This is a genomic window from Pseudomonas sp. ES1, assembly GCF_050586605.1.
Taxonomy (GTDB): domain Bacteria; phylum Pseudomonadota; class Gammaproteobacteria; order Pseudomonadales; family Pseudomonadaceae; genus Aquipseudomonas; species Aquipseudomonas sichuanensis.
The window spans coordinates 1-54,552 of the sequence record NZ_JBOBDM010000012.1 but is presented as its reverse complement, the minus strand read 5'-3'; the positions used below and the strand labels follow the sequence as shown (position 1 = coordinate 54,552).

The window sequence follows — 54,552 nt, the reverse complement described above, 5'->3', positions numbered from 1 at the left end:
CTCAGCGTGCGAGAGAGCCATGCCGAACGCATGCGCGCCAACCCGCAGCAGGTACGCAGCCAGCTGGGCGACAGCGTTTGCCGCAATACCGGCTACCGCCAGCTGATGTCCAAGGGCGCAGTACTGGTCTATCGTTTCACCGTCTACAAGACCAACCAGCCCATCATGGATCAGGCCTTCGATGCCGCCAGCTGCGTGGCCGGCAACAAGAAGAAGTGATTCAGGCCAGCTGATCGCTAGCGCGCCGTTGCTCTTCCTCGGCGCGCAACTCGGCCAACAAGGCCTGTAGATACCGTGATTGCCGCTCTGCACCTTGCAGACGACGCAGGCATTCACCTTCAAGGCTCAGGTGATGGGCCTGCGCCTCGCGCGCCAGCAACTGAAACAGCTGCCCATCCACCTCGATCACCAGTCGATGCATACCGCCACCTCCCGCGTCGCGCTTTTGCCCCCTTCCAGTAGACCAAAGCCACGTAAAGGCTGGGCCTGACCTGACCGACGGCCCGCTTGCAAGGCAAGCGGCGCAATGGCGCGCCAGCGTCTAGATTGATAACGAGACCCACAACAACGACAACAAGATGGAATTGCCACTGCATCATGGCCTTGAAGGCCTACTGCAATGCTCGGGGCGCACACTCGAGCCATAGCAGCCAGCGGCACACGCAGTGCCGCGGCCGGGACACACCATCGACCCGGTCAGAGGTTTTGCTGCAGAAGGAGACGTTGAATGCCTTACCAACCGAATGAGCTTCTGTTCAACCATTTCAAAGACCAGGGTATCGACCTGGGCAACATCGACAAGCAACTGCAGCTGGTCGCCCCGAACAGCCCCAACCTGCCGCTGTACCGCGACATGATGCTGACCATCCTGCGCATGGCTCATGACGACCGCAACCGCTGGAACGCCAAGATCACATTGCAGGCCCTGCGTGAGCTCGACCAGTCGTTCCGCACCCTCGAACGCTACAAGGGGCGGCGCAAGGTGACGGTCTTCGGCTCTGCACGCACCCCACTGGAACACCCGATGTACGCCCTGGCCAGGGAACTGGGCGCTACGCTGGCACGCTCCGATTTAATGGTCATCACCGGTGCCGGGGGCGGCATCATGGCCGCTGCCCACGAAGGCGCCGGCGCCGACCACAGCCTGGGTTTCAACATCACCCTGCCCTTCGAGCAGCATGCCAATCCCACGGTCGATGGCACCGACAAACTGCTACCGTTCCACTTCTTCTTCATCCGCAAGCTGTTCTTCGTCAAGGAAGCCGACGCGCTGGTGCTGTGCCCCGGTGGTTTCGGCACCCTCGACGAAGCCCTGGAAGTGTTGACCCTGATCCAGACCGGCAAAAGCCCGCTGGTGCCTGTGGTGCTGCTGGATTCGCCCGGCGGCAGCTTCTGGCGCGACTGCCTTGATTTCATCAGCCGCCAGTTGGAAGAGAACCGCTACATCCTGCCCAGCGACCTCAAACTGGTGCGCCTGGTGCACAGTGCCGACGAGGCCGTGGATGAGATCAACCAGTTCTACAGCAACTACCACTCCAGCCGCTGGTTAAAGAACCAATTCGTCATCCGCATGCACCATCCGCTCAGCGAAGCGGCGTTGCATGACGTCGAGGAAGGTTTCGCCGACTTGCGCCTGAGCGGCCGTTACCACCAGCAACCAGACAGTGGCGCCGAACATGAGGAGGGGAATTTCAGCCACCTGACACGCCTGACATTCGCGTTCAATGGCCGCGACCAGGGGCGCCTGCGTGAGCTGGTGGACTTTATCAACTTGCCGGAAAACTGGGCCAAGCCCCAGCCGATGCACACCACCCAGCGGGCGCGAGAAGCCTTGAAGGTGAGCTGAACGCAAAATGCCCCGCATGGCTCCCCTTTCGGGTGGCCATACGGGGCATCAGTATTCGTCGAGATCCCGACCGCTGAGCAGCCGCCCGATCATTTCCATGGAAAAACCACGGTAAGCGAGAAAGCGTGTTTGCTGCCCACGGCTGCGCGGGTCATGTGGGCGCTGACCGGCGAACTTGCGCTGCCAGACATCTTGCAACTGCGCCGCCCAGTCCACCTCGCTTTCACGCAGGGCCTGGTCAATGTCACTGCGGGCAAGCCCACGCTGCCCCAGCTCCTCGCGAATACGCGCGGGGCCGTAGCCAGCACTGGATCGGTAGCGGATAAAGCTTTCGAGGTAGCGGGCCTCACTGAGCAGCCCTTCTTCGGCAAGCCGATCGAGCGCGGGCTCGATCAGCTCATCCGTTGCGCCGCGCTGACGCAATTTGCGCGTCAACTCCACGCGACCATGCTCGCGGCGTGCAAGCAGGTCCATGGCTGTCCGCCGCACGGCGACCGGGGTGTCGAGTACGGCGGACATGGGGCAGATCAATAACCGGCGTCGGCGTCGGCCATGTCGTCGGCATCAGCCTCAACGGCAGCGGCCTTGCCAGCAGCAGCTACGGCGCCAGCAGTGAGCAGCTTCTCGCGGATCTGCTTCTCGATCTCGGCACCGATGGCCGGGTTCTCTTGCAGGTACTTGGCGGCGTTGGCCTTACCCTGGCCGATCTTGTTGCCCTGGTAGCTGTACCAGGCACCGGCCTTCTCCACGAAGCCGTGAGCAACGCCCAGGTCGATGACCTCGCCGTTACGGTAGATACCCTTGCCGTAGAGAATCTGGAATTCGGCTTGACGGAACGGCGGCGAGACCTTGTTTTTGACGATCTTGACGCGGGTTTCGCTACCCACCACCTCGTCGCCTTCCTTGACCGCGCCGGTACGGCGAATGTCCAGACGCACCGAAGCATAGAACTTCAGGGCGTTACCGCCGGTGGTGGTTTCCGGGCTACCGAACATCACGCCGATCTTCATACGGATCTGGTTGATGAAGATGACCAGGCAGTTTGCGTTCTTGATGTTACCGGTGATCTTGCGCAGCGCCTGGGACATCAGACGCGCCTGCAGGCCGACGTGCATGTCGCCCATCTCGCCTTCGATCTCGGCCTTGGGTACCAGTGCAGCCACGGAGTCGACGATGATCACGTCGACCGCGTTGGAGCGCACCAGCATGTCGGTGATTTCCAGGGCCTGTTCGCCGGTGTCCGGCTGCGAAACCAGCAGGTCGTCAACGTTGACGCCCAGCTTGCCAGCGTATTCCGGATCGAGGGCGTGCTCGGCGTCGACGAAGGCGCAGGTGGCGCCGTTCTTCTGGGCTTCAGCGATGACCGACAAGGTCAGCGTGGTTTTACCGGAGGATTCCGGACCGTAGATCTCGACGATACGGCCCTTGGGCAGGCCGCCGATGCCAAGGGCGATATCCAGGCCCAGGGAACCGGTGGAGATGGAAGGGATGCCTTGGCGCTCGTGGTCGCCCATGCGCATGACGGCGCCCTTGCCGAATTGGCGTTCGATCTGACCCAGGGCCGCAGCCAAGGCGCGCTTCTTGTTGTCGTCCATTGAAATCCTCACGTGTTCGACTTGGCCCTGACGGCCGGAATAACTGTATAAGTAGCCAGTATTATTCCACAGGGATTCGTTTCCGCAAACCCCCGCTTGGCGATTTACTCCGCGCCAAGCTGTAACAAGCCGTCTAACGCGGCGATTACCGTCTGTCGGCGCACCGCTTCGCGGTCCCCATCGAAGTGACGCCGTTCGCTGCGGACATGGGCCCCATCGGCCCAGGCCAGCCACACCGTGCCCACCGGCTTGGCCGGCGAGCCACCATCGGGCCCGGCCACACCACTGACCGCCACGGCAAAGCGTGCGCCGCTGGCCTGCTGGGCCCCGCGCGCCATCGCCTCGACCACCTCCTGGCTGACCGCGCCCACCTCGGCGAACAACGGTTGCGGGACGCCCAACTGGCGGGTCTTCTGCGTATTGGAATAGGTGACGTAGCCCGCCTCGAACCAGGCCGAGCTGCCGGGGATACGGGTAATGGCTTCGGCAATGCCCCCCCCGGTGCAGGATTCGGCGGTGGTCACCTGGGCATTGAGGCGTCGCAGGTGCTCGCCCAGGCGGGTGGAAAGCGCGGTGATCGGGTCCATGACGGGCTCCTGAGTGAATTGCGCCCTACCCTAACACCCGGCAAGGGCTCACCGCGACAAGGCACGAACATAGTCCTGGCAGGCGCGCAGGGCGATCAGTCCGCGGTCGCCGCTGTCGGTGATGGCGATAATTCGTCGAGCATGCGCTGGGTCAAGTCGGGCGCGTACGGGGCCATGATCCAGGCCGCTGGCGGCGGTGGCGGCAGGCACTGCGCCACAGCTGGCGCCGCGCTCGACCAGGACCGACAGGCGCAGATCGGCAGTAGCAAGGCGGTCACGCAGGCGAGCCTGAGTCTGTTGCGCATCGGTAAGCTCCTGGAAATGTCTCGATTCACTCTCGTGCAGGCGTTGCTCCACCCCCTGGCGCTGTTCACGCTCAGTGAGCAGCAGGCCATGCAGCGCCTCGGCCTGATCCAGCCGTTGCTGCACCAGATGCTGCTCCTGCTGGGCCAGCAGCCGCCCATAGCGCCAGGCCTGCAGTTGCCAGGCCAGCGCCGCCCCCAACAGCAGGAGCAGCGCACAAAGCCCGAGCTGCCAGCGGCTCAACACAGCACCTCACGGGCTCGCTGCCACAGCAGCAAGCGATCGGAAAGGCCATTGAGGCCGCCATTGATGTGGCGGGTGATGCGATTGAACTCACCTTGGTCGGCCAGCGCGTTCAGGCCCCGCGAGTGCCAGAACCAGGCCGCCGACTCGCAGGCCCAGCGAGGTTGTTCGAGCATCTGCGGCTGCGCCAGCAAGCGTTCGTCACCGAACAAGGCGCGGCTGCAGGCCTGGTAGTTGTTGCGCCCGGTCACCTGGATCAGGCCACGGCCACAATAGCGCTGGCCGTCGCCATCGGCCTCGGGCGTATTGCCCAGGCGCAGGGCCAGGCTGCCGGTGTCATAGCGTGCCAGGTAACGGTCGCCCCCCAGTTCCTTGACGTAGCGCAGCTGGCCAGACTCATGGCCGACCTGGGCTAGAAACGCGGCGACACGTTTTGGATGGTCGATTTCCCAGCGGGCCATGGCCTCATTGAGCGCCGGCAGGAAGGCCGTGACCCGCTGGCCGGCTGCGGGATAGATTTCTTTCAATTGCGGTTCGGTTAACACCATCGATGGCGGCTCCATTGCGGTCTGATCGAATGGCGGCCAGTGCCGCCGGTGATTCGCTCAGGGGCGATGGCTCGAAGCGCATGGCTTTCACATGATTCAAGGTGCGGCAGCGGCCACATTTGATCTGGAGCTCGGAAGCAGGCGTGATGCGGGCCAGCAGCTTGCTGCACTGGCCACAGCGAAAATCGATGAACATAGGCGCAGGTCCTGGCGGGTTGGCCACTGATGTCGGCTTGGGCGGCCTTGCATTCAAAGGCACGCCTGCGCCGACTATAGAAAGCCTGCCGCCACACGGGCATCGGGAACCTTCACCCTGTGCACTGGGCCTTGAGCGACGTCGCGCGACGCGGCGCCGCGCCCTTGGCCCTGGCCTTGCCCTGCCGGCCACCGCTGCACTGCACGGTGGTGCGCCAGCCACTGCTGGTGAACACCTGCTCCACCGACTCGATCAAGTACGGCCCGTCAAGTCCGGCCAGAAACCCTCGGGCGTCGATTTCGCGTTCGGCGAACAGGTCGGTACGCCCGGGCATGTCCAGGCGCACACTGGCGGTATCGCGGTTGAAGCTGGCCAGCCGCGCCTTCGCGGCCTGTTCGGCTGCGGCCCGGTTGGGGTACAGATGGCGGTCGGTGTGCACCGCCTGCAAGCCGTCCGGAGCATCGCCGTTGGCCAGCTCCACGGCCTGCACGCGACCGCTGGCACTGTCCAGGTGACGGGTGCGGACGGCCTTGTGGGTGCTCCTGTCAGCCAGCCGGAACTGCCACTGGCTGACCTCGTCGCGAGCGATAGTGACCACACCCAACGCCTTGCCGCTGGCGCTTTGTCGCCCCTGACGCGGAAGCACCAGCAACTGGCCATTGGCGAGTTTTCCGGTGCAATCGTGCAGGCGGGCCAGGCGGGTGATGAAGTTGAAATCCGACTCGCTGTACTGGTCGACACGCGGTATCTGCACCCTCACCGGGCATACCGCCTGCCAGCCGTTGCGGGCAGCGATCTCGGCGACGATGCGCTGCAGCGTCACATTTTCCCAGCTGCCGCTGCGAATGGTCTTGCCACTGCCGCGCAAGTCGCAGGCCTTGCCTCGGATCACCAGGGTGTCGGGCGGGCCGGACAGCTCCACCTCATCGACGGTGTAACGGCCCAGACGGCTCAGGGGCTGCCCGGCATAGCCGAGCAACACCTCGAGCACCGCCCCCCGGGCCGGCAGCGCAACGGCGCCATCACGGGCATCGATGCGCAGTTCGAATTCATCCGATTCAAGGCCCGGTTTGTCGGTGGTACGCATCAGCAACAGGCGATCGTTGATCAGCGCGGTGATGTCCTTGCCATCGGCCTGGATGCTGAACACAGGTTTCATGATTCTGCCTCCCTGGGGGCTACGCTGCGCAATCGGCACCGTAGCCCCCTGTCAGTCCCACAGTTGAAGGGTATTGCTCGCCACCACAGGCCGTTCCGGCAGCACTATCCTTACCCCGGCGCGAAACGGCTGGGCCTCGTCCGCGAGCCCCTGGTTGGCATCCAGCACCGCCTCGACCATCCCTTCGAGCTGCCCGTAGTAGTGCTGGCAGAGGGTGTCGAGCAGGTCGCCTTCAGACGTTATGCAGATCCTGGCCATAGCTCACGAACTCCAGTGAAAAGCCTTGTTTGCGTGGAATGCCGCCGGCCTGCAGCAGGCTTTGCTCCTCTTCGATACTGGTCAGGCACCAGGTGCCAAGTACCTCGCCATAGCCGCTGGTCAACGACAGCGGCAACAACTGGCGACCAATGCTGCGCAGGGTCTGCAGCTGGCCAAGGCCGCCCTTGAAGCCGGGGAAGATTGCCCCGCGGATACTGATGCTTTCTTCGCCCAGGCTGACCGCCTGCTGTGCGCTGTCGCGGCTCAGGCGTTCCTGCCCAGCCCAACGAAAGCGTGTTTGCCGGCGCAACTGGTCGAAGGCCGCAGTGTCGAGGTTGAAGTAGTACGGTGTGGCCCCGGCCTTCAGGGGTTGCAGCACCAGCAGATGAGGGAAAGGCTTGATTGCCTCGGCCGCCGGTGTCGCCTGGGGCGCGAAGCCCAAGGTCGACAGCACGCCGTTGACGGTCGAACGCACCTCCCCCACCATCCGCCGAATGGCCGCACCGGCCTTGGCCACATGGCCGGCGAACCCGTCGATGCGGTCACGCACCTGGCGGACCACGGCCACGGCCTGGTCATACTTGGCCACCACCTTGGCCACCCGTGCCTGGGCGGTTTCGATGGCGCGCATCGTGCGCTGCAACTTGGCGCCGATGATCGGACCGACCACCGGCAACCCTTCCAGCTCGACGACCGCACCTTGAATATGGTCAATCGCCTCGTTCATTGGGTCGAGCATGGCGTCGGCACGCCGACGCCCTGCTTCTCCCGCCTTGACCAGGGCGTGCAGCGTGGCTTGCAGCTGCTCCAGGTAGGTCATGAATCCTCCTCTTCAGTATGCATGCGCAGGGTCGTACATCTGTGTGGAGGGGGCCCGTTTGAACAGATCCTCCATCACGCGCTTGACCGCCGCCTCGAGTTGTTCGGCAAGCAGATTGGGGGCATCCACCCGTCCCTGCACGGTGATGGGCATGTTCGCAGTGAAGGTGAGTTGTTGAGTGGCGGGCTGCGTGGTCACACCCTGACTCGTTGTCGGGATCGACGCTACGTCAGGCAGGGCCATGGGAGCAGGAGGCAAATATCCTTGAACAGACTCTCTGGACTGCGCGGCCAGCCCCCAAGCGTACTTGTCGGCCGGAACGGCATGTGGCGTGTTCGGCGAGAGCTGCCCGGCCCTGCGGGTATCTTTCTGGGTATCACTGACTTTTTCCGCCGCCTTGTTCGTAGCCTGGCGAGGATCCCCTTGAGCGGCCTCAGCTTTGTCTTTTCTGTCTGATGGCTTGAAGAACGTCTTGCCGATCCATCCCCCGATCAGGCTACCGACCTTGTCGCCAACCAAATTTCCGATAAACATCCCGTACGATGGCCCGACGACCCTACCCAGGATCCCACCTCCCAGCACTGTACCAATAGCTCCGCCAATAGCCCCGCCATACCCCATGCCCTTCTCCTCGGGCGTCTTGGCGGTAGCAAAGGTGTAAGCCCCCTTCAGCCCGGCCTCCAGCCAGGGAAGTTTGCCAGCGTCAGTGAACGCACCCTTGACTCTGGCCCAGCGCCCAGCCGATTGCTTGGTGCTGGTAGGTGACGGCTCGGCCGGGGGATTGATGTCGGTGGGCGACGGCCCGGCATCCGCACCCAGCGGATAAGGCTCATCGTCAACCCTGCCCCATCCGAAACGACGCAGCCGATCACGGTGCTTGTGGGCCGCGGCCCCCAAACCTACCCCTGTGGCCACGCCCAAGGTGGCCGACAAGGACTCCCAGAGCGATGGCGACGCAGCATCCGCTTGCCCATTGCCAGCGCCAGTACTCGAAGAACCGTGGAGTGCGCCTGCCGGTGTGGCCATCAACGCCTTCCCCACCGCCCCGCCGACCTTGTCACCGGCGAAGCCGAACATCATCGAGACCACAGGGGCACCCGCCTTGGTGCGGCTGCCCAGCATGGCCCCCAAAACGGCCCCCGTGAAACTACCACCGGCCGCCCCCATACCTTCGCCCCTTTGCTCGGGTGTGGAGGCGGTGATTGCAGTGACAGTAAGCTTCACCGCTGCATCCAGCGCAGCCATGCCAGAGGCTGACTTTCCGGCCTGTAGCATCTGAGCCAAGCGCCCGGCTTCAACGGAGCGGGACTCACCGGGCAATGACACCGGGGCTGGCGTCGCATCCGCACCAAGTGGAATACGATCGTTGTCTAAACCATCGTTGACGATAATCGGCGGCAGGTGGACGGCGCCCGGGGAGTCATACTCCTTGGCGATCGTCATTGGTACCTGGGCGATGCCCTTCGCTGTCAGGTAACCACTGGTCGCGAGCATGATCGACGTGACGACATCGTGTGCCGTCTGGCCTGCCTGCTTCGACAGCCTGGGGCCGAGCGGGGCCTGCTCCAGCAGATCCTTTTGTTGCTCAAGCAGCCCACGCTGTTTTTGCTGCAGATTCAAGAATTCGGGCTGTTCTTTCTTCTCCTTTGTTGCCTCCGTTCGCCCCGCCTTTGCCCCCTCACGGGTTGCTCCGCCGAGGCCGGAAGCGCGCTGTGTGATTCCCAGCGCCACCTTGGTTACCGCGCTACCAGGCAGGCCCTCATGAGGGCCTGCGGGCGTCGGGACGGTGGCATCGGCAGCGCCTTGCGCCACCGTTGATTTGTTCGCCATCCGCATCTCCCTTCAATCCACCAGCCACCAGACCATGTCGCTGAACGACATGGTCATGATTTCGCTGGCGGAAAAGTTCAGCTCCTTGGCCAGCCGCCGTGCGGCGGCCTTCTGCCGGGCTGGATCAAACTTCGTCGTCCTGCACCAGGCGAAAGTAGCCACTCTGCAGGCGGCTGTAGTCTTTCAGGGCCAGGCCTTCGAGATCCTTGACGCCAACTTCGGCGAGGGAGGCGAACAGGTTCAGCTCACGCTGCTCGTCGTCCCCTGCCCCACCGAGTTGCGCGTTACGGATGTCACGCACGGTCGGCGCCCGCAGCGACAGGCTGTCCACCTGCAGGCCATTGGCCTCGCTGGGGCGCGACAGGCGCACGGTCACCCGCTCGGCGCTGAGCATCATCCATTGCGGCAATTTCTTTGCTTGAGCCATTGCAGGTTCTCCTTACAAGCCAAGGGCGGCGCGCTGGGCGGCCAATTGGTCGACACCGTCGATGACCCGCTTCATCCCTAAGGCATCGATCTCGTAGACCAGGCGACCGTCGACTTCGAGCTTGTAGTAGGTGACGCCGACACTGTGCTTGATCTCGGCCTTGTCGCCGGACTTCCAGTCGCCCATGTCGACTTCCTTGAGGGTGCCGCGCAGGGTGACCACCACCGGGTTGATCTGCCCCTTGAGGCCCTTGAAGGCGCCGCGGAAGGTGCCGTTGAAGCCGTTGCCGTCAGCCAGGCCGAAGAACTTCAGCGACTCGCGGCGCACACCTGTGGTGGTGAAGGCCGCTTCCTGTTTTTCCATGCCCTGGTCCATCTCGACCGCCATGTCCATGCCGCCAGGGCGGTACTCCTCCATCTTCAGGGTGAGCTTGGGCAGGGTCAGGCTGGGTACATCGCCCTGGAAGCTGACGCCATCGACGAACAGGTTCAGGTTGGCCAGGGTTTCGGGAATCATTGCCATGTAAATGCGCTCCTTAAGCGGCGGAATCGAGGACTTCGGTCAGCCACTGGTTGGTGACTTCAACGCGGAAATTGGGGTTTTCGGCAGGCGGTACGTCGGTGAAGCGGATGTTCCAGTACACCTTGCCCTGCTCGAGCTGGCTGGCGGTGTTCAACTGCGGGTCGGCGTAGACCTCGAAGTTGATGATCGCGCCCTGGTTTTTCAGGTCGCGCATGAAGGCCTGCAGGCCCTCGGTGACGTCCTTGACGTAGGTGGCGGTGATGGAGCGGTCGACGGCCCACTTGTGGCCATAAAGGATCGCGTCCATGACGATGTCCATGGTCCGCACGCGGGTGACGAAGGCCCACTTCGGGTCGCTGGACAGGGTGCGGTTGCCCCACAGGCGGAAGCCGTCGTCACGGATGATGGTGGCGATGTTGGCGTTGTTCAGCAGGTTGGCGCGGCAGCTGTCGTCGCCATCGAGGAACTCCACCGCGCGGGTGGTGCCGGTGATGCCGACGAACTCCTTGTTCGACGGCGAAGCCCAGAAACCGTATTCACGGTCGGTCCAGGCGAACAGGCCGGCGACCCAGGCCGAGCCGGGTGCGTCGACAGTGGCCTCTGTGTCGTTGTCCCAGTAGCGCACGCCCGGGTCGACCAGGAATGCGCGCTTGGCGCCGAAGTTCTTGGCGTAGGCGATGGCCGCCTCATCGGTGCTGTTGGGGCCGTCGATGATGGCGATGGCACGCAGCTTGTCGGCCAGGGCCACCAGCGCGGTGCCGACGGCCTGGGTGGCGCTGTGTTTCGGCGCGACCAGCAGGCGCGGCTGGGCGTTGAAGCGGCTTTTGCCGTCGAGCAGCGCTTGCAGGCCGGTACGTTTGCCGTCGGCCAGCACGTTGCCGATGATCGCCGAGGTCTGCTCGGCGGCATCCTCGACCTTGGCCACGCCGCAGGCAACGATGACCGCCTTGGCGCGGCTGTAGATGGCGCGACAGGCCTTGGTGATCGGCGCATTCAGGCCGAACGCCGCGACCGCGTCGCGCTCGCTGGTGATCAGCACCAGGTCGTTGGCCTTGGCGGTGACGTTCGGGCCTTCGGTGAAGGTATCGACCAGGCCGATGATCGAGGAAGACGGCAGCGCGATGCTGCGCGCGCCGGTGTCGACGTTGGTCACGGTGACGCCGTGGAAGAATCCACTCATACAGGTTTACTCCAGGTTCGGGTATGAAAAGGCCCTGCGGGTGCAGGGCCTTGAGAGGTTGTTTGCGGGTGAAAAAAAGCCCCGGCGGTGCGGGGCTTCATTGGATGTATTCGGCGACCCACGGCGGCGCCACGGGGCCACTCAAGGCGCCGGACGGTTAACCTCAGATCAGCTTGATGCGGGCGGGGTAGGCGATATTGCGGGGGCGGACAACGCCGCCCGCGACGGTGATTGCGGAAATATTCGCACTGTCATACGTGACAACTTGCGACTGGCCGTAGTCAGCAAATACAACCGGGTCTAATCCGTGTTTTGCAAGTATCCCGGTGTCGTCGCCTGTATGGATCAGACCCGTAAGGCTGTAACTGGTCCGGTTGGGGTCGAAGGATTGGAGGCTGCCTTTCTGGAACGAACCGGCTGCGCGACCAACATCCACGCCCCGACTTTCATCCAGTGCACGGAAGAACTCACCCCGCAGCTCTGGCACACGGAACGTGGTCACACCATCGCCGTCAGTCCATGCCCCTTCCCTGCCAGTTCGCAAGGCTTCAGTGGTCAGCATCCCGGATTGCTGTGCATGGTCCCAGAGCCACGGCCAGTCTGCACGGTTGAACAGCCTGCCGTTCGGTACCCCCCAGCCACCAGGGTTTAGCGCGGTAGTAGTCTCGAATACCGGGCGGCCCAGCGCTGAGTTGTCAAGGCGATCAAGCGGCACCCAGGAGCCGGCGCCGTCGCTGCGCAGGTGCCAGAAGTCACCGGCGCCCAGCAGTACGATGAATGAGTAGCCCGCGGGGCGCAGATGAGTGTGCGCCTTGATCTTCTCAGCGCCAGATGCTTTCACGACGAGACTGTTACCCGTGTTGTCGACGCGCTGCACCCGCACATCCATCGACCTGGCAGCCGCTGGCAGCGTGATAGTCACGTTGCCGGCGGTGGCGTCGACCAGGACTACACCGGTTTCGTCAGCGGTCAGCACCTTGCTCGCGGTGATCGCCGCGTTATTGAGCCCGCGGATTGCGAGCAGACCGCTTTCCATCGCGGCGAGATCGTTGGCACGGCTCATTGCTCGCCCCCTACTTGTTCGATGAATGCCGGCGGCACGGGGCGCGCCGACGAGTCTGGGAAGGCCTCGGACTGGGGCCAATCGCGCAGGGCCTGCATGTAGGTCAGCAGCTCGGTGAACTGCTCGGCGCTGAGCGTGGTGGCCCCGCCGATCTCAAGCTGGTCGCGATGGCGATCACGCATGGCCATCATTTCGGTAAGCTCACCGTCGCGCCATTCACGTTCAGCAGTCGCCGACGGCGGCAGAAAGAACACCTGCTGCTCTGCATCCCAGAAATATTGGGTATCTCCCGGGGCGCTCGGCACCTCGATGTAGCCGAGGCCTGGGAACGGGTTGTCATCTCGCCCAGGAACACCCATCCAGCTCCCGAAGAATTGGCCAGAGGGCAGGCAGTAGAACTTTTGAGTTATCGCACTCATGCCTTGATCCTCGCGCTAAGAGTGAAGTTTGCAAGGTTGACCCCCGCCCGCGCACCTGTGCCCTTGACCGGGCCAAGCCATGCGCCGTTACCGAAGCCGATAGTGACCTGAGTGGAAGTCTCTCCGTACCAGTAGACGCCCATACCAGTGTTTCCCACTGAAGGGTTCGACTGGTTGGTTAGAGCGCCGTGTATAGGCTCTCCCGGCGACCAGCCATTCTGCGCATTGACGCACACCATGGTGAACTCGATTTCGCTTGGGATGGCGCCGAGATTGTGGTTCACAAGCGTCTGCGCGCCAGCGGTCATAGTGATGCCTGATACTTCTACCCGAGCCGTTCCAGCCTCTATTTGCGCAACGCGAGCTGCTGTTGCCGTAGCTTGTTGAGCTACCGCGGCTAAGTCGATATGCCCCTGGTTTACTGGGGCGCTCCAGGCCTTGATGCACCACATCACCGCCACGTTGCGCGGGCGTGCCATGCCGACGGTGACCAGCGTCGAGGTGGCAGACGCGACAAGCTGGGTATTTCCGTTCGGGTAGTCAGAGCGCGACGCGCGGTCAGCCCCGAACAGTTCTGGCTTGCCGTCGTCAGCTGTGGAGGTGATGTGCCATCCGGCCACGCCAAAGCCTGTCGCATCGTCAAAGGCAACTGCAGTACCGAGCTGGCTGGAGCCAATCGCACGGCCCGCATCCACGTCGCGCGTATGGGCCCAGCCACGCAGGAACTCACCACGGTAGTCTGGCAGGCGGAAGTTACCGGGCGTCTCATCGCCCTTGTTGTAGGTAGTGCCCAGATAGGCAGCCAGGTCAGGGTAAGCCGCGATGCTCTTTTCGGTGCCGTCCAGTTCCAAGTAGCCAGCGGGCACCTCGGCCTTTGGGAAGGGCAGAATGGCGCCCACGGGGGTGGACGAACGCAGGGCGGTCAGCTCGGCAACCAGTGCCGCCACGTCGATCTGGCCCTGATTCACTGGGGCATTCCAGGCCTTGATGCACCACATCACCGCCAGGTTGCGCGGGCGAGTCTCAGCCCCGCCGGTTTGCAACGTTTCTGTGATGTATTTGTTACCGTCTTGCCCTATTCCACCGACTGGGCCTGTGCCGGTCTCGGTGACAACGTTTGCCCCCAAGCCATGCTTGTGAGCCCTCAGCTCATCGCCTTGCCAGCTACCAATCGCACGCTCAGCATCAATACCGCGCGTATGGTCCCAACCACGCAGGAACTCGCCGCGAGAATCCGGCAGGCGAAACTCGCCGGCCTTCTCATTGCCTTTGTTGAAAGCGCCGCCCAGGTAAGCCGCCAGATCCGGGTACATCGCAATGTCCTGGACGCTACCGTCGACTTCGATGAAACCCAAAGGCACAACGCCGCGCGGGAACGGCAGCATGGAGCCGACGGGCAAGCCGGACGAGGTTCGCAGCAGGGCATCCACCTCGGCCTTGGTGTAGCCGTCAACCGAGCGGAATGCACCGAAAGCCAGGATCACGAGGGTATCGCCCAGGTTGCAGGCAGTGTGCAGGGTGATCTTTTGCCCATCAGCGCTGTAGTCGATGATTTCACGCCCGTTGCGCATAACGATCAGGTTGCCCACGGTGTGCGGGGCGCTGAACTCTTTCTGCCCGACCGAGGCTTCGAACGAGAAACGCTCGAAGGCCTTGCCGTCACTGACACCGCCCCCCAACTGGAAGTAAGTGCCGTCGTAGTTCAGGTCATAGAGCGCCCCGGCACGCACATCACCGCCGACCAGGTCGGCCAGACCGCCGGGGCCGGCCTTCTTCACCGCCACCGCCGGCCGGCCATTGATGCGTGCCGTTACCGCGCCAGTGTTGGTGGCGACTGCCTGGAACTGGAAGCGCTGGCCAGCCGCGTAGGCAGGTAGCGCCGCCTCGCTGCTCTTGAGCGTCAGCACCAGCGCATCTGCCGTGCCGCCGGCCGCGCCGAGCCAGGCCAGCGGCCCGGCGTCCTTGGCCACGTCGGCGCGGCGCAGGTATTGCGGATGCGGGTCGGCGGCCTCCACATGGGCCTTGAGCTGATTGCGTGCATAGAGCTCGGCCGCTTCACGGGCCTTGTCGACGTAGTCGCGGGTGGCCAGGACGATGCTCGGGTCGATCTTCAGGGTGACGTTGGCCAGGTTGCCGAACACCACGTGCATGCGGATGGTCTGGGTACGCCCCGAACCTTGCGCCAGCAGTGGCTTGTAACTCGGCGCCGGCTTGGCCACGGCAATGAAGTTGCCGTTGGCGTCTTCCAGCGCCAGTTCGCGGATCCACCAGCCGCCAGTCTCCGGCGGCAGCACCAGCTCGGCCACCAGCACGCCGGGGTCGGCAGGCGACTGGTAGAGCGCGTTGAGTTGCGCACGGTAGACCTGGCGCACCAGCGCGTTCTGGGTCGGTTTCGGGGTCGGGTCAGGGGTTTGCGAGGGTTCGCCGCCGGCATCGCCGATCAGCATGTGGGTGATGTTCCAGGGCAGCCCCAGCGCGGCGGTGTTGGCCTGCTGGGCGATGCCGACGTTGGTCAGGAACCCACCGAATTGGGTGGTTGAGTTAGCCATTAAGATAGATGTCCAGTATGTCCAGAGTGGTTTCGTTCACCCAGTGCGCGGCGCCCAGGTGCACGTCGATGTCCGCCGCTTCCCAGGGGTACACCTCGAGCAGCTCGCCCTCGTTGAGGGCAACCGCCTGGTAGGCCGGCAGCAGGCTTTCGAGGCTGATATCGAGGCCGATGAGGTGGCGGCTGACCGGCTTGGCGTCGTCGATCAGGCGGCTCAGTTCAAGGTAGGTCTGCTCATCGATACCGGCCTCCTCCACCCCCACCTTGAGGGCGAAGGTGCCGGGTACGCCGACCGGCTCGAGTTGCCACCATTCGCGCACCTCGATCAGGTAGCCGAAGGGCTCGACCACCCGTCGCAACGCGCCGAGCGTGCCCTTGTGGGCATGCACGAAAAACGCCGAGCGGATCACCGAGCGCTTGATCGTCTCGCTCCAGCTGTCGTCCCAGCGGTCGACCGACCAGGCCCAGGCCAGTTGGTAAAGCAGATGCGCCGGGCAACTGTCTGGGTTGTACAGGCTGCGCAGCCCCGCCTTGAGGTCTTCGTCGGCGGCCGCCTCGAGGGCGCGTTCAAGGGGTGTGCGGTTGAGCGGCAGAAGGCTTTGCATGTCAGCCTCCGCGCTTGAGGTCGAAGCCGCTGCACCAGGCCGCCTGCGCCTTGCTCGGCTGCAGGTCGGCCCAGCCGATCAGCTCGACCCGGCTGACGCCGTCGATGTGCAGCAGCGCATCGATACCCGAACGCGCTACCTCGACGCCCAGGCGCCTTCGCGGGTTGATCGCACCTTCAAGGCGCCGTCGGCACTCGGCGAGGATCGCTTCGTACTCCGGACCGCTGCCGGCCATGTGCAGCACGGCATCGATGCGATACGGCAGTATCTCGGCACTGCGCACCACCACCCGGTCAGCGACCGGACGAATGTCGTCGTCGTTGAGGTAGCTGGCCACTTCGGCCAGCAGTGCCGGGCTGGCGGTACCGTCGCCGTCCAGGCTCAGTACGGTGATGTCCACCACGGCTGGCGACGCGCTTTCGGCCGTGGCATCGGCAACCTGCCCCGAGGCATTGCGGGCATGCAGGATGTAGCTGTTGCGCGGGCCGGCGGTGGTCAGGCCTTCGTAGACCAACTGCACCCGCTCGCGCAGGGCGTCGTCGGACTCGAGCAATGCTTCGACAGGAGGCGAGGCGGTTGGATCCGCGGCCTGGATGACCAGGCGTTGCAGGCTGACGTTGCCGGCCAGCTGCTCTAGGTCGCTGCCCTCGGCGTAGGCCAGCAGCAGCGCCTTGGCCGCGTCGTTGATCCGCGCCCGGTTGAGCAGCTTGCGGTAAGCCCCGACTTCCAGCAGCTTGGTGACCGGGTCGCTCTCCAGCAAGGCGTTCCAGCCGTCGCCCAGGCGGCTGCGGAAGGTGTCCAGGTCTTCCTGGTAGATCGCCTCGAAATCGAGGTCTTCGAGCACCTGGGGTGCCGGCAGCCTGGACAGGTCGACCTGGCTCATACGCTTACCTCCAGCAGTGCGTCGTCGCCCAGGTAACGGCCGCTCAGGGCCAGGCTGACCTGGCCGTCGAGCACCGCCACCACCCGCACCCGTTCAAGCGCCAGGCGTGGCTCCCAGCGCCCAAGGGCCCGGGCAACTTCGGCCTGCACGGCGCTCTTCCAGCCGTCGTTGACCGGCAGGTCGACGTAGCGGCGCAACTGGCTGCCATAGTCGGGGCGCATGCGCCGGCTGCCGAGGGGGGTGGTGAGGATGTCTTCGATGGATTGGCGAAGGTGGGCGATGCCGCTCAGGGGCTGCCCCGTACGGCGGTCCAGGCCGATCATGGGGCACCTCCCGACGCAGGCGCATCCCGTTCATGAATATGCATGGCGTTCTCTACCTGTAGAAGAGCGTGATGGCGTGCGCAAAGCTGCGCACTCTGGTCGCTCGCAGGCGATCGGGCAGGGCTCGAGGCCTTGGCATGATTCAAGGTGCCGCAGCGCGGGCACTTGATCTGCAGTTCGGTGAAATCGCCCGTGCGGGCGAGCAGCCGCGCGCAATGGCCGCAGCGCAGGTCTTTGAGCATGGGCATGCCTCCCTGGCATCGATTGGGTGGGCTCAGTGCTTGTGATTGGCGGTGTTGCCGGCGGTATCGATGATCCGACCGCCACCGTTGATGTCACCGCTGACCAGCAGCGGGCCATCGATGGCGACGTTGCCAGTGAGGGAGATGGACGTGGCATCCAGAGTGATGGACGTGGCATCCAAAGTGATGGCTGACGTCTCGAGCGTGATGCCGGCATCGCTGACCTGCAATGTGCTGGCGCCCACCTTGATGCTGGCGTTGCCATTGGGCAGCTGGATGTCGTAGCGACTGGCCTGCCAGTCGTAGCTCAGCGAGCCGCCATCGTCGAAACGCCAGATCTCGACATGATCACGGTTGTCCGGCGCAGCCCCGGCGTTGCCATACAGGCCCGGCACGAAAGTGCCTTGCGCGGGCTCGCCACTGGGGCTTACCAAAACACCCTGTTCTTCCAGGCTGGGCACCCGCCAGTGGCGGGCCTTGCCGGCAGCGAGTGCGTGCCAGCGCACCCAGGTGCTGGTCCAGCCATCACCGTCACTCACACGCACCCGGGCAGCAGCCAGGTCCACCGCCACTACCCGGCACGGGATCACCAGGGCGGCCAACATGCGATCGTGCATGGCGCTGGCGTAGCTCATGCCAGGTCCTCCGGTCTGATATAGCGGCCTTCGTTGCCTGCCCCGGTATCCGGCTCGAACCCCAGCACCAGGCTGCCCGGCGGCTGGTCAGGCCACTCCCAGCGTGGCTCGCCCAACAGCACCGGCTGCTCCCAGCGCACTTTCCACTGGGCCCCGAGGTACTGCGCCTGGACGTTGCGGGTCGCCTCGACGAACTCCAAACCCCAGAGTTGCTGGCGCAGCAGGTCCATCAGTTGTGCCGCCAGCTCGCTGCCCTGCAGCCGAGCATCCGTGCTGGCCGTGTCCGGGGTGATATCGGCCTCGAAGGTGATCGCCAGTACCGAACGACCATCCCGAGGCGCGGCATCGGCGACCATGCTGACGATGCCGTGGCGCAGGGCCGGTAACGCCGTGCTGCTTCCTACAGCTGCTTGCGCCTCTACCGACGCAAGATCCGGTATCGCCTCACGAATGGTCTGGGTCAGCGTCGTTTGCAACATCGCCAACTGGCTCATGCATCCTCCTTCCAGGGTTGATCACCGTTGATCGGTTCGCGCAAACCCAGACGCTTGGCGGCCCATCGTTCATAGAGACCGATGGCCACATCAGCGCCGGCCATGGCCGTCAGGCAACCAAAGGCGCTGGCGCTCCATATCGACATGCCCGTTGCATACAGCAGCATGACTGTTGAAACCCCACAGACCATGCAGGCCCCGGATCGCAGCGCCAGCCGCCTGATCAGCGACCAGCCTCGGGCACCGGCCTTGTCGGCGCGCCACATTTCGCCGCTGAGGCCGCCCAGCAATGCCAGGACGATCACCAGCCAGAGCGGCATTTCCAGCAACGTCTGTTGCTCGTTCGTCACTGTCCTGTACTCCTTGTGTGATGCCCGCCGGCGACATGCCGGCGAACGGAGGGTTGTTGCCTTCGGCATTCCAAAAAGCCCGGCTTGCAGGCTTTTCAGTAATGCGTTGGCGAACCGCTGGCCACGACTGGTGACGCCGCGCGGTTCCGCTTCAAATTGGTGTCTCCGACCGCGGCCACCTGCCCGCCGGATAACTGATCGTGGTGCTTTACGCTGCACACCCGGGCCAGTTGCCAACCCTCTGAACAGTTGAGGCCTGTTCATCGCTGCCTGTGTAACAACCGGTTGCTGACCGGCTTGAGACACAGATTATGCATCAATGCATATGCAGTCAATGCATTTATTCAACTGTTTATGCATTTGATTTTGCTGAAATGCATGAAGGGCTTGTTGGACGTGAGGTGTAGGGCTTTTCTGCAGACGAAAAAAAACCCGCCTGGGCGGGTTTTTGTAGGGAATCAAGGTGGGTCAGCGCGCGTACATGCCCCACCAGAACACGTGGCCCAGCAGGCTGATCTGCTCGTCCTGCATCTGCTGGAAGCTGTAGTCCTCGTCAGGGTGCTCATCACGGTTGAAGCTGCGCAGACGGATACCGGTGGGCAACCGGTAGACCTGCTTCACCCGCAGCTGGCCGTTGTGGTTGATGGCGTAAAGATCGCCATCGATGATATCGCCGATGGTGCACCTGCCGGTGTTGACCCCTACCGTAGCGCCGTCACGCAGTACCGGCAGCATGCTGTTGCCGCGTACCGTCACGCACTTGGCATGGTCGAACTGCACGCCGTTGTGGCGCAGGCTGCGTTTGCCGAAGCGCAAGCGTGCGTGCTCGCTTTCTTCGATGACGAATCTTCCTGATCCTGCTGCCAACTCGACCTCACGGAGAAAAGGAACAGACACCTCGTCGTCCTCGACGGGGGTTTCATCGTCCCACAGGCTGATATCGCTCAGCGCCGCATGCACCTCGGTGCGCGGCGCCGCTTCACGGGTGTCGCCCAGTTCGGCACGGCCGCGCAGCTGATCGGTGCTCACGCCGAAATACTCGGCGATCTTCGACACGTGTTTGTCGGAAGGGTCGACTATCTTCTCGCTGAGAATGCGCGAAAGCGTGGATTGCGGGATGCCCGTGCGCCGGTGCAGCTCTGTCGGGGACAGGCCGTGGCGCTCGAGCAGCGCTTTGAGAGTGGAGGCTACGTTGCGTTTTTGCATAGCGTGCATAATGCCGCCCACCCAAGGTAAATGCAATCACCCCGTGGCGCGTAGTTTTGCCCCACCCATACGCCCTGCAGCAGGCGTAAAAAGCCTGTACCATTACGCGTTTCGCAATTTGCCACCAGACCACCCGCTGTAAGGCCCTGAATGTCTGATCTCTCCGCACACACCCCGATTGTGCTGGAGTATTAACGAGAAAAGGCGCCCAAGCCCCTAGATTCAGGGCTTGAGCGCCTTTTTTGCAACAGTGCATCAGGGCTGCAAAGGGCATTGGGGGCCATAGAATGGCGTACGGTTTGCCCCATTTTTGCCCCATCCCGCCGCTAGCGGCCGCACTCGACCTCCTGCGCATTCAAAGCCCACCACCTGGCCGACTCGGCAAACTCCAGCATGTCGACCAACTCTTCACTATCAACCTCGCGCCGACGGTGCGCCGCATAAGCCATTGCGCAAAGCACAGCAGCGCGCCCATCAGGATCAGTGATCAGAGCGCACTGGTCATTGAGCTCAGCTAACCAGCCGGCCGGAAGACGGATACCCATACGCTTACTCCAGCACCTGTCCCGCCGCTTCTCCGTGGAATCTGCAACGCCGCGGTGGTCGCTTCGGTGAGCAAGAAATTCTGACGCTAGGGGCCGCGCTGGCCGGCGCGAACCCGGCTTACCGGATGGAATGCTCGTCAGTCCAAATCGGCTTCAGGTAAACTCCGCGCATCGCTTGACAACTTACGTATCCAACAGGCCACTGATGAGCAATCCCAATATAAAGTACCGCTCCGACATTGACGGACTGCGGGCCGTAGCAGTACTTAGCGTTGTAATATTCCATGCCTTCCCTTCTGCACTCAGAGGGGGATTTATTGGAGTTGATATATTTTTTGTAATTTCCGGATTCTTGATCACCACAATAATCCTTAAAAGCCTTGATAACAAAACATTCAGTTTTTCCGATTTTTTCGGCCGACGCATCAAAAGAATATTCCCGGCACTGGCGCTGGTACTGGGCACCACCTACATCATAGGCTGGATGACGCTGACTGCTGGCGAGTTCATGCAACTCGGAAAACATATCGCCTCTGGCGCAATATTTATTTCAAACTTTTCCCTCTGGAGCGAATCAGGCTACTTCGATACATCCGCCCAGCTCAAACCCCTGCTTCATCTGTGGAGCCTAGGTATTGAAGAGCAGTTCTATATATTCCTGCCACTGGCCCTCTACCTTTGCAGCCGAGTTAGGATCAATGCCGTGGCACTCATCGCCATTGCTGCAGCCGCTTCATTTGCACTCAACATGAAGCTCATTGGCTATGACCCGACCGCGACCTTCTATTCCCCTCTTACCCGTTTCTGGGAACTACTCAGTGGCAGCCTGCTGGCCTGGTTTACAATCTACAAGGACACTCACGCCTCTCCGGCGCAGTGGCACCTGCTTGCCAATAAACAACGCGCCCTGAGAAACCTGTTTTCCGTTCTGGGGCTTGTATTGCTTATCGTGGGGCTGACCCACATCAAAAAAGGCACGCACTTCCCAGGCGCCAAAGCGCTCATTCCCGTGACAGGCGCAGTGCTATTGATCCTGGCTGGGCCGAATGCCTGGGTCAACAAGCACGTCCTGTCGGCCAGGCTCATGGTATGGGTAGGCCTCATCAGCTTTCCGCTATACCTCTGGCATTGGCCGCTGTTCTCACTGCTTCGCATCAATGAAGGTGAACCGAGCAGACTGCTCATGGCCGCCACGTTACTGCTTGCAGTTGGCTTGGCTTGGTCCACCTACCGCTTTCTCGAACTGCCGCTCCGGAATGTCACGTCCGATCGCCTCAAGGTCGCTGCGCTGGCCAGCATCATGCTCGGCGCCGCCATGGTAGGCGTCGTGACCTACATCACCGACGGCCTGCCCGGGCGGCCAGCCAATGCCTCACTTGATAGCTATGCCAACAGCATTTTCAGGTCGGACGCCAAGCGCGAGTCCGAATGCGTTGATGTGCTCAATGCCTACAAGAAGGATGTCGACTGGTATTGCCAGGCGGGCGACAAAAAGCAGAAACAGGACATTTTTGCGTTTGGGGACAGCCACGCCTACAGCTTGCTTCCGGCATTCGAAAAGCTCGCAGCTGACCACGACCTCTCGATTGCGTTTTCATCAGCCTCCGGTTGCCCACCACTGTTGGGTATCCAGTCCATGCGTGGTGAGCTGCAGATCGAAAAGTACAACTGCCAGGCGCTTAACGAGCGTATTTACGCTTATATTAAATCAGAGCAGATTCGCACAGTCATTCTCGTGGGCCGCTGGTCCTATTACGGCGGCGGAACGACAAAACCGCATAGCTACAACCTCATCGCGAGAGATCCGACGATAAAACCCACCATGGATCAGTCCGCGCAGGACTTCCGCTGGGCAATACGCAATACGGTTGATCGTTATCGTGAGATTGGTGTCGATGTCTATCTAGTGGAAGACAACCCGCAACAGATCAAACGGGCCAAAGAAGTTTTACGCCGAGGAAAGGGAAAAGAAGCTGTTTACGACACTTATTCTGTTTCCTATGCCGAGCACAAGAGAAATACAAAATTTACTCTTGATACCATTCGCGAGTCTGGAGCAAAAGTTATCAGCTTCGATTCCGTGTTGTGTGAAGGGGCTATCTGCCCACTCACCCGAGGCGGTAATTTCTGGTACTTCGATGACAACCACCTGAGCGCTAGCGGTGCACTAGCAGTTTACCCGCTAATCGAGAAGTCGTTGTTTACTGCCCCATCCGCGCTTCCCCTCTCTACACGATGAGGGGGTGACCAAGGCGGCCCGGCCGAACAGCCTTTTTATGGACAAAGGTCTGGCCGACTTGGGGGTTGTTGTACTGTCGCTGTCTGGTACTGCTTGCTCTGGAAATAGGGCTCGCCCATTGTCAAGAATGGCTCGGTATCATAGTACTGGACAACCACACAGCCATCGTTGTGACTAAAAACGACAGCAGATGTCCTTGCTAGGTAGTACCGGAATACACTCCCAGGTCGCATAGGACGAGTTGCATTCGATCACGCAGATCTAAAAGCTCGTCAAGGGAAATGTGCCGTTCAAGGTGATCCGCCGCGGGCGATGGAAAACCGGCAGGCACACGAAACGAGTATACCGGCAACAACGTAGGGCCACCCGTCGGCGTGCCGAGGAAATCAATGGTCATGGGAAACGATCCACAAAAACTGTATATACACACAGTTAACTGTTAGATCGCTCTCACGTCAATCCGCAGCGGTGAGTTGATCGACGAACGCCTGGAGCACCATCGCTAGAACAGCTGGCCCAACCCGGCAGGCTGCCAGTTCATGATCACCAGCTCGCCAGTGACGTCAGCCTTGCCGTGCCGCTGGTTCGCAGTGGTGTAGCGGATGTCCAGGGTCTCGAAGTGGAAGCCGTCGAAGGACCGCCGGATATCCGGGTGGTCGTTGATGCTGACCATCACCCTGCCCTTGCAGCGCCGCATGAAGTCGGCCATGCGCTCGTACTCTGCGAACGGGAAGTCGACGCCATAGCCGGCGGTCTGCCAATACGGCGGGTCCATGTAGAAGAACGTGTGCGCTCGATCGTAGCGCTCGGCACAGTCGAGCCAGGACAGGTTCTCGACGTAGGTGCCGGCGAGGCGCTGCCAGGCTGCCGAGAGGTTCTCCTCGATGCGCAGCAGGTTGATGGCCGGCCCAGTGGTGGCGGTACCGAACGTCTGCCCAGTGACCTTGCCGCCGAAGGCATGCTGCTGCAGGTAGAAGAACCGGGCTGCGCGCTGGATGTCGGTCAGCGTCTCGGGGCGGGTCATCTTCTGCCACTCGAAGATCTGCCGAGAGCTGAGCGCCCATTTGAACTGGCGGACGAACTCCTCGAGATGGTTCTGCACCACGCGGTACAACGTCACCAGGTCGCCGTTGAGGTCGTTGAGCACCTCCACCGGGGCAGCCTGGGGTCGCATGAAGTACAACGCGGCACCGCCAGCGAAGACTTCGACATAGCATTCGTGAGGGGGAAAGAGGGGGATCAAACGGTCGGCCAGGCGGCGCTTGCCGCCCATCCAGGGAACGATAGGAGAGGTCATTGATTGCAAGTCTTTACTGTATGGATAAACAGGTGTTAGGCTCGCCGCGCTTTGTGCACAAGGCAGGGGCCACGGCTGGACTTGCAGGAAGGGTCTGCGGGTTCGGTGGGCCGGGCTGGATGTTGACGCATCCACCCGGCTCGCCTCTTTTCTACTGGGTGACTTCGCGCACGTAGGCCTGGCAGGCCTTCAGCGCGATCACTGCTCGATCGCCTTCGTCGGTGATGGCGACAATTCGTCGAGCATGCGCTGGGTCAAGCTGGGCGCGTAGGGCTCCATCCACCACGCCTCCGGTGCCGGCGGACGCTCGCACCCCACCGCCACAACCCTGGGCGGCAACGGATCCGGCGTCGACCAGGACTGACAACCGCAGATCAGCAGTAGCCAGCCGATCACGCAGGCGAGCCTGAGCTTGTTGGGCATCGTTCATCTCCTTCCAATGGGTTTTACCCTGCACCTGCAGGCGGTCTTCCAGATCACGCCGGGCGGCCTGCTGCAGCCCCAATTGATCCAGGGCGGCGCTGGCGGCGGCCTCCCGCTCGCGGCTGTGCGCCAGGTCTTTCTGCGCAAGCTGCCGCTCGTACCCGGCCTCCTGCTTCTGCAGCTCGTCGGCCTGCCACAACCACGCCAGGCGCCCACCCATCGCCGCCCCGAGCAACAGGGAGAGCAGCACCCACCGCGCTCCGAGCGACATCAGATCAGCACCTGCTCGGCGCGCTTGTAGATGGCCAGGCGGTCGTCCTGGCCGTTGAGCCCACCGTTGATACGGCGGGTGATGGCCTCAAACGCCGCCGGCCCCTTGTCGGCCAGCGAGTTGAGGCCGGCCTGGTGCCAGAACCAGCCGGCCGAGTCGGCCGCGTGCTCGGGGCGCTCGAGCAGCTCGGGACGGGCGAGCAGGTCGAGGCCCAGGGCTTCGCCGCAACGCTTGTAGTTGTCATGCCCGGTGACCTGAACCAGGCCACGGCCACAATAACGCTGGCCGTCGCCATCGGCCTCGGGCGTGTTGCCCAGCCGGGCGGCGAGCTTGCCGGTGTCGTACTTGGCCAGGTACTTGTCGTTGCCCAGCTCACGGACGTAGCGCAGCTGGCCCGACTCATGCCCGACCTGGGCGAGGAAGGCACGCTTGCGCAGCGGGGTGACAATGCCCCACTTGACCATTGCCGCATTCAGGACGGGCAGAAAAACGCCGGCTTGAGTGCCGGCGTTGGGGAGGATGTGCTGCAGCTGCTTGAGTGTGACAGTCATGTTGGATCTCCTGCAGTGGCCGCTCAGGCCGGGTTAACGTCGACCACCTTCAGTGGCTTGTCGGATTTCTTTTTCTTGCCCTTGGCTTTCGCCTTGCCCTTCCTGCCGCCGTTGCACTCCACCGCCGTCGTCCAGCCGGAGGCATCGAACGTCTGCTCGACGCTGTCGACCAGGTACTCACCATCCAGGCCTATCTTGAAGCCCTGGGCGTTGATGACCCGCTCGGCAAACAAGTCGGTGCGCCCCGCCATCTGCAGGCGCACGCCGGCCGTGCTGCGATTGAACGCGGCCAGCTTGGCCTTGGCGGCCTGTTCGGCGGCTGTCTTGTCGGGATAGATGTGGCGGTCGGTATGGACTGCCGGCAGGTTGCTGGGCGCTTCGTCGTTGGCCAGCTCGACCACCACCAACTTGCCGCTCTTCTTGTCCTGGTGCTGGGTCTTCACTGCCTTCTGCGCACTGCGATCGCCGAGCCTAAACTGCCACCGACTCACATTGGCCGGGGTGATCGTCACCGTGCCAAACGCCTTGCCACTGGCATTTACGCTGGCCTCACGCGGCATCACCAACAGCTTGCCGTCACCGACCTTCGCCGTGCAGTCGTACTGCTTGGCCAGGCGCGTGATGAAGTTGAAGTCCGATTCATTGCGCTGGTCGACGCGGTCGACCTTCGTCTGCACCGGACAGACCGGTGTCCAGCCGTTGCGGGCGGCGATGTCGCGCACGATCTGCGACAACGGGACGTTTTCCCAGCTGCCGCTGCGCGTGGTCTTGCCAGTACCGCGCATGTCGCTGGCCTTGCCCCGGATGACGATCGTGCGTGGCGGGCCTGAGACCTCGATCTCGTCGACCGTGTAACGGCCCAGGCGGGCCAGGGCCTTACCGACATAGCCCAGGTGCACCTCGATACCAGCACCTCGCCCGGGCAACGCCACGGCCGCGTCGCGGTCATCGATGCGCAGCTCGAACTCGTCGGAGTCCATCCCCGGCTTGTCGGTCGTGCGCAACAGCAAGAGCCGGTCATTGATCAGCGCCGTGATGTCCTTGCCATCGGCGACAAGGCGGAACGTCGGCTGCATGTAGCCTCCAGAATGAAGAAGCCCCGCACGGGGCGGGGCTTGTGAGTGGGCGGGGATCAACCCCAGAGCAGCACCGTCTCGATCGACGGCACCGGCAGATCCGGCAGGCGGATCAGGATCCCCGCGCGATAGGGCTGCACCTCATCGGCCAGCCCCTGGTTGGCCTGCATCACCAGCTCAACGGTAACGTTGAGGTGGCCGTAATGCTGGTAACACAGCGTGTCGAGCAGATCCCCGTCAGACGTTCTGCATGTCTTCGCCATACTTCACGAACTCCAGTGAGAACCCTTGTTTGCGCGGGATGCCGCCACCCAGCAGCGCACTCTGTTCCTCGTCGGCGCTGACCAGGCACCAGGTGCCCAGCACGTCGCCATAGCCGGTGATCAGCGTCACCGGCTGCAGCGTGCGGATGATTGCGCGGATCGTATCGAGCTGCTTGAGGCCGCCCCTGAACGTTGGGAAGATCGCCCCCTTGAGGCTCAACTTGTCTTCGCCGTGGCCCACTGCCTGCTGGGCAATGTCGCGGGTGAGGCGCTCCTGCGCGGCCCAGCGCGCCGAGGTCTGCCGGCGTAGCTCATCGAACGCCGCCGTGTTCAGGTTGAAGTAGTACGGCGACACCTTCGGATCGAGCGGCTGCAGGATCAGCAGGTGCGGGAACGGCTGGACCGCCTCCGCTGCCGGCGTCATACCCGCCGAGCCAGTGGGCAGGATGTTGGCCAGCGACGGGCTCACCTGCCCCGCGATGCGGTTGATCGCTGCCGAGGCCTTTCCGGCCTGCTCTTTCAGCGAACCGAGGCGCTCCTGCACTGCCGCCGCGCCACTGACAACCTGGCTGTACGTAGACCGACGATGCCATCAGCGCAGAAACAACCACCCTGACGGCGAAGGCGATCACTGTCAGCGTCAAGGCCACCAGCATCGCGGCTGAGGCAACCAGTGCCGCTATCAAGGCCGCGAACATCACCCTGGAAGGCCAGGTGCAAATCAATGGCCCGCTAACGGTCACGGGCGACATCAACGGCGGCGGCCGGATCATCGACACCGCCGGCAACACGGCCAACCACAAACACTGAGCAGCCCGCCCCGAGCGGGCTTTTTTACGCCTGGAGGATCCATGGCCAAGACATTGGAAGACACCGACGAAGGCGCTGCGCTTTCGGCGCCGGTGGTGCAGAGCGTCACCTTCATCGACCAGGCCTACGACCGTCGCAAGTTGTTCCTGCCCAACTGGGCCGAGCTGGTGGTGGTGCGGGGTGTGGTCGAGGTCAAGAGCGACGACACGCTCGCCCTCGAGTACCTGCGCAACCGGTCTGACTTCAAAGAACAAGAGGCCTGACCATGATCGGCATGGACCGTCGCACGGGGCAGCTGGTCACCGGCCTGTCGCACCTGCGGCAGTCCGTCGAAGACATCCTGGGTACCCCTGTTGGCAGCCGGCGCATGCGGCCTGAGTACGGCAGCCACCTGCGCCGGTACGTCGACCTTCCAGTTAACGAGGGTTGGAAAAGCGCTGTGCAGGCTGAGGTGGCGCGTGCCCTTGGGCGCTGGGAGCCGCGTTTGAAGCTCGAGCGTGTGCGTGTGCAGGCCGTCATCAACGGCCAGGTCACCCTGCAGCTGTCTGGTCAGTACCTGGGCGACGACGCGCTGGTAGAGGTGAGTGTATGAGTACGATGGATTTGACCCAGCTCCCGGCACCGCGCGTGCTGGAGAGCTTGGATTACGAGGGCGTGTACGACGAGGAACTGGACCTGTTCCGCGAGTACATGGGCGACAAGTGGGACGCGCTGCTCGAGAGTGACCCGATCATCAAGCTGCTTGAACTGGCTGCCTACCGCAAGCTGCAGAATCGGGGCCGGGTCAACGATGCGGCCAAGGCCTTGATGCTGGCTTACGCTGCAGGGCCTGACCTGGACCAGCTAGCGGCCAACGTCAGCCTGCGGCGGCTGGTGGTGCAGGCCGAGGATCTCAAGGCGGTTCCGCCGCTCGAGGAAGTGCTCGAAGCCGACGACGCGCTACGCGAGCGGGTGCAGTTGGTCTACGAAGGTCTGACCACGGCAGGCCCGCGTAACAGCTACATCCTGCATGCGCGCAACGCCTCCGGGCAGGTGGCCGACGCCACGGCGGAAAGCCCGGCCCCGGCCGAGGTGGTCGTGACGGTGCTGTCCCTGGTGGGTAACGGCAGCGCATCGCCGGACTTGGTGGAGACGGTGGAGCAGCACCTAAGCGAAGAAGACGTCCGTCCGCTGGCCGATCGGTTGACGGTGCAGGCGGCCGAGATCCTGCCCTATCGCATCCAGGCGGTGGTGGACATGGTCGGCACCGGGCCGGAGAACGAGGCCATTCTAGCCGAATGCCGGCGCCGGCTGGGCGCTTGGGTCAATCCTCGGCGCCGGCTGGGAGTGGCCGTTACCCGATCGGGTGTTGATGCGCAGGTGCACATCGGCGGCGTCGAGCGGGTAGAACTGGTGGGGTGGCAGGACGTCACCCCGACCAAGGCACAGGCCGCCTGGTGCGAGGGCTTTACCGTGACGCGGGGTGGCTGACATGAACAGCCTGCTACCGCTGAACAGCACCCAGCTCGAGCGGGCCGTCGAGTACGCCACGGACGAAGTCACCGACGTGCCGCTGCGCACCTTGTACAACCCGGACACCTGCCCGGCGCACCTGCTGCACCAGTTGGCCTGGGCCTGGTCGGTGGACCGCTGGGACGACAGTTGGTCGGAGGCGGTGAAGCGGTCGGTCATTCGCTCGGCGTTCTTCGTGCATGCGTACAAGGGGACCATCGGCGCGCTACGGCGGGTGGTCGAGCCGTTTGGCTATCTGATTGAAATCATCGAATGGTGGGAGCTGCAGCCCTATGGCCCTCGCGGCACCTTCGCCCTCAAGGTGGGGGTAGACGAGTCCGGCATCGATGAGCAGACCTACCTGGAACTGAGTCGGTTGATCGACGACGCCAAACCCGTCAGCCGGCACATGCTCAGCTTGGATATCAGCCTCGAAACCTACGTTCCAGCCTATCAGGCCGTGCCGAGCTGCGACGGCGAGGCGATCGACGTGTACCCGTGGGAGGCGTCGGATATCGACGTCGGCGTGGGCACCTTCGAGGTGCTGGCCGACCACACTACAGACCTACTTGAGATTTACCTGAATGGCTAACTCAACCACGCAATTCGGCGGGTTCCTGACCAACGTCGGGGTAGCCCAGCAGGCCAACAGTACCGCACTGGGCCTACCCTGGAACATCACCCATATGCTGATCGGGGATGCTGGCGGTGAGCCGTCCCAGACGCCGGACCCAACCCCTAACCCGGCCCAAGCGGCGCTGATCCGGCCGGTCTACCGAGCACCGCTCAATGCCTTGTACCCATCACCCTCAGACCCGGCCGTCATGGTGGCCGAGCTGGTGATCCCGCCAGAGATCGGTGGCTGGTGGATCCGTGAGTTAGGGCTGGAGGATGCCGGTGGCAACTTCATTGCGGTGGCCAAACCGCCGCCCAGTTATAAGCCTCTGCTTGTCCAAGGGTCGGGCCGCACGCAGACCATCCGCATGCACGTAGTGTTCGGCAATGTGGCGAACATCAGTCTGAAGATCGACCCCAGCATCGTGCTCGCCACCCGCGACTACGTGGACAAGGCTCGCGGGGCGGCCGAGCTGTATGCACACAACCAGCTCAAGGCGCATACCGATGCCGTGAACCCGCATCCGCAGTACCTGCGTCGTGCCGATGTGGCGAAGGATGCCGGACCGCTGGCTTGGCTCGGCGATGCGGCGGGTACGGCCAATGCCTTGGTGCTGACCCTGAAGAACAGTGAAGCTGCATTGGCGGCCTATGCGGCGGGGCAGCGCTTCCAGTTCAAGGCCACGGCTGGCAATACCGGCGCGGTGACTGCCCGTATCAATGGGCTGGCTGCGGTGGTGGTGAAGAAGGCGGGCAGCAATGGCCTGGAGGATCTGGTCAGCGGCGATATCCGTGCAGGCGGGCTGTATGACCTGAGCTTCGATGGCACCTACTTCCAGCTAGGTGGTTTGGCTGTAAGTGACAAGGACGTGCAGGACTTTGTACTAGAGGGCGAAATTACCGAAGCCGAGGTGATCGCTGGTGTTGCCCAAGGTCGCAAGTGGTTCAGCCTGCGGCGTTTGCGGTTCGGGTTTTCAATAAGCCTGACAGCAAACGGTTACATCGCTTTTCCGGCCTGGCTCGGCGGCTTGATTATCCAATGGGGGAGCACCCTCGGAAGTGGTAGCGGGGTCGATCAAGGCCCGTTCACTTTTAGCTTTCCAATAGGGTTTCCGAATGCCGCTTTTCAAGCGGTGGCAACGATTGATGCGGTTGCGATCAACGGGAACAGCTACGGCTGTTACGTCAAGAATCTGAGCAAGACAGGGGTTCAAGTTTATGCCGATGCGTCGAGCACGAACGGAGTCCTCCCTGCGCAGACACCGTTTCGCATCTTCGCGATTGGCAATTGAGTGAGGGTTGGATGCGCTTTTACAGTGAACAAACAGGCTGCACTTACATTCCAGAGCTGCACGCGAGCATGCCAACTGATGCAGTGGTAATCAGCGAAGCGGTGTATTTGTCCGTGATCGCTAATCCCGCGCCTGGCAAGATCCGCGCGCACGTTGACGGCCTGCCAGTGCTGATCGATCCGCCGCCGGCAACCGCTGCCGAGCTGGCCGAACTGGAACGGCGGTGGCGCGACGGTGAGTTGCTGGCCGTTACATGGCTGCGTGACCGGCACCGCGACCAGATTGACATCGGCGCCGACACCACGTTGACGCCCGATCAGTTCAACGCACTGTTGGTGTACATGCAAGCTCTGCGGGACTGGCCGCAGTCCGAGGCCTTCCCTGACAGCAATCACCGGCCAGCGGCGCCGCCCTGGATCGCCGAGCAACCTCAATAACGCCCCGCACTGCCGGGGCGTTTTCATTCCCGCTGTACCCATGGCCTCGCACTGCGGGGCTTTTTTGTCTTTGGAGAACTTCATGGCTGGATTCTTTCACGGCGTCACCGTCACCAACGTCGACACGGGCGCGCGGCCGATCGCGCTGCCGGCGTCCTCGATCATCGGCCTGGTCGACACCTTCACCGAAGGCCCCGATGCTGCGGCCAAGGCCAACGATCTGGTGCTGATCACCAACGAGCGCGAGGCAGTCGCGGCCTTTGGGCCAAACGCGGCCATCACCAAAGCCTGCCGTGCCATCTATACCCGAGCCAGGGCGGTGATCGTTGCCTGCGGCGTTGCCAAGGTCGAGGCCGTGCCCGAGCAGACCTCGGCGATCATCGGCGGCCAGTTGGCCAACGGCAAGCGCACCGGCCTGCAGGCGCTGCTCGACGGCAAGAGCCGGTTCGCTGGTCTACGACTGGGAGGCCATGGGCTTCGTCGAACAATTGAGTGGACGCCTGCCGCCCCATGGTTTCCCGCGACCAGCTATCCCAGCTGTTGCGAATCCTCGACTCCAGCGACCGGAACAACTGGTCCGGGTCCTTGGCGTCACCTTGGATCGTGATTGGCATGTTCGGCATATAGGAGAACTGCTGGTCGACCTTCGGCGGCTCCCCCTTCGACTTGGCCTGTTCCAGCGCCTGGGCCACTACGGGTGCTGTCGGCGCAGGCGCGGCGGCAGCAATGGAGCGGGCGACATCACCCGGCGCCGACTTGCCCTGGTCGCCGCCGGCCACCTGCTCGTCCTCCCCGAACAGTTTCTTGCCCAGCCAGCCGCCGACCGTGTCGCCAGTCAGGCCGCCAATCGCCATCCCGATCGCCCCGCCAACTGCACCGCCAATCGCAGTGCCCAGCACCGGCACAACCGACCCCAGCGCGGCACCGGCTGCAGCGCCGGCCGCACCACCCGCCCAAGCGCCCGCCATCCCGCCGGCAACGCCGCCGTAGCCTTCCGCTTTCTCATTCCGTGTTTCAGCGTTCAGGGCAACGTCAAGCACGGCGGGCACTGCATCGAGAACCTTGCCACCCGGCCCGTTCGATAACCCCCTGGTGACGCTGCGAATGCTGCGCACCATGCCGCCAACGCTCTTGCCGTCCGCCATCCCCGCCAGCCGCGACCACATCGTTGCAGGCTTGACCGGCGACTCAGGCGCTGGCTGCGCTCGAGGACGTCGCCGAGGCGGCGGACCATTCCGGCGACCACGCCGACGCCCGGACCGTCCGCCGGCAGGCGCATCGCCCAGTCCGCCAAGGCCTTGAGCGTTCACCACGAATACAGCGTTGACGCCATCGAGCACAAGGTAAAGAACGGAACATGGCCACAGGGTCGGATCTGGCGAAAAGCCCCCGACGGCCGCATCGCAATCAACATGGTGGAATACGACAAGTGGGCCGAGAGCGCACCTCAAGTGGCCTAGAGGCCGAGCTGGCCAAGCACACAGGCATCGAGATACACGGCGGCAACCTGCGGATCGCCTTCATGTGGCGCCGCATCCGCTGCCGTGAGTCCCTTGGCCTGCCGGTGACTAAAGCCAACATTAGACATGCCGCCCTACTCAGGGCGGCGATTCTTCATGAAATCAAGACCAACACCTTCGAGTACGGGCGCCACTTCCCGAACTCAAAACATGCCGGGAACTACAGCAGCGCGAAGGACGAGCGCCTGGAGGCACTGGCAGAACGTTACAAACCGCTGAAGGCCATCGACATCACCCCCATGACCGAGGAGAAGTACGCCTACGCCATCGACATTTGCGTCGAGCTGGTGGGCAAGGATCGGTTGGCAGGCATCCTGTTGCCCGAGGATATTCACCTACTCCGGGCGCGACTGATCGAGACCCGCGCTCCATCGACCGCTAACCATTACTTGGCCACCTTCGCCGGGTTTCTCACCTGGTGCGAGAGCAACAAGTACTGCGTGGCCGGGCTCGCTGCTGCGTGCACACGCTTTGCCATGAGCGAGAAAGAGCCGGATCCACTGACGCACGAGGAGTTCGACCTGATCGTCACGAAAGGTTGCCTGCACCCTCAAGATGTCGCGGCAACCACGCTTGCCGTCTACACCGGCCTGCGACCTGGTGAACTCTGCGCGCTGGCTGTGGAAGACATCGACCTGCAGGCCGGGAAGGTCAAAGTAACCAGGGCGATCACCGCCGACGGCACATTCAAGCTCCCCAAGACAGGCAAGCCCCGAACGGTACTGTTAATGGAGCCTGCGATCGAGGCCTGCAGAACGCTGATTGCCATCGTAGCCAAGCACCCCAAGCGGGACATACGCGTGTACCACAACCGGCACGAATGGCGAGACGAGTCGGTCACCCCGCTCCTATCCCCAAGCACGCAGGCAAGGAAGCGGGTGATCAATGAGTGGTTCGTCTCAACTGCCTGGAACACGAAATGGGCAGGGATTCAGCGTCGCGCCGGCATCCGGCCAAGACGTCCGTATCAGACGAGGCACACCTACGCCTGCTGGTGCCTTACTGCCCGAGGAAACCTTGCGTTCATCGCAAAGCAGATGGGGCACAAGGACTTCACGATGCTGGTGGAGGTCTACGCCAAGTGGATGGACTCTGAATCCGAGGAGGAACTAAGCCGAATCTGGGAAGGAATTAAGGGAAGAAACAAAGCGGCTACTTAAGTAGCCGCAGACGGTCTTCTGTCCGTGATCTGATATCTTTAGAAACATCTTCCTTCGCATCGGCAACCAGATTACTCAGAGCAAATGAATGTACGTCATATATCTGGAAAGGCAAAAGCAAGACTCTATAGCATCCCAGCGCAAAAAAAGCAGAAGCCATAACCACCAACACTGTTACGGCTACCTCTGGAACCCCTTGCGCCTTTGCCTTGCTAGCAACCATTGTTAGAACGCAAAAAAGCAGGCACATCAAGAACGCAAACAAGGTATTCATTTGCGACATTAGCATATATCGCGTCTTGTGGGCGTAAAGTGCTGTTTGTTCGTAAGACATTTTACTAATGAACTGGCTGCGACCGGAGAACAACATCGCCGTAATGACAAACCCCATGATCACGCCATCAAATGCAATGACAGCATTGAGGAGGTTGTCATCAACAAAGCCTGATCCAAAATAGCCCAGCACCCCACCAATCACTAGAACTGCAAAGTTCCAGGCAAGATAGATGCCATTACTAGCTCCAGACTTCGCAACATCTGCGAGCTCATCCCTCACCAGTTTCGCGTTTCTTACTTCTTCGGGAATTAGGTATAAATATTTCATTGTCTGCCAGCGCTCCAGATTCGTCCAAAATCCTTTTCCCATCTGCTCCGGGCGTGCAAAGCTCTTCCAAGTAGAGCACCATTTTACGCTTTAGTTCTGCTTGACTGGGGTTACGGCCCCCCACGTCTGCGACATGAACCGTTTGCTTAATTTTAAACTTGGACAGCCCCCTGATCGAGGATCCATCGCTGAGGTGGATGATAACACTCTCAACCTCATCCTGCTTCTGCGCCTCGTCGTAAGCCTCGATTACCTTCTTCGTAGGCAGTTTATCCTTTGACCGCCAGTCTACGGTCATCAATCCAGACGAAGGCATATAGCCACGGACATTGGAAAGGAGGCCAATCAATGCGCTTTGGCTATTTGGATCCACCTGGGTTACCCCCACGGTGAAACCCACAGCGCCGCCCGCGCGGTCAATCTCTTTCGACAGCTGCTTTGTAACCGCATCTGTCATAAAGAAAGTTCCCTTTCGGCCCAGGCCTGCCTTACGCGCCATCTTATTAAGATAGCGCTGAATATTATAAACCCCGCCAGTGCTCCGCGTACTTTCGACAATGGCTGAATGTCCATACGCTAACACGTGGGCTATATGAATAAATTCACGTTTCTCGCCATCATTGTCAACGTGCCCAGCCGTATCAACTACAGCATTTTCCTCATCCGGATCAGGTGTTAAGGTCTGAGGAATCACTCCCGGCTCATAGGACCACACTTCAAAGATGCAAGTTTTCTCGTCCAACTCTTGATAGTTATTAAAAAATGTACAGAGATCAGGAATAAACTCATCATCTATTCGAGTGCCCGTCTCATCCATCCGTTCACCTACAGTAGTAAACGTGTCAGCAAGTAATCTCATGAGCACAGGGAGTGTATTATCATTACCATCCTTAAGCTCTGAGAACTTCACAGGCTTCAGCTGCAGCGTCCGGCTTATGAGTTTCTTTTCTGAATCGGTCATGCGGGTCCCTTTGAGCACATCGCGAACGCCATCCCACTGGCTGCTGCAAGCGGAGGAGTGAAAATTCGGGCATCATAGCCCCACACTTGGGCCATGACGAGTCCAATGATAGCCAAAATGCTGGCACTTTCGGGGCAGGAACCAATGGTACAATGCCCCATTTTTGCCCCACCCTCGACCGAAAAACCCGCCAAGCCCTTGATGAATAAAGCAATTTCGGATCTCTCCGCACACACCCCGATGATGCAGCAGTACTGGAAGCTGAAGAACCAGCACCTGGACCAGCTGATGTTCTACCGCATGGGCGATTTCTACGAGATCTTCTACGAAGATGCGAAGAAAGCCGCAAAACTGCTGGATATCACCCTGACCGCCCGCGGCCAGTCGGCGGGCCAGTCGATCCCCATGTGCGGGATTCCGTTCCATTCGCTGGAAGGCTACCTGGCCAAGCTGGTCAAGCTCGGCGAATCGGTGGTGATCTGCGAGCAGATCGGCGACCCGGCCACCAGCAAGGGCCCGGTGGAGCGCCAGGTGGTGCGTATCATCACCCCCGGCACGATCAGCGACGAGGCCCTGCTCGACGAGCGCCGCGACAACCTGATCGCCGCCCTGCTGGGCGATGAACGCCTGTTCGGCCTGGCAGTGCTGGACATCACCAGCGGCAACTTCAGCGTGCAGGAAATCAAGGGCTGGGAGAACCTGCTGGCGGAGCTTGAGCGCATCAACCCGGTCGAGCTGCTGATCCCCGATGACTGGCCCCAGGGCCTGCCGGCCGAGAAGCGCCCGGGCGCTCGCCGCCGTGCACCGTGGGACTTCGACCGTGATTCGGCGCGCAAGAGCCTGTGCCAGCAGTTTGCAACCAAGGACCTCAAAGGTTTCGGCTGCGACAAGCTGACCCTGGCCATCGGCGCCGCCGGCTGCCTGCTCACCTACGCCAAGGAAACCCAGCGCACCGCCCTGCCCCACCTGCGCAGCCTGCGCCACGAGCGCATGGACGACACCGTCATCCTCGATGCCGCAAGCCGCCGCAACCTGGAGCTGGACATCAACCTGGCCGGTGGCCGCGACAACACCCTGCAGTCGGTGCTCGACCGTTGCCAGACCGCCATGGCCAGCCGCCTGCTGACCCGCTGGCTGAACCGCCCGCTGCGCGACCTCAAAGTACTCAAGGCGCGCCAGGACTCGATCCGCTGCCTGCTCGACGGCTACCGCTTCGAAAAGCTGCAACCGCAGCTCAAGGAGATCGGTGACCTCGAACGCATCCTGGCGCGTATCGGCCTGCGCAACGCCCGCCCGCGTGACCTGGCGCGCCTGCGCGACGCCCTCGGCGCCCTGCCCGAGCTGCAGAACGCCATGGCTGAGCTTGAGGCGCCGCACCTGGCGCGTCTGGCCGCGATCACCGGCACCTACCCCGAACTGGCCGGCATGCTCGAGCGGGCGATCATCGACAACCCGCCCGCGGTGATCCGCGACGGCGGCGTGCTCAAGACCGGTTACGACAGCGAGCTCGACGAGTTGCTGGCGATGAGCGAGAACGCCGGCCAGTTCCTCATCGACCTGGAAGCCCGCGAGAAAGCCCGTACGGGGCTGGCCAACCTCAAGGTCGGCTACAACCGCGTACACGGCTATTTCATCGAATTGCCGACCAAGCAGGCCGAGCAGGCGCCGGGCGATTACATTCGCCGCCAGACGCTCAAAGGCGCCGAGCGCTTCATCACCCCTGAGCTCAAGGCCTTCGAGGACAAGGCGCTGTCGGCCAAGAGCCGCGCCCTGGCCCGCGAGAAGATGCTCTATGACGCCCTGCTCGAAACCCTGATCGGCCACCTGGCACCGCTGCAGGACAGCGCCGCCGCCCTGGCTGAACTGGACGTACTGAGCAACCTCGCAGAGCGCGCGCTGAACCTGGACCTGAACTGCCCAAGCTTCGTCGACGAACCCTGCCTGCGCATCGAGCAAGGCCGCCACCCGGTGGTCGAGCAAGTACTGACCACGCCGTTCGTGGCCAACGACCTGGGGCTCGACAACAGTACGCGCATGCTGATCATTACCGGCCCGAACATGGGCGGTAAATCCACCTACATGCGCCAGACCGCCCTGATCGTGCTGATGGCCCATATCGGCAGCTTCGTGCCGGCAGCCCGCTGCGAGCTGTCGCTGGTCGATCGCATCTTCACCCGTATCGGTTCCAGCGACGACCTGGCCGGCGGGCGCTCGACCTTCATGGTCGAGATGAGCGAGACCGCCAACATCCTGCACAACGCCACCGACCGCAGCCTGGTGCTGATGGACGAAGTGGGCCGCGGCACCAGCACCTTCGACGGCCTGTCGCTGGCCTGGGCCGCCGCCGAGCGCCTGGCCCAGTTGCGTGCCTATACGCTGTTCGCCACGCACTACTTCGAGCTGACCGTGCTGCCGGAGAGTGAGCCACTGGTGGCCAACGTGCACCTGAACGCCACCGAACACAATGAACGCATCGTCTTCCTGCACCACGTGCTGCCTGGCCCTGCCAGCCAGAGCTACGGCCTGGCCGTGGCGCAACTGGCGGGCGTGCCGGGGCCGGTGATCCAGCGTGCCCGTGAGCACCTGGGCCGCCTGGAAACCGCCAGCCTGCCCCATGAAACGCCGATTGCCAGCAAGAGCAAGGGCGAGCCGGGCGTGCCGCACCAAAGCGACCTGTTCGCCAGCCTGCCACACCCGGCCATCGAGAAGCTGGGCAAGCTGGACCTGGACGACATGACCCCGCGCCAAGCTATCGAAATGCTATATCAACTGAAGAACCTGTTATAACGGCCACCCACACAAGCTGGTAGAATCCGGCGCGGTTCGCGAGCGCTGCAGGTTATTAGCCTGGCCTGCAGCCACCACCGTGAACCGCGCTGCCCTGGAAGGAAGGGCAAGCTGCCGTCGCCTGAGGAGAGAATTAGAAATGACCTTCGTCGTCACCGACAACTGCATCAAATGCAAATACACCGACTGCGTGGAAGTCTGTCCGGTGGACTGCTTCTACGAAGGCCCGAATTTCCTGGTGATTCACCCGGACGAGTGCATCGACTGTGCACTGTGCGAGCCAGAGTGCCCGGCCCAGGCCATCTTCTCTGAAGACGAAGTGCCTTCCGGCATGGAGAACTTCATCGAGCTGAACGCCGAGCTGGCGGAGATCTGGCCGAACATCACCGAGCGCAAGGACGCTCTGCCCGACGCTGAAGAGTGGGACGGCAAGCCAGGCAAGATCGCCGATCTGGAACGCTGATCGTCCAAATGCAAAAAAGGCCCGTAATGGGCCTTTTTTCATTTTCAGCGGGCAAAAAAAAGGGGCGGTTTGACCCGCCCACATTTTTTCCGTAGTCCCTGTATATCCCACTCATCGTCCTGATGAATCACTCCCTGCGATGTCCTGGTACTCATCCTGAGCACCTGTGCCTGTCCGTCGGCACAGTTCGAATACTAGCGATTCCCACGGCGCCGGCAAGCGGCGAATCTCTCAAGAGATTTCAGGCGCAACAATCGCTAACACCAAAAAATAGCTTTATATTCAATACCTTAGAAAAAGTACGTCAGTGAAAACGACATTGATTTACTAACCCCTACAACGATTACTTACATCACAAGTAAGCGATCACTTACACGCGATAGCACAAGGGTAGATAACTAAACATTTCGCCTGCATGAACAAAAACGCCCCGAGATTATCGGGGCGTTTTTTGCGGCGACGTCAGTGCTACTGGAACAGAGACTCGCTGGACAAACCGTTCTTCTCGAGAATCTCGCGCAGGCGCTTGAGGCCCTCGACCTGGATCTGCCGCACCCGCTCGCGGGTCAGGCCGATCTCCAGGCCCACATCCTCCAGGGTACTGCTTTCATGGCCGCGCAAACCGAAACGACGCACGACGACCTCACGCTGCTTGTCGGTCAACTCGCCCAGCCACTGGTCGATGCTTTGCGACAGATCATCGTCCTGCAGCAACTCGCAAGGGTCTGTGGGGCGGTCATCGGTGAGCGTGTCCAGCAGTGTCTTGTCGGAGTCCGGGCCCAGCGAGACGTCCACCGACGAAACCCGCTCGTTGAGACCGAGCATGCGCTTGACCTCGGCTACCGGTTTCTCCAGCAGGTTGGCGATCTCTTCCGGTGACGGCTCATGGTCGAGCTTTTGCGTCAGCTCCCGCGCAGCACGCAGGTAGACGTTGAGCTCCTTGACCACATGGATCGGCAGGCGGATGGTGCGGGTCTGGTTCATGATCGCCCGCTCAATGGTCTGGCGGATCCACCAGGTGGCATAGGTCGAGAAGCGGAAGCCGCGTTCGGGGTCGAACTTCTCCACCGCACGAATCAGGCCCAGGTTGCCTTCCTCGATCAGGTCGAGCAGCGACAGGCCACGATTGACGTAACGACGGGCGATCTTCACCACCAGGCGCAGGTTGCTTTCGATCATGCGCTTGCGCCCTGCGGGGTCGCCCTTCTGCGACAGGCGCGCGAAATGCACTTCTTCCTCTGGCGAGAGCAGAGGCGAGAAGCCGATTTCGTTGAGATACAGCTGGGTGGCATCGAGCGCCCGGCTGTAATCGATGTACTTGTGCTGCTTGAGCGATGCGCTCTGTTTCGACTTGGTCCGAACCGAAGGTACAGCAGGTTCGTCTGACACCACATCCGTTTCCAAAACGATGCCTGTCTCCATCAGGAGCAGGTCGTCGTCGATGTCAAACTCCGGCACTTCTTTACTGAGAGCCATTGTTATAGTCCTTTGCTGAGTTCGAACTCAGACTCGAGCGTCACCTTTCCGTGGTAGCGCTGGAGCCTGTCCCCTCTACGTCGGAGGAACAGGCTGGGACAAAGATCAACGGCGTGGCAGGAACTGGAGTGGGTCGACGGGTTTACCCTGGCGGCGAATCTCGAAATGCAGCTTCACCCGATCAGTGCCCGTGGATCCCATCTCTGCGATCGTCTGCCCTGCCTTGACCTGCTGCCCCTCCCGAACCAAAAGCCTGCGGTTGTGGCCGTAGGCACTGACGTAGGTATCGCTGTGCTTGATGATGATCAGCTCGCCGTAGCCCCGCAAGCCACTCCCCGCGTAAACCACTGCACCATCAGCGGCAGCAAAAACAGGCTGTCCCAAATCACCGGCGATATCAATGCCTTTATTCAAACTGCCGTTTGAAGCAAATTTTCCAATCAGCACGCCGTTCGCCGGCCACGTCCAGCCGCCAACGGCGCGCTCTGCGGCGGGCACCTGGGCAACCGTTTGCGAGGAAGACGAAGACGCCGAAGTGGCCGATTTGCCATTGTTCGCCGGCGGCGGCGGAGTACCGACCGGGCGGCGGATGACTGTGGTCTTGCTCGACGAAGATGGGCTGCTGGTGACCACCGTGGTACTGCCACCGGCACCACTGTTGAAGCGAATCGGCTGGCCCGGACGAATGGTGTAGGGCGGGGGAATATTGTTGCGCGCCGCCAACTCCTTGTAATCCCAGCCGTAGCGGAAGGCGATGGAGAACAGCGTGTCGCCGGGCTTGACCACGTACTGCCCAGAGGTGACGGCCGGGCGCTTGGGCGCAGCATTGTTGCGGTCGACCACGCGCGCACCGCTCGAGCCGGTACTGGAGCAGCCGGCCAACAGGGTTCCCATGGCCAGCACAATCACCACAAGCTTCAAAACCGATCGTTCCTTGCGCTGCCGAATGCCTGTGTGACCCACCCGCGCTCCCCTCATGGTGCCGAAAGATGACGATGCAAAATGCAATAATGTTGCAATTATAACCGAGCCGCCTCGCTTGGGGTGGCCCGTAGTGAACCGGCGAACGCCAGATACCCCGCCAGATAGACAGGACCCGGCCGCGGGAATTCGTTGCTGACGCAAATATTCCGTGTTTTGTCAGGCCAGCGGGCCGTTGAGCAACGGCACGAAGCGCACCGCCCCCAGCACGCGGCGCGAGAAACCGTGCTCTTCGCGGACGATCAGCATCAACTGCTGCACCTCCCCTGCCGGCCCGACCGGGATGACCATGCGCCCGCCGGGTGCCAGTTGGTCAAGCAGTGCCTGGGGCACCTCCGGCGCCACGGCGGTGACGATGATGCCGTTGTACGGCGCCAGCGCCGGCCAGCCTTCGCAGCCATCGCCCCAACGGAACACCACGTTGCGCAGGTTGAGCTCGACCAGGCGCTCCTTGGCACGGTCCTGCAGGACTTTGATGCGCTCCACCGAGAACACCCGCTCCACCAGCTGTGCCAGGATCGCGGTCTGGTAGCCGGAACCGGTGCCGATCTCCAGCACCTTGTCCAGCGGCCCGGCCTCCAGCAACAGCTCACTCATGTGCGCAACCATGAAGGGTTGCGAGATGGTCTGGTTGTGGCCGATCGGCAACGCGGTGTCTTCGTAGGCACGGTGAGCCAGGGCCTCGTCGACGAACAGGTGGCGCGGGGTACGGCGAATCGCGTCGAGCACCCGGGTGTTCGACACGCCCTCCTCGCACAAGCGCTGGATCAGCCGCTCCCGGGTACGCTGTGAGGTCATGCCGATACCTCGGCGCATCAGATCGTCCTGTTCGCGCATCAGAGCACGCCCTCCAGCCAGCCCTCGAAGCGCTCGAAGGCGTCATTGAAGGTGCGGTCCAGCTGCAACGGGGTGATCGACACATAGCCCTGCATCACCGCGTGGAAGTCAGTGCCCGGCCCGCCATCCTCGGCATCGCCGGCCACGGCGATCCAGTAGCCTTCCTTGCCCCGCGGGTTGACCACCTTGGTCGGTGCCGCCGCGCGTGCCCGGTGCCCCAGCCGGGTGAGCTGGATGCCGCGGATATGCTCCAACGGCAGGTTGGGGATGTTGATGTTGAGCACGGTGCGTGGCGGCAGCTCCAGGCGTGCCTGCGCCTCGACCAGGCGACGGGCGATGTAGGCCGCCGCCGGCAGGTTGTCGGTTTGTCGCGAGAGCAGCGAGAAGGCCAGTGACGTGCCCCCCAGGAAGCGCCCTTCGAGCGCGGCGGCGACCGTGCCGGAATACAGCACGTCATCGCCCAGGTTGGCGCCCAGGTTGATACCGGACACCACCATGTCAGGGGTTTGCGGCAACAGGCCGTTGAGCCCCAGGTGCACGCAGTCGGTCGGCGTGCCGTTGAGGCTGATGAAGCCGTTGGCCAATGTCTGCGGGTGCAGGGGCCGGTCCAGCGTCAGCGAACTGCCGGCGCCGCTCTTGTCTTGATCCGGGGCAATCACCGCGCACTCGGCGTAATCCGCCAGCGCAGCATGCAGCGCGGCGAGGCCAGGTGCGGTAACACCGTCGTCATTCGAAATCAGAATACGCATGGGCTGTCCGTCTGCCCTGCCGGCACCAGATCGACGAGTTCGCGCACCACCACGGTGGCGAAGCATCCGGCCGGAAGGACGAATTCCAGTTGCAGGATATCAGGCTCGGGATAATGCCACGTCAGCCGCCCAATAGGGAGCCGCAGGATACGTCGTTCGTGATCCATGCCCGCCCGCGCCAGCCATTGGCACAGTGCTGGATGCTGTTCGGCGATGGCCGATTCGATCGCCAGCGTGGCGCCACTGCTCGGGGCATCGCCTTCACCCCATAGGGGGCCGGTGGGGTGCAGGTCGAGAATGGCCAGCCGTGGATCGCTGCATTCGGCCTCGCCCGCGGGGAAGAAGCTGCGGCTGTCGGTGAAGGCCAACAAGTCGCCGACCTGGGCGCGCTGCCAGCTGCCATCGGCCACACGCGCGGCCAGCACCTGGTTGAACAGGTAGCTGCGCGCCGCCGAGAGCAACCGCGAACGTACGTTGCGTTGCTCCGGCAACGCCTGGCGGGCTGCCCAATCCTGGGCATCGTGAACATTGCCACCGGCATGGCCGAAACGTTGGCCACCGAAGTAGTTGGGCACACCGTGCTGCTTGAGTTGCTCGAGGCGTGCATCGAGGGCCTGGTGGTCGGCCTGCAGCGCGGTCAGGCGCAGCGTGAAACCGTTGGCCGCATGGGCGCCACGCTGCAGCTTGCGCTGGTGGCGCACCTGCTTGAGCACACGCAGGGTTTCGTCTTCGGCACGGGACAGGTCAGGGTCGGCCTTGCCCGGCAGGTGCAGGCTGAACCATTGGCGGGTCAGGGCCTGACGGTCCTTGAGGCCGGCATAGCTGATCGAACGCACTGGCACGCCGGCGGCGCGCGCCAGGCGGCGGGCGGCTTCTTCGGTGTTGAGGTCACGCTTCTCGACCCACAGCCACAGGTGCTCGCCCTGGCCGGACAGCGGGATGTCGAGCACTTCGTCGACCTGGAAATCTTCGGCCACCGCCTTGAGCACCGCAGTACCCAGGGCCTCACCCGAGGCACGCGGCCCCAGCAGTTGCAGTTCGTTCATACCGGCAGCAACAGGGCAACCGCATGCACAGCGATCCCCTCCTCACGGCCGGTGAAGCCCAGCTTTTCTTCGGTGGTGGCCTTGACGTTGACCTGGTCGAGCTCGACCTGCAGGTCTTCGGCGATGCGCTGGCGCATGGTTTCGATATGCGGGGCCATTTTCGGCGCCTGGGCAACGATGGTGGCGTCGACGTTACCGACCTTCCAGCCCTTGTTGCGCACGACACCCAGCACATGGCGCAGCAGCACGCGGCTGTCGGCGCCCTTGAACTGCGGGTCGGTGTCCGGGAAGTGCTTGCCGATGTCGCCCAGCGCCGCAGCGCCAAGCAGGGCATCGCTCAGGGCATGCAGCAGCACGTCACCATCGGAATGGGCCAGCAGGCCGTATTTGTGGGGGATACGCACCCCGCCCAGGGTAATGAAATCACCGTCGGCGAAACGGTGGACATCGTAGCCATGGCCAATACGCATAGAAAAACGCCCTGATTGAGACAGGGCGTGATTCTACCTGCTTTCATGCAGTCTTGGGGCTGCTGTGCAGCCCTTCGCGGGTGAACCCGCTCCCACAGGGAACACTGCAAGCCGAGGGCTGCAGATACCCTGTGGGAGCGGGTTTACCCGCGAAAAAGCCAACACTGAGTTGCCTGGTCACCCCCTGCCCAGTGCCACCGCATGATGGCGCAGATGCTCATCGATGAAGCTGGCGATGAAGTAGTAGCTATGGTCGTAACCCGGCTGCAAACGCAGGGTCAGCCCATGCCCACCCTTGCGGGCGGCCTGCTCCAGCACTTCTGGCTTGAGCTGTTTTTCGAGGAAGTCGTCGCGATCCCCCTGGTCCACCAGCAGCGGCGGGCATTCACCCGCCTCGGCCAGCAACACACTGGCATCCCACTCGCGCCAGCGCGCCCGGTCTTCGCCCAGATAGCGGCTGAAAGCCTTCTCGCCCCAAGGGCAGTCCATCGGGTTGCTGATTGGCGAGAACGCCGACACCGAGCGGTAACGCCCCGGGTTGCGCAGGGCGCAGACCAGCGCGCCATGCCCGCCCATGGAGTGGCCACTGATGCTGCGCTGATCGGACGCAGGGAAGTGCGCCTCGATCAGTGCCGGCAGCTCGTCCACCACGTAGTCGTGCATGCGGTAGTGCTGGGCCCAGGGCTGCTGGGTGGCGTTGAGGTAGAAGCCGGCACCCAGGCCGAAGTCCCAGGCGCCCTCCGGATCACCCGGCACCCCTTCGCCACGCGGGCTGGTATCAGGGGCGACGATGATCAGCCCAAGCTCTGCGGCCAGACGCTGGGCGCCGGCCTTCTGCATGAAGTTCTCGTCGGTGCAGGTCAGGCCGCTGAGCCAGTACAGCACCGGCAGCTTCTCGCCCTGCTCGGCCTGGGGCGGCAGGTACACGGCGAACACCATGTCGCAACCGAGCACCTTGGAGCTGTGCCGGTAGCGCTTGTGCCAGCCGCCGAAGCTTTTCTGGCAGGAGATGTTTTCCAGCGTCATGGCAGGGGCCTCAGAAGTGGATAACGCTACGGATGCTCTTGCCTTCGTGCATCAGGTCGAAGGCCTTGTTGATGTCTTCCAGGCCCATGGTGTGGGTGATGAAGGTGTCCAGCGGGATCTCGCCCTTCTCGGACATCTCAACGTAGCTCGGCAGCTCGCTGCGGCCACGCACGCCGCCAAACGCCGAACCGCGCCAGACGCGGCCGGTGACCAGCTGGAACGGACGGGTGGCGATTTCCTGGCCGGCACCGGCTACGCCGATGATCACCGACTCGCCCCAGCCCTTGTGGCAGCACTCCAGCGCCGCACGCATCAGCTGCACGTTGCCGATGCACTCGAAGGAGAAGTCCACGCCGCCGTCGGTAAGGTCGACGATGACTTCCTGGATCGGGCGGTCGTAATCCTTCGGGTTGATGCAGTCGGTGGCGCCCAATTGGCGGGCGATCTCGAACTTGGCCGGGTTGATGTCGATGGCGATGATGCGCGAGGCCTTGGCCTTGACCGCACCGATCACCGCCGACAAACCAATGCCGCCCAGGCCGAAGATAGCCACGGTGTCACCCGGCTTGACCTTGGCGGTGTTGAGCACGGCACCGATACCGGTGGTGACGCCGCAGCCGAGCAGGCAGACCTTCTCCAGCGGTGCTTCCTTCTGGATCTTGGCCACGGAGATTTCCGGCAGCACGGTGTACTCGGAGAACGTCGAGGTACCCATGTAGTGGAACAGCTGCTGGCCCTTGTAGCTGAAACGGCTGGTGCCGTCGGGCATCAGGCCCTTGCCCTGGGTGGCGCGGATCGCCTGGCACAGGTTGGTCTTGCCCGACAGGCAGAATTTGCACTTGCCGCATTCCGGGGTGTACAGCGGGATCACATGGTCACCGACCGCCACCGAGGTGACGCCCTCACCTACCGCCTCGACGATCGCCCCGCCCTCATGGCCGAGGATCGACGGGAAGATGCCCTCCGGGTCGGCACCGGACAGGGTGTAGGCGTCGGTGTGGCAGACCCCGGAGGCGACCACGCGCAACAGCACTTCACCGGCCTTGGGCATGGCCACGTCGACTTCGACGATTTCCAGGGGTTTCTTGGCCTCGAAGGCTACGGCAGCACGGGACTTGATCATCATGGGTCTCCAGACAGAGTGTCGATATCAGTCTCGCAGTGTAATTCATGCCTATTTGATGAATAATCCGGCCAACTAAAAAACATTATTGCCATACAGGGATAATCCATGAGCAGTCGCTGGGAAGGCATCGACGAGTTCGTCGCCGTCGCCGAATCAGGCCAGTTCACCGCGGCCGCCGAGCGCCTGGGGGTGTCCTCGTCCCATATCAGCCGGCAGATCGCCCGCCTTGAAGAACGCCTGCAGACCCGCCTGCTGTACCGCAGCACCCGGCGGGTGACCCTGAGCGAAGCCGGGCAGACCTTCCTCCAGCATTGCCAGCGCCTGCAGGACGGCCGTGAAGAGGCGCTGCGCGCCATGGGCGACCTGGCCAGCGAACCCAAAGGCTTGCTGCGCATGACTTGCGCCGTTGCCTATGGTGAACGGTTCATCGTGCCGCTGGTGACGCGGTTCATGGCGCAGTACCCGCAATTGCGGGTCGAAGTGGAACTGAGCAACCGCACCCTCGACCTGCTGCATGAAGGCATGGACATGGCGATCCGCCTGGGGCGCCTGCAGGACTCGCGGCTGGTCGCCACGCGCCTGGCGCCTCGGCGCATGTACCTGTGCGCCTCGCCCGCCTACCTGGAGCGTTATGGCCGCCCCCACAGCCTGTCGGAACTGGCGCGGCACAATTGCCTGATCGGCAGTTCCGACCTGTGGGCGCTGCAGCAGGATGGGCGCGAATTCAGCCAACGGGTGCAGGGCAACTGGCGTTGCAACAGCGGGCAGGCGGTGCTGGATGCGGCGTTGCAGGGGATGGGCTTGTGTCAGCTACCGGATTATTACGTGCTGGAACATCTGCACAGTGGCGCGCTGGTGTCGTTGCTGGAGGGGCACCAGCCGCCGAACACTGCGGTGTGGGCGCTGTATCCGCAGCAGCGGCATCTGTCGCCGAAGGTGCGACGGTTGGTGGACTATCTCAAGGAAGGGTTGGCGCAGTTGCCGGAGTATCGGCAGGGCTGAAGACAGGTGCTGATGGTACTGGCCTCTTCGCGGGTAAACCCGCTCCCACACGATTTCACCGCACCTGAAGTCAGTGACAGTCCTGTGGGAGCGGGTTTACCCGCGAAGAGGCCATTACAGGCAGATGACCTTTAGCGGCGAGTCGCCCAGCGCTGACGCAACCACTCCAGGTCTTCCGGCCGGGTCACCTTGATGTTGTCGCTGCGCCCTTCGATCAGGCGTGGCGCGTAGCCGGCCCACTCGATGGCGGAGGACTCGTCGGTGACCGCCACATCCGACACCAGGCACTCGGCCAGTGCCCGGTGCAGCATCCCCAGACGGAACATCTGCGGCGTATACGCCAACCAGACGGTACTGCGATCCACCGTGGCGCTCACCCGGCCATCGGCGCCGGCGCGCTTGAGGGTGTCCCGCGCCGGGACCGCCAACAAGCCACCCACGGCGTCATCAGCCAGCTCGGTCAACAACCGATCCAGGTCGCTACGTGCCAGGTTGGGCCGCGCCGCATCGTGCACCAGCACCCAGTCGTCGTCCGACGCCCCCTGGGCATGCAGCAACAGCAAGGCATTGAGCACCGAGTCGGCACGCTCGCGCCCGCCCGGGGCACGCTGTATGCGCCCATCGCTGGCACAGCGCAGGTCGGGCCAGTACGGGTCTTGATCGGCAATGCTGACCACCATGCCCTTGAGCGCAGGGTGGCCTAGAAAACAGTCGAGGCTATGCTCGAGGATTGTCTGCCCGCCCAACTGCAGATACTGCTTGGGCCGGTCGGCAGCCATGCGGGCACCAACGCCCGCGGCGGGAATCACGGCCCAGAAGGCCGGCAATTGCTGAGTCATTTTTGCGGCAACTGGTAGAGGGTTTCGCCCTCCTTGACCATCCCCAGTTCATGACGAGCCCGTTCTTCCACGGTCTCCATACCTTTCTTCAGCTCCAGGACCTCCGCATCGAGCACGCGATTACGCTCCAGCAGCCGTTCGTTCTCGGCGTGCTGTTCGTCAATCTGCTGCTTGAGCTCGGTCACTTGCGCCAGGCTGCCATTACCCACCCAAAGGCGATATTGCAGGCCGCCGAGCAGCAGGAGCAGAACGAGAAACAACCAATAGGGACTGCGCATGAAGATATCCAGGGTATAAGGCCGCCGCAGCGAGCTTCCGATAGCACGAAGCCTGGCCGAGGCCAGGCTTCGTCGACAGAAACCCGTGTGAAGCATCTGAACATTCAGTAGGAATGCTCAGGCTGCCTCGGCTGCTGCCTTTTTACCATCTCTTGCTCAGCCGCGAAACTCGGCGCGGCCACGGTAGACGGCCTTGGCACCCAGTTGCTCTTCGATACGCAGCAGCTGGTTGTACTTGCTGACGCGGTCGGAGCGGCACAGCGAGCCGGTCTTGATCTGGCCAGCAGCGGTACCAACGGCCAGGTCGGCAATGGTCGAGTCCTCGGTTTCACCCGAACGGTGCGAAATCACCGCGGTGTAGCCGGCGGCCTTGGCCATCTGGATGGCTTCCAGGGTTTCGGTCAGCGAGCCGATCTGGTTGAACTTGATCAGGATCGAGTTACCGATGCCCTTCTCGATGCCTTCCTTGAGGATCTTGGTGTTGGTAACGAACAGGTCGTCGCCCACCAGCTGGACTTTCTCGCCGATCTTGTCGGTGAGGATTTTCCAGCCAGCCCAGTCGGACTCGTCCAGGCCGTCTTCGATCGAGATGATCGGGAAACGCTCGGTCAGGCCTTTGAGGTACTCGGCGAAACCTTCGGCGTCGAACGACTTGCCTTCACCGGACAGGTTGTACTTGCCGTCTTCGTAGAACTCGGAAGCGGCGCAGTCCAGGGCCAGGGTCACGTCGGTGCCCAGCTTGTAGCCGGCTTTCTCGACGGCTTCGGCGATGGCGGCCAGGGCGTCTTCGTTGGAAGCCAGGTTCGGCGCGAAGCCACCTTCGTCACCGACGGCGGTGTTCAGGCCACGGGCCTTGAGCACGGCTTTGAGGTGGTGGAAGATTTCGGTGCCCATGCGCAGGCCGTCGGAGAAGGTCTTGGCGCCAACCGGCTGCACCATGAACTCCTGGATGTCGACGTTGTTGTCGGCGTGCTCGCCGCCGTTGATGATGTTCATCATCGGTACCGGCATGGAGTACTGGCCCGGGGTGCCGTTGAGGTTGGCGATGTGCGCGTACAGCGGCAGGTCCAGGTCCTGGGCGGCAGCCTTGGCGGCAGCCAGGGAAACAGCCAGGATGGCGTTGGCGCCCAGCTTGGCCTTGTTCTCGGTACCGTCCAGCTCGATCATGGCGCGGTCCAGAGCCTTCTGGTCAGCCGGGTCCTTGCCCAGCAGCAGTTCGCGGATCGGGCCGTTGATGTTGGCGACGGCCTTCAGCACGCCCTTGCCCAGGTAACGGCTCTTGTCGCCATCACGCAGCTCCAGCGCTTCGCGCGAGCCAGTGGAAGCACCCGACGGCGCGCAGGCGCTGCCGATGATGCCGTTGTCGAGCAGCACGTCGGCTTCCACGGTGGGGTTGCCACGGGAATCGAGAACTTCACGACCTTTGATGTCGACGATCTTTGCCATTGTTGTAAGCACTCCAGAATTGACGAAACTAACGCAACTTTTGGGAATTCTTGCCGTTCACCAGGCGACATGGCACGGGCAGGCCTGGCGAAGGGAGCCCCTGACCGATAGGTCAGGGGTTGGAACGGGCGGTACTTTACCCGAGAAATGAGCTTTACGCGGTTTCTACCGTCGGAAAACTTTTCACCAGGTCGTCCAGCTGCTTGAGCTGGGCGAGGAACGGCTCCAGCTTGTCCAGGCGCAGGGCGCACGGGCCGTCGCACTTGGCGTTGTCCGGGTCCGGGTGGGCTTCGAGGAACAGCCCGGCCAGGCCCTGGCTCATGCCGGCCTTGGCCAGGTCGGTGACCTGGGCACGGCGGCCTCCGGCGGAGTCAGCACGGCCGCCCGGCGTCTGCAGCGAGTGGGTGACGTCGAAGAACACCGGGTACTCGAACTGCTTCATGATGCCGAAGCCGAGCATGTCCACCACCAGGTTGTTGTAGCCGAAGCTCGAACCGCGCTCACACAGGATGAGCTGGTCGTTGCCGGCTTCGACGCACTTGGCGAGGATGTGCTTCATCTCGTGGGGCGCAAGGAACTGCGCCTTCTTGATGTTGATCACCGCACCGGTCTTGGCCATCGCCACCACCAGGTCGGTCTGGCGCGACAGGAAGGCCGGCAACTGGATGATGTCGCATACCTTGGCCACCGGCTCGCACTGGTAGGGCTCGTGCACGTCGGTGATCACCGGCACCTTGAAGGTCTGCTTGATCTCTTCGAAGATCTTCAGGCCTTCTTCCATGCCCGGGCCACGGTACGAGGCCACCGACGAGCGGTTGGCCTTGTCGAAGCTGGCCTTGAACACGTACGGGATGCCGAGTTTCTCGGTCACCCGCACGTACTCCTCGCAGACCTTCATTGCCAGGTCACGGGATTCCAGGACGTTCATGCCGCCGAACAGGACGAACGGCTTGTCGTTGGCGATCTCGATGTTACCGACGCGAATGATCTTCTGAGTCATGGATCAGGCCTTGTTCTTCTGTGCCAGGGCTGCCTTGACGAAGCCGCTGAACAGCGGGTGACCGTCACGTGGCGTCGAGGTGAACTCTGGGTGGAACTGGCAAGCGACGAACCATGGGTGGTCCTTGGACTCGACCACTTCGACCAGCGCGCCGTCTTCGGAACGACCCGATACCACCAGGCCGGCGTCGACCAGTTGTGGCAGCAGGTTGTTGTTCACTTCGTAGCGGTGACGGTGACGCTCGGTGATGATGTCCTTGCCGTAGCAGTCGTGCACTTTCGAGCCCGATGCCAGCTGGCAGTCCTGTGCGCCCAGGCGCATGGTGCCGCCCAGGTCGGAGGCTTCGGTACGGGTCTCGACCGCGCCGGTGGCGTCTGCCCACTCGGTGATCAGGCCGACGACCGGGTGGCCACTGTTGCGGTCGAACTCGGTGGAGTTGGCGTCTTTCCAGCCCATCACGTTACGGGCGAACTCGATCACGGCCACCTGCATGCCGAGGCAGATGCCCAGGTACGGGACCTTGTTCTCACGGGCGTACTGCACCGCGGTGATCTTGCCTTCCACGCCGCGCAGGCCGAAACCGCCCGGGACCAGGATGGCATCGGCGCCTTCGAGCAGGCTGGTGCCCTGGTTCTCGATGTCTTCGGAGTCGATGTAGCGCAGGTTGACCTTGGTGCGGTTGGTGATGCCGGCGTGGCTCATCGCTTCGATCAGCGACTTGTACGCGTCCAGCAGCTCCATGTACTTGCCGACCATGGCGATGGTCACTTCCTGCTCAGGATTGAGCTTGGCATCGACCACCTTGTCCCACTCGGACAGGTCGGCGCTGTTGCACTGCAGGGCGAAGCGCTCGACGACGAAGTCGTCCAGGCCTTGTGCGTGCAGTACGCCAGGGATCTTGTAGATGGTGTCGACGTCTTCCAGCGAAATCACCGCACGCTCTTCGACGTTGGTGAACAGCGCGATCTTGCGGCGCGACGAGGCGTCGACCGGGTGGTCGGAACGGCAGATCAGCACGTCAGGCTGCAGGCCGATGGAGCGCAGCTCCTTGACCGAGTGCTGGGTCGGCTTGGTCTTGGTCTCACCGGCGGTGGCAATGTACGGAACCAGCGTCAGGTGCATCAGCATGGCGCGCTTGGAGCCCACTTCGACGCGCAGCTGGCGGATGGCCTCAAGGAACGGCTGCGACTCGATGTCACCCACGGTGCCACCGATCTCGACCAGCGCGACGTCGGCATCGCCGGCGCCCTTGATGATGCGGCGCTTGATTTCGTCGGTGATGTGCGGGATGACCTGAATGGTCGCGCCCAGGTAGTCACCACGGCGCTCTTTGCGCAGCACGTGCTCGTAGATACGGCCGGTGGTGAAGTTGTTGTTCTGGGTCATCGTGGTGCGGATGAACCGCTCGTAGTGGCCCAGGTCGAGGTCGGTCTCGGCGCCGTCGTGGGTGACGAATACTTCACCGTGCTGGAACGGGCTCATGGTGCCCGGGTCGACGTTGATGTACGGGTCCAGCTTGAGCATGGTGACTTTGAGCCCCCGCGCTTCCAGGATGGCCGCCAGGGAAGCCGAGGCAATGCCTTTCCCCAATGAAGAAACAACACCGCCCGTGACGAATATGTAGCGCGTCATGAAAAACCCTAGAAGTCTGCGTTAAGGCGGCACGCGCCGCCGGAGAAAGCGAAGGAAGGCCGAAGCCCCCGATCACCTGCGTCAATCACAGTGCATCTCGAACAACTGCCGCGTCTGTACAGACCAGGGGTATCCCCGGCATGGAGCTCGCTCGTCATTTTAAGAATCAGCCCAGCAAAAAACTGCTTGGTAATCGGCAACCCCTGTGTTTTCGAGGAACCCACAGAAGTTGTATCAAGAAGGGAGGGTAGTCTACCGGAATGTACCCTTCAGCTCAAACCTTGCACGCTGGTCGGCGGCTGCCAGTGCAACTGGCAATTTGCCGCCCCCAGCTCGGGCAGGTTGGCCACCGCCAGCAACTGCTCGCCCTGATACAGCAACGGCAGACGCGGGCGCACGAAATGCGGGATCTGCAACTCGTTGAGCAGACGCTTGAGGTCGCGCCGGCCACGACCGGGAAGGTCCAGCACTTCGCCGCCCTGGCGATAGGCGATGCGCAGGCCCGCAGCGGCTGATTGCGCTGCCAACCGCACATGGCCGTTGCCCGGCAATGCCAGCGGCCGGGTCGGGTCCTGCCAGGCCGGCGCCCCGGATGGCGCGCGCTGCCACTCGCCACTCAACCACCAGATGCGTCCATGGCTGCGCTGCAACTCGCCGTCGGTCAGGCGCCACACCGGCCGGGCGTCGACTGCTGCGTCGCGCAGGTCGTTCCAGCCCGCCCAGTGGCGGCTATCGGGCAACCGGGTGCGCCGGCCAAGCCAGTATTGCAGGGCATTGCGCTGGCGCGCTGGCGACAACGCCGCGAGGGTAGCGAGGTCGAGGGAGTCCAGCCCGAGCCAGGGCAGCGGCGCATTGCCGCAGGCCGTCGCCAGGTCGTCTGTGGCCAGTTCGTCGAGCAGGCCCAATGCCTCCCCCAGGTGCTCGGCGCTGCGCGCCAGGCTCGCTTCGCCCTGGGGCCAGCGCTGCCTCAGCAGCGGCAACACCTCGCCACGCAGGTAGTTGCGGGCGAAGTTGGTGTCGCTATTGCTGGGATCATCGACCCACGCCAGCTCCTTGCTCCGGGCATAGGCCTGCAATTGCTCGCGCGACAGTTTAAGCATCGGGCGAACCAGCACGCCCTGCCCCAGCGGCCGCACCTCAGGCATGGCCGACAGGCCCCGCAACCCGGCGCCACGCAGCAGACGGAACAGCAAGGTTTCGGCCTGATCGTCACGGTGCTGGCCGGTGAACAGCACGGCGCCTGGGGCGAGCAGCTTTTCGAAGGCCGCGTAGCGGGCATCGCGGGCAGCCTGCTCAAGGCTGGCACCCGGGGCTACCTGAACGCGAATGACGTCGAGTTCGATGCCCAGGGCATCACAGACGGTTTTGCAGTGGGCGGGCCATGCATCGGCGGCAGCTTGCAGACCATGGTGCACATGGACGGCACGCAGCGGCGGCGCGGGGTGGTTGCGGGCGTAATCAGCCAGCAGGTGCAGGAGGACGGTGGAGTCGAGGCCGCCGGAGAAGGCGATGTACCAGGCGGGGGCGTTTAGCCAAGGGGTGAGGTTGAGCATCGGG

Annotated in this window: 58 protein-coding genes and 7 pseudogenes (1 of these 65 only partly in view); 16 read left to right on the top strand and 49 right to left on the bottom strand. The window is 62.7% G+C overall.

Annotation, left to right across the window (positions count from 1 at the left end; translation table 11 throughout):
* A protein-coding gene (locus ACQ4N9_RS07350; RefSeq protein WP_110992365.1) for a quorum-sensing-regulated virulence factor family protein crosses the window boundary here: on the top strand, window positions 1-219 show its 3' portion. Its footprint begins 204 nt before the window's first position; 219 of the gene's 423 nt are visible here — the last part of the coding sequence; its start codon lies beyond the left edge, outside the window; the stop codon is at window positions 217-219.
* 1 nt (window position 220) lies between these two features.
* Here ACQ4N9_RS07350 and ACQ4N9_RS07345 read toward each other — a convergent pair whose 3' ends face one another.
* Window positions 221-421 carry a hypothetical protein gene (locus tag ACQ4N9_RS07345; RefSeq protein ID WP_390967987.1) on the bottom strand — a complete coding sequence of 67 codons (201 nt, stop codon included), beginning with the start codon at window positions 419-421 and terminating at the stop codon, window positions 221-223.
* A gap of 306 nt (window positions 422-727) precedes the next feature.
* Between ACQ4N9_RS07345 and ACQ4N9_RS07340 the strand changes: the two genes are divergently transcribed.
* Window positions 728-1,846, top strand: coding sequence for an LOG family protein (locus ACQ4N9_RS07340; protein WP_390967988.1), 1,119 nt, complete (start codon window positions 728-730; stop codon window positions 1,844-1,846).
* A 48-nt stretch (window positions 1,847-1,894) separates the two neighbouring features.
* Here the strand turns inward: ACQ4N9_RS07340 and recX are convergent, their stop codons facing one another.
* The 25 genes and pseudogenes from recX to ACQ4N9_RS07215 form a co-directional block, all read right to left on the bottom strand.
* Window positions 1,895-2,365 carry a recombination regulator RecX gene (recX, locus tag ACQ4N9_RS07335; RefSeq protein ID WP_390967989.1) on the bottom strand — a complete coding sequence of 157 codons (471 nt, stop codon included), beginning with the start codon at window positions 2,363-2,365 and terminating at the stop codon, window positions 1,895-1,897.
* An 8-nt stretch (window positions 2,366-2,373) separates the two neighbouring features.
* Window positions 2,374-3,441 carry a recombinase RecA gene (recA, locus tag ACQ4N9_RS07330; RefSeq protein ID WP_110992369.1) on the bottom strand — a complete coding sequence of 356 codons (1,068 nt, stop codon included), beginning with the start codon at window positions 3,439-3,441 and terminating at the stop codon, window positions 2,374-2,376.
* A 104-nt stretch (window positions 3,442-3,545) separates the two neighbouring features.
* Window positions 3,546-4,028, bottom strand: a complete 483-nt coding sequence (locus ACQ4N9_RS07325) for a CinA family protein (protein WP_258704934.1) — start codon at window positions 4,026-4,028, stop codon at window positions 3,546-3,548.
* Between the two features lie 48 nt (window positions 4,029-4,076).
* Window positions 4,077-4,574 (bottom strand): lysis system i-spanin subunit Rz, encoded by a 498-nt coding sequence (locus ACQ4N9_RS07320; protein WP_390967990.1) that lies wholly within the window; start codon window positions 4,572-4,574, stop codon window positions 4,077-4,079.
* Window positions 4,571-5,122: a glycoside hydrolase family 19 protein gene (locus ACQ4N9_RS07315; RefSeq protein WP_110992372.1), complete on the bottom strand. Its 552-nt coding sequence runs from the start codon at window positions 5,120-5,122 to the stop codon at window positions 4,571-4,573. Before ACQ4N9_RS07315 ends, ACQ4N9_RS07320 begins: the two co-directional genes overlap by 4 nt.
* A 28-nt stretch (window positions 5,123-5,150) precedes the next feature.
* Window positions 5,151-5,318 (bottom strand): annotated as a pseudogene (locus ACQ4N9_RS07310) (Com family DNA-binding transcriptional regulator); the annotation flags it as partial.
* Between the two features lie 112 nt (window positions 5,319-5,430).
* Window positions 5,431-6,477, bottom strand: coding sequence for a phage late control D family protein (locus ACQ4N9_RS07305; RefSeq protein ID WP_390967991.1), 1,047 nt, complete (start codon window positions 6,475-6,477; stop codon window positions 5,431-5,433).
* Between the two features lie 51 nt (window positions 6,478-6,528).
* Window positions 6,529-6,735, bottom strand: a complete 207-nt coding sequence (locus ACQ4N9_RS07300; protein ID WP_125465175.1) for a tail protein X — start codon at window positions 6,733-6,735, stop codon at window positions 6,529-6,531.
* Complete coding sequence (locus tag ACQ4N9_RS07295; protein WP_125465176.1) at window positions 6,710-7,555, bottom strand: phage tail protein; 846 nt, start codon at window positions 7,553-7,555, stop codon at window positions 6,710-6,712. The genes ACQ4N9_RS07300 and ACQ4N9_RS07295 overlap by 26 nt, the downstream gene beginning before the upstream one ends.
* Before the next feature lie 12 nt (window positions 7,556-7,567).
* The gene (locus tag ACQ4N9_RS07290; RefSeq protein WP_390967992.1) at window positions 7,568-9,385 is read right to left on the bottom strand and encodes a hypothetical protein; all 1,818 of its coding nucleotides are present in this window, start codon (window positions 9,383-9,385) and stop codon (window positions 7,568-7,570) included.
* Window positions 9,386-9,509: 124 nt separating this feature from the next.
* Entirely contained in the window at window positions 9,510-9,812 is a 303-nt protein-coding gene (locus ACQ4N9_RS07285; RefSeq protein WP_110992378.1) for a phage tail assembly protein, read from the bottom strand.
* A 12-nt stretch (window positions 9,813-9,824) separates the two neighbouring features.
* A complete protein-coding gene (locus ACQ4N9_RS07280; RefSeq protein ID WP_110992379.1) occupies window positions 9,825-10,334 on the bottom strand; it encodes a phage major tail tube protein in 510 nt (169 codons plus the stop codon).
* A gap of 13 nt (window positions 10,335-10,347) precedes the next feature.
* Window positions 10,348-11,514: a phage tail sheath subtilisin-like domain-containing protein gene (locus ACQ4N9_RS07275; protein ID WP_390967993.1), complete on the bottom strand. Its 1,167-nt coding sequence runs from the start codon at window positions 11,512-11,514 to the stop codon at window positions 10,348-10,350.
* 163 nt (window positions 11,515-11,677) lie between these two features.
* Window positions 11,678-12,577: a phage tail protein gene (locus tag ACQ4N9_RS07270; protein ID WP_390967994.1), complete on the bottom strand. Its 900-nt coding sequence runs from the start codon at window positions 12,575-12,577 to the stop codon at window positions 11,678-11,680.
* The gene (locus tag ACQ4N9_RS07265; RefSeq protein ID WP_390967995.1) at window positions 12,574-12,996 is read right to left on the bottom strand and encodes a phage tail assembly chaperone; all 423 of its coding nucleotides are present in this window, start codon (window positions 12,994-12,996) and stop codon (window positions 12,574-12,576) included. The genes ACQ4N9_RS07270 and ACQ4N9_RS07265 overlap by 4 nt, the downstream gene beginning before the upstream one ends.
* The gene (locus tag ACQ4N9_RS07260; RefSeq protein ID WP_390967996.1) at window positions 12,993-15,545 is read right to left on the bottom strand and encodes a phage tail protein; all 2,553 of its coding nucleotides are present in this window, start codon (window positions 15,543-15,545) and stop codon (window positions 12,993-12,995) included. The genes ACQ4N9_RS07265 and ACQ4N9_RS07260 overlap by 4 nt, the downstream gene beginning before the upstream one ends.
* Window positions 15,538-16,149 carry a phage tail protein I gene (locus tag ACQ4N9_RS07255; protein WP_258704944.1) on the bottom strand — a complete coding sequence of 204 codons (612 nt, stop codon included), beginning with the start codon at window positions 16,147-16,149 and terminating at the stop codon, window positions 15,538-15,540. The genes ACQ4N9_RS07260 and ACQ4N9_RS07255 overlap by 8 nt, the downstream gene beginning before the upstream one ends.
* Window position 16,150: 1 nt before the next feature.
* On the bottom strand, window positions 16,151-17,032 hold the full coding sequence (locus ACQ4N9_RS07250; RefSeq protein WP_390967997.1) for a baseplate assembly protein: 882 nt from the start codon (window positions 17,030-17,032) through the stop codon (window positions 16,151-16,153).
* Window positions 17,029-17,355 carry a GPW/gp25 family protein gene (locus ACQ4N9_RS07245; RefSeq protein ID WP_110992385.1) on the bottom strand — a complete coding sequence of 109 codons (327 nt, stop codon included), beginning with the start codon at window positions 17,353-17,355 and terminating at the stop codon, window positions 17,029-17,031. The genes ACQ4N9_RS07250 and ACQ4N9_RS07245 overlap by 4 nt, the downstream gene beginning before the upstream one ends.
* A 95-nt stretch (window positions 17,356-17,450) precedes the next feature.
* A pseudogene (locus ACQ4N9_RS07240) lies at window positions 17,451-17,603 on the bottom strand (Com family DNA-binding transcriptional regulator); the annotation flags it as partial.
* A 26-nt stretch (window positions 17,604-17,629) separates the two neighbouring features.
* Window positions 17,630-18,232, bottom strand: coding sequence for a phage baseplate assembly protein V (locus ACQ4N9_RS07235; protein ID WP_390967998.1), 603 nt, complete (start codon window positions 18,230-18,232; stop codon window positions 17,630-17,632).
* Window positions 18,229-18,726, bottom strand: a complete 498-nt coding sequence (locus ACQ4N9_RS07230; RefSeq protein ID WP_390967999.1) for a hypothetical protein — start codon at window positions 18,724-18,726, stop codon at window positions 18,229-18,231. Before ACQ4N9_RS07230 ends, ACQ4N9_RS07235 begins: the two co-directional genes overlap by 4 nt.
* Entirely contained in the window at window positions 18,723-19,076 is a 354-nt protein-coding gene (locus ACQ4N9_RS07225; RefSeq protein ID WP_125465192.1) for a phage holin family protein, read from the bottom strand. Before ACQ4N9_RS07225 ends, ACQ4N9_RS07230 begins: the two co-directional genes overlap by 4 nt.
* 468 nt (window positions 19,077-19,544) lie before the next feature.
* Window positions 19,545-20,291, bottom strand: coding sequence for a LexA family transcriptional regulator (locus ACQ4N9_RS07220; protein ID WP_390968000.1), 747 nt, complete (start codon window positions 20,289-20,291; stop codon window positions 19,545-19,547).
* Window positions 20,292-20,638: 347 nt separating this feature from the next.
* Window positions 20,639-20,827, bottom strand: a pseudogene (locus tag ACQ4N9_RS07215) (hypothetical protein); the annotation flags it as partial.
* Between the two features lie 205 nt (window positions 20,828-21,032).
* On the opposite strand from ACQ4N9_RS07215, the gene ACQ4N9_RS07210 reads away from it, so the two are divergent.
* Window positions 21,033-23,066: an acyltransferase family protein gene (locus tag ACQ4N9_RS07210; RefSeq protein WP_430932539.1), complete on the top strand. Its 2,034-nt coding sequence runs from the start codon at window positions 21,033-21,035 to the stop codon at window positions 23,064-23,066.
* A 208-nt stretch (window positions 23,067-23,274) separates the two neighbouring features.
* Here ACQ4N9_RS07210 and ACQ4N9_RS07205 read toward each other — a convergent pair.
* The 7 genes and pseudogenes from ACQ4N9_RS07205 to ACQ4N9_RS07175 all read right to left on the bottom strand — a co-directional run.
* Window positions 23,275-23,463: pseudogene (locus ACQ4N9_RS07205) on the bottom strand (peptidase S24); the annotation flags it as partial.
* A gap of 105 nt (window positions 23,464-23,568) precedes the next feature.
* Window positions 23,569-24,363 (bottom strand): DNA adenine methylase, encoded by a 795-nt coding sequence (locus ACQ4N9_RS07200; RefSeq protein ID WP_430932537.1) that lies wholly within the window; start codon window positions 24,361-24,363, stop codon window positions 23,569-23,571.
* A gap of 151 nt (window positions 24,364-24,514) precedes the next feature.
* A complete protein-coding gene (locus ACQ4N9_RS07195) occupies window positions 24,515-25,057 on the bottom strand; it encodes a lysis protein (RefSeq protein WP_430932535.1) in 543 nt (180 codons plus the stop codon).
* The gene (locus tag ACQ4N9_RS07190) at window positions 25,057-25,608 is read right to left on the bottom strand and encodes a glycoside hydrolase family 19 protein (RefSeq protein ID WP_430932533.1); all 552 of its coding nucleotides are present in this window, start codon (window positions 25,606-25,608) and stop codon (window positions 25,057-25,059) included. Before ACQ4N9_RS07190 ends, ACQ4N9_RS07195 begins: the two co-directional genes overlap by 1 nt.
* A 23-nt stretch (window positions 25,609-25,631) precedes the next feature.
* Window positions 25,632-26,684 carry a phage late control D family protein gene (locus tag ACQ4N9_RS07185; RefSeq protein WP_430932531.1) on the bottom strand — a complete coding sequence of 351 codons (1,053 nt, stop codon included), beginning with the start codon at window positions 26,682-26,684 and terminating at the stop codon, window positions 25,632-25,634.
* A 56-nt stretch (window positions 26,685-26,740) separates the two neighbouring features.
* A complete protein-coding gene (locus ACQ4N9_RS07180) occupies window positions 26,741-26,947 on the bottom strand; it encodes a tail protein X (RefSeq protein ID WP_430932529.1) in 207 nt (68 codons plus the stop codon).
* Window positions 26,922-27,521 (bottom strand): annotated as a pseudogene (locus ACQ4N9_RS07175) (phage tail protein); the annotation flags it as partial. The gene ACQ4N9_RS07180 and the pseudogene ACQ4N9_RS07175, both read right to left, overlap by 26 nt.
* Before the next feature lie 5 nt (window positions 27,522-27,526).
* Here ACQ4N9_RS07175 and ACQ4N9_RS07170 point away from each other — a divergent pair.
* The 10 genes and pseudogenes from ACQ4N9_RS07170 to ACQ4N9_RS07125 all read left to right on the top strand — a co-directional run.
* Window positions 27,527-27,757, top strand: a pseudogene (locus tag ACQ4N9_RS07170) (phage baseplate assembly protein V); the annotation flags it as partial.
* Window positions 27,758-27,798: 41 nt separating this feature from the next.
* Window positions 27,799-28,020 carry a hypothetical protein gene (locus ACQ4N9_RS07165; RefSeq protein WP_430932527.1) on the top strand — a complete coding sequence of 74 codons (222 nt, stop codon included), beginning with the start codon at window positions 27,799-27,801 and terminating at the stop codon, window positions 28,018-28,020.
* Window positions 28,021-28,022: 2 nt separating this feature from the next.
* On the top strand, window positions 28,023-28,349 hold the full coding sequence (locus ACQ4N9_RS07160; RefSeq protein WP_430932525.1) for a GPW/gp25 family protein: 327 nt from the start codon (window positions 28,023-28,025) through the stop codon (window positions 28,347-28,349).
* Complete coding sequence (locus tag ACQ4N9_RS07155; RefSeq protein WP_430932523.1) at window positions 28,346-29,227, top strand: baseplate assembly protein; 882 nt, start codon at window positions 28,346-28,348, stop codon at window positions 29,225-29,227. The genes ACQ4N9_RS07160 and ACQ4N9_RS07155 overlap by 4 nt, the downstream gene beginning before the upstream one ends.
* A 1-nt stretch (window position 29,228) precedes the next feature.
* Complete coding sequence (locus ACQ4N9_RS07150; protein ID WP_430932521.1) at window positions 29,229-29,840, top strand: phage tail protein I; 612 nt, start codon at window positions 29,229-29,231, stop codon at window positions 29,838-29,840.
* Complete coding sequence (locus ACQ4N9_RS07145) at window positions 29,833-31,155, top strand: phage tail protein (protein WP_430932519.1); 1,323 nt, start codon at window positions 29,833-29,835, stop codon at window positions 31,153-31,155. Before ACQ4N9_RS07150 ends, ACQ4N9_RS07145 begins: the two co-directional genes overlap by 8 nt.
* Window positions 31,156-31,166: 11 nt before the next feature.
* Window positions 31,167-31,592, top strand: coding sequence for a phage tail assembly chaperone (locus ACQ4N9_RS07140; RefSeq protein WP_430932517.1), 426 nt, complete (start codon window positions 31,167-31,169; stop codon window positions 31,590-31,592).
* 82 nt (window positions 31,593-31,674) lie between these two features.
* Window positions 31,675-32,040: pseudogene (locus ACQ4N9_RS07135) on the top strand (phage tail sheath family protein); the annotation flags it as partial.
* A 148-nt stretch (window positions 32,041-32,188) separates the two neighbouring features.
* Entirely contained in the window at window positions 32,189-32,677 is a 489-nt protein-coding gene (locus ACQ4N9_RS07130; protein WP_430932515.1) for a hypothetical protein, read from the top strand.
* Between the two features lie 344 nt (window positions 32,678-33,021).
* A complete protein-coding gene (locus ACQ4N9_RS07125) occupies window positions 33,022-34,272 on the top strand; it encodes an Arm DNA-binding domain-containing protein (RefSeq protein ID WP_430932513.1) in 1,251 nt (416 codons plus the stop codon).
* Here the strand turns inward: ACQ4N9_RS07125 and ACQ4N9_RS07120 are convergent.
* Both ACQ4N9_RS07120 and ACQ4N9_RS07115 read right to left on the bottom strand, forming a co-directional pair.
* Entirely contained in the window at window positions 34,265-34,876 is a 612-nt protein-coding gene (locus ACQ4N9_RS07120; protein ID WP_430932511.1) for a hypothetical protein, read from the bottom strand. The two genes, ACQ4N9_RS07125 and ACQ4N9_RS07120, sit on opposite strands and share 8 nt — an antisense overlap.
* The gene (locus tag ACQ4N9_RS07115) at window positions 34,818-35,837 is read right to left on the bottom strand and encodes a hypothetical protein (RefSeq protein WP_430932509.1); all 1,020 of its coding nucleotides are present in this window, start codon (window positions 35,835-35,837) and stop codon (window positions 34,818-34,820) included. The genes ACQ4N9_RS07120 and ACQ4N9_RS07115 overlap by 59 nt, the downstream gene beginning before the upstream one ends.
* Window positions 35,838-36,050: 213 nt before the next feature.
* Here ACQ4N9_RS07115 and mutS point away from each other — a divergent pair, with 213 nt between their 5' ends.
* Entirely contained in the window at window positions 36,051-38,624 is a 2,574-nt protein-coding gene (gene mutS / locus ACQ4N9_RS07110) for a DNA mismatch repair protein MutS (RefSeq protein ID WP_430932568.1), read from the top strand.
* 139 nt (window positions 38,625-38,763) lie between these two features.
* A complete protein-coding gene (fdxA, locus tag ACQ4N9_RS07105; protein ID WP_003252355.1) occupies window positions 38,764-39,087 on the top strand; it encodes a ferredoxin FdxA in 324 nt (107 codons plus the stop codon).
* A 468-nt stretch (window positions 39,088-39,555) separates the two neighbouring features.
* Here the strand turns inward: fdxA and rpoS are convergent, their stop codons facing one another.
* The 8 genes from rpoS to ACQ4N9_RS07065 all read right to left on the bottom strand — a co-directional run bounded on the left by rpoS (window position 39,556) and on the right by ACQ4N9_RS07065 (window position 46,795).
* A complete protein-coding gene (rpoS, locus tag ACQ4N9_RS07100; protein WP_110992393.1) occupies window positions 39,556-40,563 on the bottom strand; it encodes an RNA polymerase sigma factor RpoS in 1,008 nt (335 codons plus the stop codon).
* Between the two features lie 105 nt (window positions 40,564-40,668).
* Window positions 40,669-41,526: a peptidoglycan DD-metalloendopeptidase family protein gene (locus tag ACQ4N9_RS07095; RefSeq protein WP_390968048.1), complete on the bottom strand. Its 858-nt coding sequence runs from the start codon at window positions 41,524-41,526 to the stop codon at window positions 40,669-40,671.
* Window positions 41,527-41,703: 177 nt separating this feature from the next.
* Window positions 41,704-42,342, bottom strand: coding sequence for a protein-L-isoaspartate(D-aspartate) O-methyltransferase (locus ACQ4N9_RS07090; RefSeq protein WP_390968088.1), 639 nt, complete (start codon window positions 42,340-42,342; stop codon window positions 41,704-41,706).
* Window positions 42,343-42,380: 38 nt separating this feature from the next.
* Window positions 42,381-43,130, bottom strand: a complete 750-nt coding sequence (surE, locus tag ACQ4N9_RS07085; protein ID WP_279845536.1) for a 5'/3'-nucleotidase SurE — start codon at window positions 43,128-43,130, stop codon at window positions 42,381-42,383.
* Complete coding sequence (gene truD, locus ACQ4N9_RS07080) at window positions 43,118-44,176, bottom strand: tRNA pseudouridine(13) synthase TruD (protein ID WP_390968049.1); 1,059 nt, start codon at window positions 44,174-44,176, stop codon at window positions 43,118-43,120. Before truD ends, surE begins: the two co-directional genes overlap by 13 nt.
* Window positions 44,173-44,646 (bottom strand): 2-C-methyl-D-erythritol 2,4-cyclodiphosphate synthase, encoded by a 474-nt coding sequence (ispF, locus tag ACQ4N9_RS07075; RefSeq protein ID WP_125465197.1) that lies wholly within the window; start codon window positions 44,644-44,646, stop codon window positions 44,173-44,175. The genes truD and ispF overlap by 4 nt, the downstream gene beginning before the upstream one ends.
* A gap of 177 nt (window positions 44,647-44,823) precedes the next feature.
* Window positions 44,824-45,672: an S-formylglutathione hydrolase gene (fghA, locus tag ACQ4N9_RS07070; RefSeq protein ID WP_390968050.1), complete on the bottom strand. Its 849-nt coding sequence runs from the start codon at window positions 45,670-45,672 to the stop codon at window positions 44,824-44,826.
* 10 nt (window positions 45,673-45,682) lie between these two features.
* Window positions 45,683-46,795 (bottom strand): S-(hydroxymethyl)glutathione dehydrogenase/class III alcohol dehydrogenase, encoded by a 1,113-nt coding sequence (locus ACQ4N9_RS07065; protein ID WP_258706638.1) that lies wholly within the window; start codon window positions 46,793-46,795, stop codon window positions 45,683-45,685.
* 108 nt (window positions 46,796-46,903) lie between these two features.
* Here ACQ4N9_RS07065 and ACQ4N9_RS07060 point away from each other — a divergent pair, with 108 nt between their 5' ends.
* Window positions 46,904-47,800, top strand: coding sequence for a LysR substrate-binding domain-containing protein (locus tag ACQ4N9_RS07060; protein WP_390968051.1), 897 nt, complete (start codon window positions 46,904-46,906; stop codon window positions 47,798-47,800).
* Between the two features lie 131 nt (window positions 47,801-47,931).
* Here the strand turns inward: ACQ4N9_RS07060 and ispD are convergent, their stop codons facing one another.
* From ispD to tilS, 6 genes are all read right to left on the bottom strand, one after another.
* Window positions 47,932-48,639, bottom strand: a complete 708-nt coding sequence (ispD, locus tag ACQ4N9_RS07055; protein ID WP_390968052.1) for a 2-C-methyl-D-erythritol 4-phosphate cytidylyltransferase — start codon at window positions 48,637-48,639, stop codon at window positions 47,932-47,934.
* On the bottom strand, window positions 48,636-48,917 hold the full coding sequence (gene ftsB / locus ACQ4N9_RS07050; RefSeq protein WP_110992403.1) for a cell division protein FtsB: 282 nt from the start codon (window positions 48,915-48,917) through the stop codon (window positions 48,636-48,638). The genes ispD and ftsB overlap by 4 nt, the downstream gene beginning before the upstream one ends.
* A 156-nt stretch (window positions 48,918-49,073) precedes the next feature.
* On the bottom strand, window positions 49,074-50,363 hold the full coding sequence (gene eno / locus ACQ4N9_RS07045) for a phosphopyruvate hydratase (protein ID WP_125859888.1): 1,290 nt from the start codon (window positions 50,361-50,363) through the stop codon (window positions 49,074-49,076).
* Window positions 50,364-50,517: 154 nt separating this feature from the next.
* The gene (kdsA, locus tag ACQ4N9_RS07040; RefSeq protein WP_390968053.1) at window positions 50,518-51,363 is read right to left on the bottom strand and encodes a 3-deoxy-8-phosphooctulonate synthase; all 846 of its coding nucleotides are present in this window, start codon (window positions 51,361-51,363) and stop codon (window positions 50,518-50,520) included.
* A gap of 3 nt (window positions 51,364-51,366) precedes the next feature.
* On the bottom strand, window positions 51,367-52,995 hold the full coding sequence (locus ACQ4N9_RS07035; RefSeq protein WP_110992406.1) for a CTP synthase: 1,629 nt from the start codon (window positions 52,993-52,995) through the stop codon (window positions 51,367-51,369).
* A 269-nt stretch (window positions 52,996-53,264) separates the two neighbouring features.
* A complete protein-coding gene (gene tilS, locus ACQ4N9_RS07030; protein WP_390968054.1) occupies window positions 53,265-54,548 on the bottom strand; it encodes a tRNA lysidine(34) synthetase TilS in 1,284 nt (427 codons plus the stop codon).
* Window positions 54,549-54,552: the final 4 nt, after the last annotated feature.

Bases quoted from the DNA above. Each gene is read 5' to 3' on its own strand.
- eno (WP_125859888.1), bottom strand. From the start codon at position 50,363: ATGGCAAAGATCGTCGACATCAAAGGTCGTGAAGTTCTCGATTCCCGT.
- ispF (WP_125465197.1), bottom strand. From the start codon at position 44,646: ATGCGTATTGGCCATGGCTACGATGTCCACCGTTTCGCCGACGGTGAT.
- ACQ4N9_RS07140 (WP_430932517.1), top strand. From the start codon at position 31,167: ATGCGCTTTTACAGTGAACAAACAGGCTGCACTTACATTCCAGAGCTG.
- ACQ4N9_RS07255 (WP_258704944.1), bottom strand. From the start codon at position 16,149: ATGCAAAGCCTTCTGCCGCTCAACCGCACACCCCTTGAACGCGCCCTC.
- ACQ4N9_RS07190 (WP_430932533.1), bottom strand. From the start codon at position 25,608: ATGACTGTCACACTCAAGCAGCTGCAGCACATCCTCCCCAACGCCGGC.
- ACQ4N9_RS07200 (WP_430932537.1), bottom strand. From the start codon at position 24,363: ATGACCTCTCCTATCGTTCCCTGGATGGGCGGCAAGCGCCGCCTGGCC.
- recX (WP_390967989.1), bottom strand. From the start codon at position 2,365: ATGTCCGCCGTACTCGACACCCCGGTCGCCGTGCGGCGGACAGCCATG.
- recA (WP_110992369.1), bottom strand. From the start codon at position 3,441: ATGGACGACAACAAGAAGCGCGCCTTGGCTGCGGCCCTGGGTCAGATC.
- ACQ4N9_RS07115 (WP_430932509.1), bottom strand. From the start codon at position 35,837: ATGACCGATTCAGAAAAGAAACTCATAAGCCGGACGCTGCAGCTGAAG.
- ACQ4N9_RS07280 (WP_110992379.1), bottom strand. From the start codon at position 10,334: ATGGCAATGATTCCCGAAACCCTGGCCAACCTGAACCTGTTCGTCGAT.
- ACQ4N9_RS07345 (WP_390967987.1), bottom strand. From the start codon at position 421: ATGCATCGACTGGTGATCGAGGTGGATGGGCAGCTGTTTCAGTTGCTG.
- ACQ4N9_RS07060 (WP_390968051.1), top strand. From the start codon at position 46,904: ATGAGCAGTCGCTGGGAAGGCATCGACGAGTTCGTCGCCGTCGCCGAA.
- surE (WP_279845536.1), bottom strand. From the start codon at position 43,130: ATGCGTATTCTGATTTCGAATGACGACGGTGTTACCGCACCTGGCCTC.
- ACQ4N9_RS07275 (WP_390967993.1), bottom strand. From the start codon at position 11,514: ATGAGTGGATTCTTCCACGGCGTCACCGTGACCAACGTCGACACCGGC.
- ACQ4N9_RS07250 (WP_390967997.1), bottom strand. From the start codon at position 17,032: ATGAGCCAGGTCGACCTGTCCAGGCTGCCGGCACCCCAGGTGCTCGAA.
- fghA (WP_390968050.1), bottom strand. From the start codon at position 45,672: ATGACGCTGGAAAACATCTCCTGCCAGAAAAGCTTCGGCGGCTGGCAC.
- ACQ4N9_RS07340 (WP_390967988.1), top strand. From the start codon at position 728: ATGCCTTACCAACCGAATGAGCTTCTGTTCAACCATTTCAAAGACCAG.
- ACQ4N9_RS07150 (WP_430932521.1), top strand. From the start codon at position 29,229: ATGAACAGCCTGCTACCGCTGAACAGCACCCAGCTCGAGCGGGCCGTC.
- ACQ4N9_RS07180 (WP_430932529.1), bottom strand. From the start codon at position 26,947: ATGGCGAAGACATGCAGAACGTCTGACGGGGATCTGCTCGACACGCTG.
- ACQ4N9_RS07160 (WP_430932525.1), top strand. From the start codon at position 28,023: ATGATCGGCATGGACCGTCGCACGGGGCAGCTGGTCACCGGCCTGTCG.
- ACQ4N9_RS07290 (WP_390967992.1), bottom strand. From the start codon at position 9,385: ATGGCGAACAAATCAACGGTGGCGCAAGGCGCTGCCGATGCCACCGTC.
- ACQ4N9_RS07300 (WP_125465175.1), bottom strand. From the start codon at position 6,735: ATGGCCAGGATCTGCATAACGTCTGAAGGCGACCTGCTCGACACCCTC.
- ACQ4N9_RS07315 (WP_110992372.1), bottom strand. From the start codon at position 5,122: ATGGTGTTAACCGAACCGCAATTGAAAGAAATCTATCCCGCAGCCGGC.
- ACQ4N9_RS07165 (WP_430932527.1), top strand. From the start codon at position 27,799: ATGGCCAAGACATTGGAAGACACCGACGAAGGCGCTGCGCTTTCGGCG.
- ACQ4N9_RS07065 (WP_258706638.1), bottom strand. From the start codon at position 46,795: ATGATCAAGTCCCGTGCTGCCGTAGCCTTCGAGGCCAAGAAACCCCTG.
- ACQ4N9_RS07325 (WP_258704934.1), bottom strand. From the start codon at position 4,028: ATGGACCCGATCACCGCGCTTTCCACCCGCCTGGGCGAGCACCTGCGA.
- ACQ4N9_RS07145 (WP_430932519.1), top strand. From the start codon at position 29,833: ATGGCTAACTCAACCACGCAATTCGGCGGGTTCCTGACCAACGTCGGG.
- ACQ4N9_RS07295 (WP_125465176.1), bottom strand. From the start codon at position 7,555: ATGACCTACCTGGAGCAGCTGCAAGCCACGCTGCACGCCCTGGTCAAG.
- rpoS (WP_110992393.1), bottom strand. From the start codon at position 40,563: ATGGCTCTCAGTAAAGAAGTGCCGGAGTTTGACATCGACGACGACCTG.
- truD (WP_390968049.1), bottom strand. From the start codon at position 44,176: ATGAACGAACTGCAACTGCTGGGGCCGCGTGCCTCGGGTGAGGCCCTG.
- ACQ4N9_RS07260 (WP_390967996.1), bottom strand. From the start codon at position 15,545: ATGGCTAACTCAACCACCCAATTCGGTGGGTTCCTGACCAACGTCGGC.
- ACQ4N9_RS07195 (WP_430932535.1), bottom strand. From the start codon at position 25,057: ATGTCGCTCGGAGCGCGGTGGGTGCTGCTCTCCCTGTTGCTCGGGGCG.
- ACQ4N9_RS07220 (WP_390968000.1), bottom strand. From the start codon at position 20,291: ATGCACGCTATGCAAAAACGCAACGTAGCCTCCACTCTCAAAGCGCTG.
- ACQ4N9_RS07155 (WP_430932523.1), top strand. From the start codon at position 28,346: ATGAGTACGATGGATTTGACCCAGCTCCCGGCACCGCGCGTGCTGGAG.
- ftsB (WP_110992403.1), bottom strand. From the start codon at position 48,917: ATGCGCAGTCCCTATTGGTTGTTTCTCGTTCTGCTCCTGCTGCTCGGC.
- fdxA (WP_003252355.1), top strand. From the start codon at position 38,764: ATGACCTTCGTCGTCACCGACAACTGCATCAAATGCAAATACACCGAC.
- ACQ4N9_RS07285 (WP_110992378.1), bottom strand. From the start codon at position 9,812: ATGGCTCAAGCAAAGAAATTGCCGCAATGGATGATGCTCAGCGCCGAG.
- ACQ4N9_RS07090 (WP_390968088.1), bottom strand. From the start codon at position 42,342: ATGACCTCACAGCGTACCCGGGAGCGGCTGATCCAGCGCTTGTGCGAG.
- ACQ4N9_RS07120 (WP_430932511.1), bottom strand. From the start codon at position 34,876: ATGAAATATTTATACCTAATTCCCGAAGAAGTAAGAAACGCGAAACTG.
- ACQ4N9_RS07230 (WP_390967999.1), bottom strand. From the start codon at position 18,726: ATGAGCCAGTTGGCGATGTTGCAAACGACGCTGACCCAGACCATTCGT.
- ACQ4N9_RS07210 (WP_430932539.1), top strand. From the start codon at position 21,033: ATGAGCAATCCCAATATAAAGTACCGCTCCGACATTGACGGACTGCGG.
- ACQ4N9_RS07305 (WP_390967991.1), bottom strand. From the start codon at position 6,477: ATGAAACCTGTGTTCAGCATCCAGGCCGATGGCAAGGACATCACCGCG.
- ACQ4N9_RS07235 (WP_390967998.1), bottom strand. From the start codon at position 18,232: ATGAGCTACGCCAGCGCCATGCACGATCGCATGTTGGCCGCCCTGGTG.
- ACQ4N9_RS07245 (WP_110992385.1), bottom strand. From the start codon at position 17,355: ATGATCGGCCTGGACCGCCGTACGGGGCAGCCCCTGAGCGGCATCGCC.
- ACQ4N9_RS07270 (WP_390967994.1), bottom strand. From the start codon at position 12,577: ATGAGCCGTGCCAACGATCTCGCCGCGATGGAAAGCGGTCTGCTCGCA.
- tilS (WP_390968054.1), bottom strand. From the start codon at position 54,548: ATGCTCAACCTCACCCCTTGGCTAAACGCCCCCGCCTGGTACATCGCC.
- kdsA (WP_390968053.1), bottom strand. From the start codon at position 51,363: ATGACTCAGAAGATCATTCGCGTCGGTAACATCGAGATCGCCAACGAC.
- ACQ4N9_RS07265 (WP_390967995.1), bottom strand. From the start codon at position 12,996: ATGAGTGCGATAACTCAAAAGTTCTACTGCCTGCCCTCTGGCCAATTC.
- ACQ4N9_RS07185 (WP_430932531.1), bottom strand. From the start codon at position 26,684: ATGCAGCCGACGTTCCGCCTTGTCGCCGATGGCAAGGACATCACGGCG.
- ispD (WP_390968052.1), bottom strand. From the start codon at position 48,639: ATGACTCAGCAATTGCCGGCCTTCTGGGCCGTGATTCCCGCCGCGGGC.
- ACQ4N9_RS07035 (WP_110992406.1), bottom strand. From the start codon at position 52,995: ATGACGCGCTACATATTCGTCACGGGCGGTGTTGTTTCTTCATTGGGG.